Source organism: Chryseobacterium sp. sg2396, assembly GCF_042610505.1.
In the GTDB taxonomy this organism is placed as follows: domain Bacteria; phylum Bacteroidota; class Bacteroidia; order Flavobacteriales; family Weeksellaceae; genus Chryseobacterium.
The window spans coordinates 115343-173013 of sequence record NZ_JBHGAQ010000001.1 but is presented as its reverse complement, the minus strand read 5'-3'; the positions used below and the strand labels follow the sequence as shown (position 1 = coordinate 173013).

The 57671-nt window shown below is 36.4% G+C and carries 47 protein-coding genes and 1 riboswitch (2 of these 48 running past the window's edge); of the genes, 20 read left to right on the top strand and 27 right to left on the bottom strand.

What is annotated here, in order from left to right; all coding sequences use genetic code 11:
* Together ACED20_RS00765 and ACED20_RS00760 are read left to right on the top strand one after the other, a co-directional pair.
* Positions 1-383, top strand: the final stretch of a protein-coding gene (locus ACED20_RS00765; protein ID WP_294332923.1) for a DNA polymerase III subunit alpha. Its footprint begins 2689 nt before the window's first position; 383 of the gene's 3072 nt are visible here — the last part of the coding sequence; its start codon lies beyond the left edge, outside the window; it ends in the stop codon at positions 381-383.
* A 583-nt stretch (positions 384-966) separates the two neighbouring features.
* Positions 967-1308, top strand: a complete 342-nt coding sequence (locus ACED20_RS00760; RefSeq protein WP_294332924.1) for a 3'-5' exonuclease — start codon at positions 967-969, stop codon at positions 1306-1308.
* A 286-nt stretch (positions 1309-1594) separates the two neighbouring features.
* On the opposite strand, the gene ACED20_RS00755 is transcribed toward ACED20_RS00760, so the two are convergent.
* From ACED20_RS00755 to ACED20_RS00735, 5 genes are all read right to left on the bottom strand, one after another.
* On the bottom strand, positions 1595-2986 hold the full coding sequence (locus ACED20_RS00755; RefSeq protein WP_294332926.1) for a rhodanese-like domain-containing protein: 1392 nt from the start codon (positions 2984-2986) through the stop codon (positions 1595-1597).
* A gap of 160 nt (positions 2987-3146) precedes the next feature.
* Complete coding sequence (locus ACED20_RS00750; protein WP_294333116.1) at positions 3147-3572, bottom strand: DUF6691 family protein; 426 nt, start codon at positions 3570-3572, stop codon at positions 3147-3149.
* A 69-nt stretch (positions 3573-3641) separates the two neighbouring features.
* Positions 3642-4205, bottom strand: a complete 564-nt coding sequence (locus ACED20_RS00745) for a YeeE/YedE family protein (protein ID WP_294332928.1) — start codon at positions 4203-4205, stop codon at positions 3642-3644.
* 52 nt (positions 4206-4257) lie between these two features.
* On the bottom strand, positions 4258-5055 hold the full coding sequence (locus ACED20_RS00740) for a sulfite exporter TauE/SafE family protein (RefSeq protein WP_294332929.1): 798 nt from the start codon (positions 5053-5055) through the stop codon (positions 4258-4260).
* Positions 5056-5171: 116 nt separating this feature from the next.
* A complete protein-coding gene (locus ACED20_RS00735; RefSeq protein ID WP_294332931.1) occupies positions 5172-5804 on the bottom strand; it encodes a Crp/Fnr family transcriptional regulator in 633 nt (210 codons plus the stop codon).
* Between the two features lie 681 nt (positions 5805-6485).
* On the opposite strand from ACED20_RS00735, the gene ACED20_RS00730 reads away from it, so the two are divergent.
* From ACED20_RS00730 to ACED20_RS00685, 10 genes are all read left to right on the top strand, one after another.
* Positions 6486-7361, top strand: a complete 876-nt coding sequence (locus ACED20_RS00730; RefSeq protein WP_294332933.1) for a DUF3347 domain-containing protein — start codon at positions 6486-6488, stop codon at positions 7359-7361.
* Positions 7362-7368: 7 nt separating this feature from the next.
* Positions 7369-9657 (top strand): multicopper oxidase domain-containing protein, encoded by a 2289-nt coding sequence (locus ACED20_RS00725; protein WP_294332935.1) that lies wholly within the window; start codon positions 7369-7371, stop codon positions 9655-9657.
* 29 nt (positions 9658-9686) lie between these two features.
* Positions 9687-10352, top strand: a complete 666-nt coding sequence (locus ACED20_RS00720; RefSeq protein ID WP_363315656.1) for a class I SAM-dependent methyltransferase — start codon at positions 9687-9689, stop codon at positions 10350-10352.
* Between the two features lie 8 nt (positions 10353-10360).
* Positions 10361-11254: a LysR family transcriptional regulator gene (locus tag ACED20_RS00715; protein WP_294332936.1), complete on the top strand. Its 894-nt coding sequence runs from the start codon at positions 10361-10363 to the stop codon at positions 11252-11254.
* Positions 11255-11331: 77 nt separating this feature from the next.
* Positions 11332-12315, top strand: coding sequence for a YeiH family protein (locus ACED20_RS00710; RefSeq protein WP_294332938.1), 984 nt, complete (start codon positions 11332-11334; stop codon positions 12313-12315).
* 61 nt (positions 12316-12376) lie between these two features.
* Positions 12377-13342, top strand: a complete 966-nt coding sequence (locus ACED20_RS00705; protein ID WP_294332939.1) for a WD40 repeat domain-containing protein — start codon at positions 12377-12379, stop codon at positions 13340-13342.
* 29 nt (positions 13343-13371) lie between these two features.
* Positions 13372-13836, top strand: coding sequence for a hypothetical protein (locus tag ACED20_RS00700; protein ID WP_294332941.1), 465 nt, complete (start codon positions 13372-13374; stop codon positions 13834-13836).
* Between the two features lie 20 nt (positions 13837-13856).
* A riboswitch (Fluoride riboswitch) is annotated at positions 13857-13923 on the top strand.
* 31 nt (positions 13924-13954) lie between these two features.
* The gene (locus tag ACED20_RS00695) at positions 13955-15259 is read left to right on the top strand and encodes a voltage-gated chloride channel family protein (protein ID WP_294332944.1); all 1305 of its coding nucleotides are present in this window, start codon (positions 13955-13957) and stop codon (positions 15257-15259) included.
* A 10-nt stretch (positions 15260-15269) separates the two neighbouring features.
* Positions 15270-15626, top strand: a complete 357-nt coding sequence (locus ACED20_RS00690; protein ID WP_294332946.1) for a DUF190 domain-containing protein — start codon at positions 15270-15272, stop codon at positions 15624-15626.
* Positions 15627-15633: 7 nt separating this feature from the next.
* Positions 15634-16236 carry a phosphatase PAP2 family protein gene (locus ACED20_RS00685; RefSeq protein ID WP_117590182.1) on the top strand — a complete coding sequence of 201 codons (603 nt, stop codon included), beginning with the start codon at positions 15634-15636 and terminating at the stop codon, positions 16234-16236.
* Positions 16237-16819: 583 nt separating this feature from the next.
* Here the strand turns inward: ACED20_RS00685 and ACED20_RS00680 are convergent.
* From ACED20_RS00680 to ACED20_RS00590, 19 genes are all read right to left on the bottom strand, one after another.
* A complete protein-coding gene (locus ACED20_RS00680) occupies positions 16820-19060 on the bottom strand; it encodes an outer membrane beta-barrel family protein (RefSeq protein WP_294332948.1) in 2241 nt (746 codons plus the stop codon).
* 158 nt (positions 19061-19218) lie between these two features.
* Positions 19219-19635, bottom strand: coding sequence for an EamA family transporter (locus ACED20_RS00675; RefSeq protein ID WP_294332950.1), 417 nt, complete (start codon positions 19633-19635; stop codon positions 19219-19221).
* Between the two features lie 10 nt (positions 19636-19645).
* Positions 19646-20440, bottom strand: coding sequence for a phosphatase PAP2 family protein (locus ACED20_RS00670; RefSeq protein ID WP_294332952.1), 795 nt, complete (start codon positions 20438-20440; stop codon positions 19646-19648).
* A gap of 13 nt (positions 20441-20453) precedes the next feature.
* A complete protein-coding gene (locus ACED20_RS00665; RefSeq protein ID WP_294332953.1) occupies positions 20454-21044 on the bottom strand; it encodes an HD domain-containing protein in 591 nt (196 codons plus the stop codon).
* 11 nt (positions 21045-21055) lie between these two features.
* Positions 21056-23479, bottom strand: coding sequence for a TonB-dependent receptor domain-containing protein (locus ACED20_RS00660; RefSeq protein WP_294332955.1), 2424 nt, complete (start codon positions 23477-23479; stop codon positions 21056-21058).
* Between the two features lie 205 nt (positions 23480-23684).
* A complete protein-coding gene (locus ACED20_RS00655) occupies positions 23685-25022 on the bottom strand; it encodes an IS1182 family transposase (RefSeq protein ID WP_294332957.1) in 1338 nt (445 codons plus the stop codon).
* 117 nt (positions 25023-25139) lie between these two features.
* Complete coding sequence (locus ACED20_RS00650; protein ID WP_294332959.1) at positions 25140-25565, bottom strand: PepSY-like domain-containing protein; 426 nt, start codon at positions 25563-25565, stop codon at positions 25140-25142.
* A gap of 87 nt (positions 25566-25652) precedes the next feature.
* Complete coding sequence (locus tag ACED20_RS00645) at positions 25653-28691, bottom strand: efflux RND transporter permease subunit (protein WP_294332961.1); 3039 nt, start codon at positions 28689-28691, stop codon at positions 25653-25655.
* Between the two features lie 4 nt (positions 28692-28695).
* Positions 28696-29622 (bottom strand): efflux RND transporter periplasmic adaptor subunit, encoded by a 927-nt coding sequence (locus ACED20_RS00640; protein ID WP_294332963.1) that lies wholly within the window; start codon positions 29620-29622, stop codon positions 28696-28698.
* A gap of 2 nt (positions 29623-29624) precedes the next feature.
* Positions 29625-30887, bottom strand: a complete 1263-nt coding sequence (locus ACED20_RS00635) for a TolC family protein (protein ID WP_294332964.1) — start codon at positions 30885-30887, stop codon at positions 29625-29627.
* A gap of 52 nt (positions 30888-30939) precedes the next feature.
* The gene (locus ACED20_RS00630) at positions 30940-31602 is read right to left on the bottom strand and encodes a phosphatase PAP2 family protein (RefSeq protein ID WP_294332966.1); all 663 of its coding nucleotides are present in this window, start codon (positions 31600-31602) and stop codon (positions 30940-30942) included.
* 162 nt (positions 31603-31764) lie between these two features.
* The gene (locus tag ACED20_RS00625) at positions 31765-33417 is read right to left on the bottom strand and encodes an LTA synthase family protein (RefSeq protein ID WP_294332968.1); all 1653 of its coding nucleotides are present in this window, start codon (positions 33415-33417) and stop codon (positions 31765-31767) included.
* A 305-nt stretch (positions 33418-33722) separates the two neighbouring features.
* Entirely contained in the window at positions 33723-34091 is a 369-nt protein-coding gene (locus tag ACED20_RS00620; protein WP_294332970.1) for a diacylglycerol kinase family protein, read from the bottom strand.
* 128 nt (positions 34092-34219) lie between these two features.
* Positions 34220-35506, bottom strand: coding sequence for a HAMP domain-containing sensor histidine kinase (locus tag ACED20_RS00615; protein WP_294332972.1), 1287 nt, complete (start codon positions 35504-35506; stop codon positions 34220-34222).
* A gap of 6 nt (positions 35507-35512) precedes the next feature.
* Complete coding sequence (locus ACED20_RS00610) at positions 35513-36190, bottom strand: response regulator transcription factor (RefSeq protein ID WP_294332973.1); 678 nt, start codon at positions 36188-36190, stop codon at positions 35513-35515.
* A gap of 204 nt (positions 36191-36394) precedes the next feature.
* On the bottom strand, positions 36395-37639 hold the full coding sequence (locus ACED20_RS00605) for a hypothetical protein (protein ID WP_294332975.1): 1245 nt from the start codon (positions 37637-37639) through the stop codon (positions 36395-36397).
* Positions 37640-38244: 605 nt separating this feature from the next.
* Entirely contained in the window at positions 38245-44235 is a 5991-nt protein-coding gene (locus tag ACED20_RS00600; RefSeq protein WP_378103269.1) for a pyocin knob domain-containing protein, read from the bottom strand.
* The gene (locus tag ACED20_RS00595; protein WP_378103268.1) at positions 44235-45254 is read right to left on the bottom strand and encodes a hypothetical protein; all 1020 of its coding nucleotides are present in this window, start codon (positions 45252-45254) and stop codon (positions 44235-44237) included. Before ACED20_RS00595 ends, ACED20_RS00600 begins: the two co-directional genes overlap by 1 nt.
* A gap of 10 nt (positions 45255-45264) precedes the next feature.
* Positions 45265-46095: a hypothetical protein gene (locus tag ACED20_RS00590; RefSeq protein ID WP_378103267.1), complete on the bottom strand. Its 831-nt coding sequence runs from the start codon at positions 46093-46095 to the stop codon at positions 45265-45267.
* 612 nt (positions 46096-46707) lie between these two features.
* Between ACED20_RS00590 and ACED20_RS00585 the strand changes: the two genes are divergently transcribed.
* The 4 genes from ACED20_RS00585 to ACED20_RS00570 all read left to right on the top strand — a co-directional run bounded on the left by ACED20_RS00585 (position 46708) and on the right by ACED20_RS00570 (position 49219).
* On the top strand, positions 46708-48042 hold the full coding sequence (locus ACED20_RS00585; RefSeq protein WP_294236950.1) for an ATP-binding protein: 1335 nt from the start codon (positions 46708-46710) through the stop codon (positions 48040-48042).
* 29 nt (positions 48043-48071) lie between these two features.
* Entirely contained in the window at positions 48072-48194 is a 123-nt protein-coding gene (locus ACED20_RS00580; protein ID WP_294224397.1) for a hypothetical protein, read from the top strand.
* Between the two features lie 82 nt (positions 48195-48276).
* Positions 48277-48753, top strand: coding sequence for a Crp/Fnr family transcriptional regulator (locus ACED20_RS00575; RefSeq protein WP_378103312.1), 477 nt, complete (start codon positions 48277-48279; stop codon positions 48751-48753).
* Between the two features lie 76 nt (positions 48754-48829).
* Positions 48830-49219, top strand: coding sequence for a nuclear transport factor 2 family protein (locus ACED20_RS00570; RefSeq protein ID WP_294236947.1), 390 nt, complete (start codon positions 48830-48832; stop codon positions 49217-49219).
* A gap of 87 nt (positions 49220-49306) precedes the next feature.
* Here the strand turns inward: ACED20_RS00570 and ACED20_RS00565 are convergent, their stop codons facing one another.
* Complete coding sequence (locus ACED20_RS00565) at positions 49307-49495, bottom strand: hypothetical protein (RefSeq protein ID WP_294236944.1); 189 nt, start codon at positions 49493-49495, stop codon at positions 49307-49309.
* Between the two features lie 165 nt (positions 49496-49660).
* Between ACED20_RS00565 and ACED20_RS00560 the strand changes: the two genes are divergently transcribed.
* A complete protein-coding gene (locus ACED20_RS00560) occupies positions 49661-50113 on the top strand; it encodes a hypothetical protein (RefSeq protein WP_294236941.1) in 453 nt (150 codons plus the stop codon).
* Between the two features lie 738 nt (positions 50114-50851).
* Here ACED20_RS00560 and ACED20_RS00555 read toward each other — a convergent pair.
* Complete coding sequence (locus ACED20_RS00555; RefSeq protein WP_378103266.1) at positions 50852-51556, bottom strand: thioredoxin domain-containing protein; 705 nt, start codon at positions 51554-51556, stop codon at positions 50852-50854.
* A gap of 861 nt (positions 51557-52417) precedes the next feature.
* Here ACED20_RS00555 and ACED20_RS00550 point away from each other — a divergent pair.
* The 3 genes from ACED20_RS00550 to ACED20_RS00540 all read left to right on the top strand — a co-directional run bounded on the left by ACED20_RS00550 (position 52418) and on the right by ACED20_RS00540 (position 56789).
* Positions 52418-55381 (top strand): sensor histidine kinase, encoded by a 2964-nt coding sequence (locus tag ACED20_RS00550; protein WP_378103265.1) that lies wholly within the window; start codon positions 52418-52420, stop codon positions 55379-55381.
* Positions 55374-56009 carry a response regulator transcription factor gene (locus tag ACED20_RS00545; protein ID WP_294199370.1) on the top strand — a complete coding sequence of 212 codons (636 nt, stop codon included), beginning with the start codon at positions 55374-55376 and terminating at the stop codon, positions 56007-56009. Before ACED20_RS00550 ends, ACED20_RS00545 begins: the two co-directional genes overlap by 8 nt.
* A gap of 108 nt (positions 56010-56117) precedes the next feature.
* Positions 56118-56789, top strand: a complete 672-nt coding sequence (locus ACED20_RS00540; RefSeq protein ID WP_294224421.1) for a MarC family protein — start codon at positions 56118-56120, stop codon at positions 56787-56789.
* Between the two features lie 38 nt (positions 56790-56827).
* On the opposite strand, the gene ACED20_RS00535 is transcribed toward ACED20_RS00540, so the two are convergent.
* Positions 56828-57671, bottom strand: partial view of a carbohydrate porin gene (locus ACED20_RS00535; RefSeq protein WP_378103264.1) — the 3' portion only. 500 nt of this gene lie beyond the right edge of the window; the window shows 844 of its 1344 coding nt (coding positions 501-1344); its start codon lies beyond the right edge, outside the window; its stop codon occupies positions 56828-56830.

Here is a 57671-nt window from a genome sequence, read left to right as displayed (position 1 = left end):
TGGCCTATCTGATCTCAAGAAAACACGTTCCCATCAAAAAGAAAAACCATCCCGGTAAAAAAGATGATATGTATTTCGGGACCTGGATCGACGCCGAAGGACAGTATTTTGATACCGCCCATTTTCCGGACAGTCTTAAACAATTCCCTTTTAAAGAAGGTGGCATTTATCTTTTGCTGGGAACCGTAGAGGTCGATTACCATTTTCCGACAGTCACCATTACCAAGATGGCAAAGATGCCACTCATTCCTGATCCCCGATATTCTATGGATCAGGAAAAATCATTGGAGATCGAAAGAAGCCTTCGGGAAGATGTGAGTATGACCTCCCGTAAACCTTATCCTCAACAGCATGAGATCGGGCTTCCCAGACAGAGAATGTGAACATAACGCCAAGTGGCTGATGTGCGGATTTCCTCTTGAACTATCCGTATAAGGCAATTTCGGGAGAAAGACTTTGTACCTCTAAAAGACCAGATCAAATATCCGTGGTGGTGATAGCAGTCTCATAAACAATAAAAGTCGTACAAGTACAAAGGAGATAGTTCGCCTTTGTACTTTGAGATGTGGAAAATAGGAGAAATTTTATTCACTGCCATGCCTGCACATGCAAACAATAGGACTAAATTTCACCTCACTTAATGACTAACTTTTACTTGAAGGGATTAAGGATCTTAGCAGAAGGTCCATTGCCGCCTTTTTGATCTTATTTTCTGTATCGCTCATTTTATTGATTTTAAAATAGCAGACGGCAGTAAAACCACAAGTTGCTATGACAAGAAAAAAATTTAATATTGTTCGATTTTGCTATCCATTCAACCGGATTTGCTGCCATCCTCCACCAAGGGAACGATAAAGGTTCACGAGAGCATTCAGTTTCTGAAGTTTGATATTGGCCAAGCTCAATTCCGCCTACAACTTGTTGTTTTGAGCTGTGATGACATCAAGATAAGTGGCCATACCGGTTATGACAATCCATAAGAGCAAAGGTCTGGAATATCATACAGTTATTTTTATCGGCTTGGAAGATGGCGCTTTTTGGTCATTTCAACAGCAACCGGATGAAGATAAGTGTACACTTTTTGTCGCTCTGTCAAGAGCAAAAGAGCGAGTAGCATTTACATTTAGTAAGAAAAGAGTTGGTCGTTTTGTATTACAGGATCAATCAATAAAAAATATTAGCGTAATTCTTGAAGAATTGCAAAAATCGGGTGTAGTTGAAATGGCTGCAAAAAAACTAACAGTTTTTGATTACATCAGTTGCACATATAAATATACTAAATGTCTTGCTTTTTTACTCTTCCAGTGAATGTCAATAATTTTATATACATCGGTAAGACAGGCACAGTCAACTTTGTATTAATAATGCCACTAATTATTTTTTTCAATTTTTAAAATTAAATTGCATAGGACATAAACTAAAAGAAATTATTGATAAAAATGAGTTTTGCGATTCTTTTTTAATTTGACTTAATCGAACAAAATCATCAATAAAAGTATTTGAAGATACACTCGTCTTGGTCACAAACAGCCAAAAGGCGCCAACTGAAGACAGTTAGCATCTTTTTTAATTAGAAAAATATTTAATTACATTTTCATTTTTTTATAGAATTACCTTTCCCTAACCACTCTTTCATTCCACCCGAAAAATTTTTCACATTCTCAAAACCATTGTTCTTTAGAACCGAATATGCAATAGTGGCTCTGTCGCCACTTTGACAATGGATGACAATCTGCTTACCACGGGAGATTTTATCAAGATTGTCTTCTAAAGTTCCTACAAAAACATTTTCCGCATTTTCAATATGAGCGGTTTCGTACTCGGTTTTGTTCCGTACATCGATTACCAGAACATCTTCTCTGTTTAGATAAGTTTTAAATTCTTCAATATTTATAATATCGGCGGTCTTCAAATCCAAACCAAGACTTTCTACCTTATCGATATAACCCATCATCTGATCCATACCTATTCTCATTAACTTTCGGGTAAGATCTTCCATTTGTTCATCCTTAGCAACTAAAATAAACGTTTCAGAATAATCTATAATCCATCCCATCCACGTTGAAAACGAATTGTTTCCTTGAATATTGATGCTTTCAGCGAGAAAGCCTTTTGCGAAATCTTCTTTATTTCTCGTGTCAATTATTTTAACGCCGCGACTGTAAGCATCCAAAAATTCTTCCTTAGAAAGTTTTTGATGTTTGGGAACTTCAATGAGTAAAGGTCTTTCCACTTTATTAAGCTTTTTCATCATTGCAAAATACTTTGGTGGCTCAGGTTGGTCGTCCAACAAATATTCGATAAATCCAGTTTCATTATCTTCATATTGAAAAGCCCAATTTCTGATTTTTTCATACCCAACTGTAGAACTTGGAACAGCTCCCAAAGACTTTCCACAGGCTGAACCCGCGCCGTGTCCCGGCCAAACCTGAATAAATTCCGGAAGTTTACTGAAATCCAGTAAAGAATGATACATTTCTTTTGCTCCTTGTTCCTGAGTTCCTGTTATTCCGGCTGCTTTTTCTAACAAGTCCGGTCTTCCAATGTCGCCCACGAAAATAAAATCGCCTGTAAATATCATCACAGGTTCATCTGCTGCAGGATGGTCGGTCAATAAAAAACTGATACTTTCAGGAGTGTGTCCCGGTGTATGAATCGCTTCTAAAGTAAGGTTTCCCACTTTGATGGTATCTCCATTTGTTAAGCCGATATGTGGAAATTCATATTGCCAATCTTCACCGCCTTCATTAGAAAGATACATTTTTGCTCCTGTAACTTCGGCAAGTTCCCTTGAACCTGACAAAAAATCTGCGTGTATATGAGTTTCTGTAATATGCTTTATGCTCAAATTATTTTCTTTGGCAATCTGAAGATAGGTGTCTATATCTCTTTTGGCATCAATAACTAATGCTTCGCCTTTTGCCTGACAACCGATTAAATAACTTGCCTGAGCAAGGCTTTTATCATAAATATGCTGAAAAAACATAAATTATTTTTTAAGATTAAATTTTAAATTTATTTGACAAATTTCGGAAATACGTAAAAGTCCTACCGCTACTTTTGTTACATAGAGAGTTAGTTACCGTAATAAATGAGAATATTCAAATACTAAATCAGTCTCTAAAATGAATGTTGCTAAATTTAATTCAATGAGGTAGTTTTTCTCTGAAATATCCATAGACCCAAGTTCCCATAACAGCACTGAATAAAGTTACCGTTACTGCCAAAGCGCCGGTTCCAATTTGCGCAAAAAGTGGTCCGGGACAAGCTCCCGTAATTGCCCATCCAAATCCGAAAATCAATCCGCCATAGATCTGTCCTTTATTAAATTTCTTTGGAGCTATGGAAATTTTTTCGCCATCAATAGTTTTGATATTAAATCTTTTGATGATTAAAACTGAAATCATTCCGGTAAGAACGGCACTTCCAATCACGCCATACATATGGAACGACTGCAAACGAAACATCTCCTGAATCCTGAACCAGCTGATGATTTCGGCCTTCACAAAAACAATTCCGAATAAAATTCCGACAATCAGATATTTCAAGTTATGATACCATCTCTGCCTCATATTTATTTCGGTACTACAGTTATCATCCTGTTGATCTATATTTTTTTCTTTAGTCATTTTTATTTTAATTTAAAGTGAAAGGATGAGAGGCAAAATAACATTCGCCATCAAAAAACCTCCTGCCATAAAACAAATGGTTGCGACCAAAGATGGCCATTGAAGATTGGAAAGCCCCATTATTGCGTGTCCGCTGGTACATCCGCCCGCATAACGGGTTCCGAAACCAACCAAGAATCCGCCAACAACCATTACGATAAAACCCCGCAGTGTCATTAAACTTGCAAAATTCATCAGCTGTAATGGAACAAGATTACTGAAATCTGTAATTCCGTAGGTTGAGAGTTCGGCTTTGAGATCTGGATTGATCGTGATTTGCTCCGGATTCATCAAAAATTGCGAAGCGATGATTCCCCCCAGTAAAATTCCGAAAACGAAAAATAAATTCCATAGTTCTTTTTTCCAGTCATATTTGAAAAAATTGATGTTTGACGGAATACAAGCAGCACAGATATGCCTGAGAGATGAACTGATTCCGAAAGATTTGTTGCCCAATATGAGCAGTGCCGGAACGGTAAGGCCTATTAACGGACCTGCAACATACCACGGCCAGGGTTGCTTTATGATTTCTAACATATTGTATTATTTTTTATTTAATTCTTACAGCAATTGCACTTGTAATTTATCATTATTTTAAGAAAAACTCACGTACAATAATATAAATTCCCATCCCCAGTACAAACCATCCGAAAATAGGTTTAAGCTTTCTCCCATCAACTCTTTTGGATATTTGTGCTCCAATAATGATTCCTATGATGGCAATAGACGTGATGGATGTCAATAATTTCCAATCGATATTCCGATGGTTCATCGTAGAAAAAAAACCGATGAGGGAGTTTAAAGAAATAATGACCAAAGAAGTTCCGATTGCCACTTTCATAGGGGTTTTAAGAAGATTGACCAAAGCCGGGATAATCATAAATCCTCCTCCTGCACCAACCAAACCCGTCAAAATTCCTACAACCGACCCCTCACCTGCGATTAAAAGTGTATTTTTTCTGGTGGAAATGCATTTTTCCATATGTAATTCTGTACTTTTTTGAATCATTTTGTAAGAGGCTAGAATCATTAATCCGGCAAAAATGAGTAACAGAAAAATATCTTTTGTGATAACTAAACTACTGAATCTAACAATCTCATCAGGAATTAATGGCAGGATATATTTTCTCGTCAAAAAAATTGAAATGATGGAAGGAATTCCAAAAAGTAAAACAATTGTAAAATTGACAAAACCCTTTCTAAAATAAGAGATTGAACCTATGACGCTACTTACTCCGACGATGAATAGTGAATATTCTGTTGCCAAAAAAGCATCAATCCCAAAAAGATATACCAAGACCGGCAAAGTAAGAATACTTCCGCCACCTCCTATTAATCCTAAAGAAATACCTATTAAAACTGAAGCGATATATCCAAAAACTTCCATTCATTTACTTATTAGAATACAAAATTGTCAATATCATAAAAGATACACCGCTACTTTTGTTACATAAGGAAGTCTGAAAGTTTTGAACAAGATTTTTAGGGGAATTATACAATCATTTAGATTGTTTCCAAAAGGATAATTTTATTTCTTCCTAATTTAAGCTTTCCGGAATCTTCAAGCTGTTTAAGCAGTCTGGAAACCACGACACGGGCTGTTCCAAGTTCGTTGGCAAGCTGTTCGTGCGTAATGATTAAAGTATTTGCATTCAGAATCTCGGATTTTTTATGCAGAAGATTAAGAAGCCTTTCATCTACTTTTTTAAAGGCAATGGCATTGATGATATCCAATAATTCCTCAAAACGTTTATGGTAAAGCCTGAAAATATAATCCAGCCACTCAGGATATTCTTTTATGAATAATGAAACTTTATCCACTGGTAGGAAAAGAATTTCGGTATCTTCTTCTACTTCCGCTTTTACAATACTTTTTTCGTTATGCATCCCGCCAAGAAAAGACATAATGCAGCTTTCGCCCGCTTTTATATAGTACAGAAGAATCTCTCTCCCGTCTTCTTCTGTCCGCATCACCTTCATCATCCCTTTCATTACAATCGGAATTGAACGGATGGAAGAATTTTCATCTAAAATAATGTCGCCTTCTTTATAGCTTTTTAGAACTCCACTTTCATAAAGTTTTTCAATTAGTTCTGATGAAGAAATAAATTCAGATTCTAAGATTGATTTTTCCATTTGTCTTTAGATTGCGAAATTAATTTCTAATATATGGTTCTTTATATTGACTATGCAACACAGAGTTATAAAATTAGGCATTCTATAAATTAGTTTTTAATTTTACATACATTTTTCAAGCTCTATTAAAAAATGTCAAAAAATAAATTCATAAATTTGTTTAAGTGAAAAATTGGAACAGACATATCACTTTAATTCTATTTGTATTTTTGGGATTTCTATTGACTCCCAACTTAATTTATGCCTGTTCAAAAACTCCAGTTAAAACTGAACATCAGAAAGTTTCTAAAAGTCATCACGAGAAAGCAGAAAAAAAAGACTGTTGTAAAACTAAATCTTGCAAAGACCATCAACACGATAACGGTTGTAATGGCAAATGCAAAGACAGCTCTTGCAGATGTGGCAACTCATCGTTCAGCTTTTTGATGCCTGCCTATTTCAAATCAAATACTTCTTTTGATGCAATTGAAAAACGTCAATTTGAATTCACGCAATCCTATTATTCTTTAGGACACTACTCCATTTGGCAACCGCCAAAAATAAGTTAAAATTATTGGTTTAACAGCCATAATTCCGTCTTGTCAAAATCAAATGTGCTTTTGGCTTATCCACTATAAAATCAATTTTAAATTTAATCAGAAATGGATGTGCAAAAATCTATTTCTCAAAATATAAATTCTTATGAAATCAATATCAAAAATATTGATGGCAATCACTGTATTGCTTTCATCAATCAACATCTTCGCTCAAGTTAAAAATGCAAAAACAGAAACCATCAAAATCTATGGCAACTGCGATATGTGTAAATCTAACATAGAGAAAGCAGGAAATCTGAAAAATATAGCCCAGGTAAATTGGAACAAAGACACAAAAATCGCAACTCTGAGTTATGATGAAAAGAAAACCAATCATGATGAAATTTTGAAACGTATTGCATTAGCCGGTTATGACAGCGAAAAATTCCTGGCTCCGGATGATGTCTATTCAAAGCTTCCTGAATGCTGCCAATACAAAAGAGAACTAAAACCAACTGTTCTTGTTAAAGATAATGCTATGGATATGAAATCTGAACACAACAATCATAACCATAATGAAATGGTGATGGGACATTCAGCACAACAAAACCAACCCACTTTCAAATCAGTATTTGAAAACTACTTTTCTTTGAAAGATGCTTTGATAAAATCTGATGGAGCGACTGCATCTACTAAAGCTTCAGCATTGACAAAAGCTATTCAAAGTATTGATATGACAAAACTTTCATCTGAAGAACATACCGTTTGGATGAACGTAATGAAAGACCTTTCTTTTGATTCAGAACATATTTCAGATACAAAAGATCCGTCACATCAGAGAGACCATTTTACATCGCTTTCTGATAATATGTATAAATTAATGAAAGTTGCAAAACAAGATACTCCAGTTTATTATCAACATTGTCCGATGTTTAACAATGGCAAAGGCGCCAATTGGTTAAGCAAAGAGGGAGCTGTTAAAAATCCTTATTACGGCTCACAAATGTTGAATTGTGGAAGTACGGTTGAAACTTTAAAATAACCGAAATATGATTAAACTTAAAAATAATATTTCACGGTTCTTACAGGCATTTTTTTTCCTGTTATTTTCACAATCGTTTTTCGCACAGAAAGTCGTACGTTATGAGTTGTTTGTAAAAGATACCTTAGTTAATTATGCAGGTAAGGAAAAAAGAGCCATTGCAGTAAACGGACAAATTCCAATGCCTACACTGACTTTTACCGAAGGTGACATCGCAGAAATCGTTGTTCATAATCAATTGAAAGAAAGTACTTCTCTCCATTGGCACGGTGTGTTTCTCCCCAATAAAGAAGACGGAGTTCCCTGGCTGACACAGAAACCGATAGCACCGGGTGCAACGTACACCTATCGTTTTCCTATCAAACAAAACGGAGCGCACTGGTACCACTCGCATTCGGGATTACAGGAGCAGATTGGGATGTATGGAAACTTTGTGATGAAGAAAAGAAAGGATGACAAAACGTTTAGAAAAGGAATAGATGATTTACCGGAAGTTCCCATTGTTTTAAGCGAATGGACCAACCTCAATCCAAAAAATGCTGACAGAATGCTTCATAATGCGAATGACTGGTCTGCGATTAAAAAGAATGCAACACAGTCTTATGCAGAATCGATTCGTGAAGGTTATTTTAAAACCAAACTTAAAAACGAATGGAAACGTATGACAGCGATGGATGTAAGTGATGTTTACTACGACAAAGTATTAATGAATGGACACAATACAACCGATTTAAAAACCATCGATGGCAAATCTTTGAAAGCAGGCGACAAAGTGAGATTGAGAATATCCAATGGTGGAGCTTCTTCATACTTTTGGTTGCGTTATGCAGGTGGAAAAATTACAGTAGTCGCTAATGACGGCAACGATGTAGAACCTGTAGAAGTTGACAGGTTGATTATCGGTGTTTCTGAAACCTATGATGTGGTCGTTACAATTCCTTCTGACGGCGTGGCTTATGAATTTTTAGCAACCACCGAAGACAGAACGCAGTCTGCAAGTTACTTTGTTGGCAATGGTATCAAACAGTTGATTTCCCCACTTCCCCGTCTCAAATATTTTGAAGGAATGAAAATGATGAACGGTATGATGAAAATGAACGGCGACCTGGATGATATGGGAATGAAAATGAGCCTGAACAAAATGGATATGAACGTTGTGATGTATCCCGAGATTACTGGGAAAGAAGGAAATAAAGAAGACCATAGTCAGCATAATATGGATATGAAATCGGGAATGAAGATGGACGACGACCCAAATCGATTCAACGCCAATGCTTTGGGAGATATTACAACGCTTAATTATTCAATGTTGCAATCTCCATACAATACTACATTGCCTAAAGATGCGCCTGTAAAGGACTTGAAATTTACCCTTACCGGAAATATGAACCGCTATGTTTGGAGTATGGATAATAAAATCCTTTCTGAGACGGATAAAATTCCTGTGAAGAAAGGTGAAATCTTACGCATTACCATTTACAACAACTCGATGATGCGCCATCCGATGCACCTTCACGGTTTTGATTTCAGGGTAATTAACGGAAAAGGAGAAAAATCGCCCCTTAAAAACGTTTTGGATATTATGCCAATGGAAACCGACACTATTGAATTCCTTGCAAATGAAGAAGGAGACTGGTTTTTCCATTGCCACATTCTGTATCATATGATGTCAGGTATGAACCGTGTTTTTGCAGTCGGTGATTATCAGAATCCAAATTTACCAAATAAGAAACAATCCTATAATATGTTGCAGAAAGAAAGCAATATGCCTCACTTTATGGCAGAAAATGATTTTGCCACCAATGGAAATGACGGACAGGCAATGTTGCAAAATGCAAGATGGAGCTTGGGTACAGAATGGCGATTGGGTTATAACAGTATGCACGGTTATGAAGTGGAAACTCATTTTGGAAGATACATCGGGAAAATGCAATGGTTGATGCCTTTTATTGGTTTCGACTGGCGATACCGTAAAATGGGAATGGATCAGCAGGAAAAAAACCTGTTTGGACAGACCAACGAAAAAGATACCCGAAGAGCATTTAGTTTGGGGGTTATGTACACTTTGCCAATGTTAATTAACTTTCAGGCGGAAGTTTATCACGATGGCATTGTAAGATTAACGTTGATGCGTGAGGACATTCCTATTTCTAAAAGGTTGAGAGGAGGATTTATGGTGAATACCGATAAAGAATATATGGGAGAGCTCAAATACATTATCAATAAAAACATTGGAATCCGAGCTCATTATGACAGTGATATGGGATGGGGAGCGGGAATATCGCTGGTTTATTAAAATTATTGAAATCTAAGCCTTTCAAAATTATGAAAGGCTTAGTATCTTTGAATAAATACCAGACTTTAAAAATGAAAATAGACAATCAAGCAGTGGAACACTGGAACAGTATTTATGAAAACAAAAACGAAAATGAGGTAAGCTGGTACCAGGAATATCCGCAGGCTTCCATTGAGTTTATAAAGGAATTAAAATTACCTCTTACAGCTCATATCATTGATATTGGTGGTGGAGAAAGTCGTTTGGTAGATGCTCTTTTAGATATGGGCTACACCAATATCACAGTTTTAGATATATCCGAAAAAGCATTACAAAAGACCCAAAACAGATTGGGAGAAAAGGGCAAATTGGTACAATGGGTTGTAACCGACATCACTGAATTTAACCCAACTGAAAAATATGATCTGTGGCACGACAGAGCAGTTTTTCATTTTTTAACTGATGAAGAGAATATAATAAAATACACTTCAATTGCTGAAAGGGTAATCAGTCAGGATGGATTTTTGATTATGGGAACATTCTCTGATAAAGGCCCGACCAAATGTAGCGGACTTGAAATAAAGCAATATACAGACAAATCACTGAAAGATGCTTTTAAGGATTCTTTTAAGCAATTTAGTTTTCAATATATCGACCATTCCACTCCTTTTAATACAGTTCAGAATTTTTTATTTTGTACATTTCAAAGAAAATAAAATAGCAGATGTTCGATTTCAGATTGAAAGTATTTTTTACCGTAGCAAAAAGGCTCAACTTCACCAAGGCCTCGGAAGAACTTTATATTACACAGCCTGCCGTTACGAAGCATATCAAAGAGATTGAACACTATTTCAAGGTTAAACTTTTTGACAGAAACGGAACAAAGATAAAACTAACGCCAGCCGGAGAAACTTTGCTTCAGTATGCGGAACAAGTGTTTGCCATCTACCAAAATATGGAATTTGAACTGAATGCTTTTACTCAAAATAAATCAGGAGCGATACGTATTGGTGCAAGTACTACCGTTGCACAATATCTGCTGCCTCTTATATTGGCTGCATTTCATCACAAGTTCGGCAGTGTAAAAGTGCAGTTGGTTACCGGAAACACAGAACAGATTGAGCAAGCTTTGCAAAATAAAAATATCGACCTTGGAATTATTGAAGGTAGATCAAGAAATACAATATTTAAATATACTCCTTTCGTTAAAGATGAATTGGTACTTGTTGGAAAATCAGGACATCCTCTATCAAAAAAATTATCTGTAAAAATAGAAGATATAATAAAGTATAGTTTTCTTTTACGTGAACCGGGTTCCGGAACCTTGGAAGTCATTGCACACGCCCTTAAACAAGCTGGTATAAAAATAAGTGATCTCAACTTGGAGATGCAGTTGGACAGTTCGGAGAGCATCAAAATGTATTTACTCAATTCTGAAGCTTTGGCTTTTCTTTCCATATATTCTATTTTCAAAGAACTTAAAAATAACGAATGTACCGTGGTGGATGTGAAAGGGCTTACTGTCGAGAGGGAATTCAATTTCATTCGAACGCAGGGTGAAGGTGAAAGTCTTTCCGATTTATTTATAAAATTCGCACTTAGCTATAACTTTAAGTAATGACAGATTATTTATTTTGATTTCTTTTTCACTGATGATATGATGAATTTTGTACTATAAAATTAAAGAATCATATTATGCAAGATCATCAAAATAACACAGAAAAAAAGTCTTTACGAAGATTCTTAGAAAAAAGCATTACAGCAAGAGAAGTTATTTTTTTCGTACTCGTTGTATTATGCCTCTCTCCTTTTGTATCCCCTCCTGTTGCTTTGCTTTTGGGACTCATCGTTGCACAGTTCATTGGTCATCCTTATCTGCACCTTAACCACAAGGCAACACATATCCTGTTGCAGGTCTCAGTCGTAGGATTAGGTTTTGGAATGAACGTAACCAGCGCAATGAAAGCGGGCAAGGAAGGGATTGTATTTACCATAGTTTCCATCATAGGAACACTGGTGATCGGATATTTGATGGGAAAATTTCTTAAGATCGACAAAAAGAGTTCCTATCTGATCTCTGCTGGAACAGCTATTTGCGGAGGCAGCGCCATTGCAGCCATTTCTCCTGTCATCAAAGCCGAAGAAAAGCAGATCTCAGTAGCATTGGGTACGGTTTTCATCCTTAACTCATTGGCACTATTTATTTTCCCAATGATCGGTCACGCATTGAATTTGTCTCAGACCCAATTTGGTTTATGGAGTGCCATTGCCATTCACGACACAAGTTCAGTAGTGGGAGCGGCAAGCAAATATGGAGCTCAGGCTTTGGAAGTGGCAACTACGGTGAAGTTAGCCCGCGCTTTATGGATCATTCCTGTGGCATTTCTGTCTACATTTCTTTTCAAAAACAAAGGCAGTAAAGTAAAGATCCCTTACTTCATAGGTTTATTTATTTTGGCTATGATCGCCAACACCTATATTCCCTTTGTGCAGAATTTCAGTCATTATCTTACAGGGATTGCCAAAGCAGGGCTGACCTTAACTTTATTTTTAATTGGCTGCGGTCTCAACAGAAAATTACTGATGAGCGTTGGTTTTAGACCTTTAATTCAGGGCGTTGTACTTTGGGGCATCATTTCTGCTGCTGCATTATGGGCGGTCACTTCTTTTGCCAGTTAAAGATTTATTGCTTAATGTATTTGAACAAATTAATATTATACTTTACTAAACAACAAATAATATGAAATCACTACGATTTAAAATCTCACTGATAGTTCTGAGCTTTACGATAAAAGCATTCGCACAAGTTCCATTCGATGGGGATATTAAAAATAATTCACTTGCGGTTAGCCCTGATGAAAAAATAGCGGTGGCATCTTACAGCGATTCTACAGAAATTAAAATTTATGACCTATCCAAAGCCGAGTTAAAAACCACCATCAAAGGCTTTGTTAATCCCAGAAATATTCTTTTCTCTCCGGATGGAAAGCTAATTTACATTACCGATAGTAGTCTTGGATATCTGATGGTTTATGATTCTGACAATTATCAGCTGATTAAAAAATACCCGGTTGGCTATGGTGCCTTTGGAACTGCTATCTCAAACGATGGAAAACAGCTGTTTATCAACAATGAAGCAGCCAATACGGTAACATTGGTCAATCCAGGAACATCTGAGGTCAAGAATATCATTACGGGCTTCCATCAGCCCAGACAGGGAGTAAAATTTAATCCTGATAACACAAAGCTCTATGTGACAAATTTTGGAAACGACCATATCACAATTGTTGATGTTAAAACGCTAAAAATAGAAGGAGAAATGGAAGGCTTCAATAAGATCCGGGCAATCTCGATCAGTAAAGACGGTAAAACCTTATATGCAGCGAACAGTGGAACAAATGAGCTGCTTATGGTGGACATAGCCGGCAAAAACATTATTCATCGTATTCAGGTTGGTAAGGATAATTACGGAGCAAGTCTGTCACCGGACGGAAAACTTGTGCTGAGTGGTAACAAGATTGATAATACTATTTCAGTGGTCGATGTTAAAACCAATAAGAACATCCAAACTATCAAAGGTTTTAAAGAACCAAGACAAGCCATCGTTTTTTCAAAAGACGGGAAGTTCTTTTATGTATTGAACAACGATCTAAGTGTGGATAAGGTCAGTATGGCTAACTATAAGATCGTTCAGTCAATGAAATGATCAGGTGATAATAAATATTAATGTTTGAAATGGCCACAGAAATCTTACTGATCACTGAAGCAAAATCTTCTGATACAAAATCTTTTTACAAATGCAATACACCTTTGTACAGGAGCGTAAAGTCAGCCTTTGAAATGCAATTTGGTAACTTTGAAACTGATATTGATTTTTTAGCATTTTTTGAGGAAATAAAATGCAAAATTGAATATTTGGTGACTGAAGAAATTGACAGAAAGGATATGACAATCAGAAATAAACAACGTTCTGAAAATGTTGACTCGCTTTCGAAAAGATTAAGAACACACCGTCCCAAATGTATTATCATTATAATGAAAGATATTGAAAAATTTGTTTTAATGGCTATAGAAAGAGCAAAATTATCAGAAGTCTTATTTATCAAAAGTGTTCCATTCCCTGCAATGAGTGAAAGAAACAGAATCAATTGTGAGCTTGGAATAGCAGAAATTCTTAAAGACTATCTTGCAGGTCATTGATTTTTTACTACCTTTGATTATTCAAAAAAGGGAATGGTGTCTCCCTTATCCAACCGCCCTAAAAAAGCTGATGGCGCCTGATTAAAATTGAGTGTTCAACATTTAATCAGGATATATTATGCGGCATTATCAAAAATCTAAAGGGCAGAGATCCCTTATTAGAACAAAAGTATTTTTTAGAGCTTACCCAACCCTTCCCTATGTCATCAAATGGTTATTGATTAGCCTTATTCTTGGATCTTGTATCGGAACTGCGTCAGCATTATTTTTAGAAACATTAGGCTGGGTTACTGATTTTCGGGAAAATCATCTTTGGTTAATTGCCCTTCTTCCAATAGCCGGTTTCGTGATTGGATACATCTATCATCAATTCGGCAAAGAAGTAGAAGCCGGCAATAACCTATTGATCGATACCATTCACGACCCTAAAGAGATTATACCATTTCGTATGGCACCATTTGTTTATCTCGGTACACTCGCGACACATCTATTTGGAGGATCTGCCGGAAGAGAAGGAACTGCAATACAAATGGCAGGATCTATTGCCGACCAATTTACAAAACCACTAAAACTCGATCCAAATGAAAGAAAAGTTCTGATCATCTCTGCCATTGCCGCAGGTTTTGCTTCTGTATTCGGAACACCGTTGGCTGGAGCAATTTTTGGGTTAGAAGTCTTTTTGATTGGAAGACTTAAATATGATTCGATTTTTCCTGCATTTGCATCGGCAATCATCGCAGACTTGGTCACTAAACTTTGGAAGACCGGACATACTCATTATCATATTCCGACCATTCCTGATTTTTCTTTTTTAAATGGTCTTTATGCAATTACTGCGGGTATAGCTTTCGGGCTATGTGCTGCTCTTTTCAGCAAAACCATTCATCAAGTAAGCAAAATTTTTAAAACAAAAATCTCTTATCCTCCATTAAGACCTTTGGTTGGAGGTATTTTAGTTGCAACCGCTGTTTGGGCTTTAGGAACTACAAAATATATTGGGTTAGGAATTCCTACTATTGTTTCGTCTTTTGAACAGCAATTACCTGCCTACGATTTTGCATTAAAAATGATTTTCACCATTGTTACTTTAGCAGCAGGATTTAAAGGTGGTGAGGTTACCCCATTATTTTTTATCGGAGCTGCATTGGGAAATGCATTGGGCTATTTTATTCCGTTACCAACAGGGCTTTTGGCAGGAATGGGCTTTGTAGCGGTTTTTGCAGGAGCCACCAATACACCGTTGGCTTGCAGTATTATGGCAATCGAACTTTTCGGGAGCGATTGCGGTGTCTATGTTGCTATTGCGTGCGTAGTTGCATATCTTTTCTCAGGGCATAGCAGTATTTATGGAAGACAGATGATTGGTGAGCCTAAACACAACAGGTTTGGAAGTTATACCGGAAAAAGATTAAATGAACTTTAAAACTAAAACAATGCACACAGAAAATTTAGCCATCGTAAAAATATATTTCCGATACGGACAATCAGTAACAGGGCAGAACTTTTGGAGAAGAATTTGGAATAATAATTTAGGAGATTATCTTTTGAAAAAGGCAAGGCAAAGTTCTATCAATCAAGCCAATATTTTTACTGCAAAAAGCGGATATTTAAACAATGGCCGTATTCAATATAATATTTCTGAAATCCCTTCATCTGAAAATACCGTTTGTTTAGAGTTGATTGATGACTATAATAAACTAAAAAATTTCTTGAATGAAAACGCAGAGTTTTTAAGGGCAACACATTTGATACTTATCAATAATCATAAATTTAATTACGATTCTAACTGAAAATAAGATGAAAGACTTTATACTGAAAATTGACACAGAAATCCTTTTATGGATCAATGGTCATCATACAGACTTTTTGGATCAATTGATGTGGTTTGCAAGCGGAAAACTAAGCTGGATCCCATTGTATTTTGCTATTTTAGTATTATTAGTTCTAAAATATAAAAAGCAAAGTTGGTGGTTGATCATCCTTATTCTTCCATTGATAACTGTGAGCGACCAGTTAGCAGCATCTATTATTCGTCCCTTATTTCAACGTCTAAGACCAAGCCACACAGAAGGATTGCAAAACCTTCTGCATTATGTCAATGGTTACACTGGCGGACAATACGGTTTTGTATCTGCCCATACATTAAATGTTTTTTCACTTGCAACTTACCTCAGCAAAACAACGCATAAAAATATACGATGGTTACCATATGTTCTATTTCCTTGGGCATTTTTTGTTTCCTACAGCAGAATTTACCTCGGTGTACACTATCCTACCGATGTTATTGTTCCGATATTTCTTGGTATTTTGAATGGCTTATTGTTTTTCTGGATCTATCGAAAAATGAAACCTTTAATTTTTAGAGATTCACTATCCACAATAGATAATAACGACAAATAAAGCCATTTGATTATCAGAAATACAAGTTAGATCGATTCTGTATTTTCCAAATTAAATTGCAAAAGATCTCAATCTAATTGAAATCATAAATTAAAATGAGCTTTGTGGTTCTTGCTTAATTTGGCTCAATCGAACCAAATCATCGATAAAAGTGTTTGAAGATATGCTCGTCTTGTCACTTAATGATACAACTATTTGATAGCTATCTTTTTTTATAGATATAACATATTAATTATCAAACTTTTACAGGATTGTATTTTATGGTTTGAATTTTTTCACTTGAAATCTCAGATCTGTCTAAAATAAACAGACTAAAATGCTAAATCAGAAATTTCATAGGTATTGAAGCGCGGTTTGAAGTCTCATTAAGGCTCTGGTATTTTTCCTATTTTGGTTTATTATAACTTTTTTATAATAAATATAGTAATTCCAATATAATATTAGCTTCCTTCTCTTACATTCCTAACCAGTATAGTAATGTCACCTGCTACGTTTTAATGAATAATTTTATGAATGTTTTTTGGTACATTTCAGTATGTCATTATTTTATTTGTTAATGATTAAAGTTTTTAAGCTATAATTTTCAGCTTCCTTGCGAAGCCGCATTCAGAAAATCATCACTAATATCTTTATCTTTTTTTAAATCCATTTTCCCAAATTTATAACTGAAACTGATCCCGAAAGAACGAAGCGGTAAATATCTCACAGAATATGAGCTGTAATCACCTGTTTCAACAGTTGTCGCCTGTTTAATATATCTGTTGAAAGGATTTGTTGTTGTAATTCCTATGCTTGCTTTTTTATTCCAAAACTGTTTACGGGCTGCAATGCTATAAGTAATCGACTGAGGATTTTTTCCCTGAATATTGTTAGCTGCAGAATTATAATTCCCAAACATTTCTATGATAAAATCTTTTGGAAACTGATAATTCATATTCAGGTTTAAGCGGTAACGGAATCCCATATCAACATTTCCAAAATAATCACTGACAATATATCTGTGAAACAGCATCATATTCCCACGAAGATTTAATTTGTTATTAAAAAACGGAAGCGAACCCGATAAAATACCTCCCGAATTATACTCTTTTCCAATATTATCTCTGGAAGTCACAGAAACATTGGTATAATCTTTACCATTCACAGTATAAGTCGGATAAAATGTAGTAATTTGTTTCAAATCCTGACTGTTGATTCTTTCTGTAAGTGTGAATGAGAGATTAGCACCACTTTCAAAATTTTTGTTGTAACCCAATTCCATATTATCACCAATTTCCGGTTTTAATGAAGGATTTCCGGTAGTAATGTTATGAGGATCACTGAAATTTAAAAATGGATTCAGCTCAGCATATTCAGGTCTTTCTACCCTTCTTGTATAAGCTAATTTTACGGTTTCTCCACTTTCAAATTTATGAGATAAAATAAATGAAGGAACAAGCAAACTGTAAGATGGAATGTTTGTATTTTGATAATCAATCTTAACGGTTGTGTATTCATAACGTGCTCCGGCTCTTACATCGAGCCAATTATTAAATAATTTTAATGAAGAAGAAAGATACGCTGCATACACTCCCATATCATATTTTAAATGGTAAGACTGAAATGGATCTGATTGGTATTGTCCGGATAAATCATCCAGAACATTCACATCCGTATTATTGGTAATGTGCTGAAAAATCGCTTTTGTACCCATTTCTAACGTAACATTATCATTGATTGGCTGTACATAATCTATCGATAAATTATGACTGATATCTGTTCCCGGATTACTTCCCATAATACCATCATAAGGAGAAAAAGCTCCCGCCAAACTTTGAGTCTGCAAATAATTACTTTTTGGTGAACCATAACTTACCACATAATCTGCAGTCAATTCCTGACCTTCTTTCTGAAACGTTTTTCTGTAGCTTAAATTTCCATCGATGGAATTTACCGAAGAACGATTGTCAGAATTTCTGTAACCAATAATGGACTGTGCGTTCGAATTGGAAAAATCATTGATATATTGTTCCTGATTGATAAAACCGATACTTTTATTGGCAAAATCATTGTAAGAAACTGAACCGCTCAAGGTATTGGTTTTATTAATTGACCAATCAAAACCTAGACCTGTACGATAACCGTGGCGTTGAAAATCTGTATAACCGTTTTGCAATAATCGGGTTTGAGTTGTTTCAGAATGTGAAAATCTGTCCTGTGAAAATGGCGTTCGTGATTTCAGCTGTGCATTTCCACTGAAAAAAGCATTCATACTGAAATTATTATTTCTAAAATTCAGATTTACAGAACCTGTTTCAAAACGTGTTCCAACAGAAGTATTGATAATCCCATTGATTCCTTTTACTTTACTCTCATTCAGAACGATATTGATGATTCCTCCGGTTCCCTGTGCATCATATTTTGCTCCGGGACTTGTTACCGCTTCGATACTTTTGATCTGACTTGCCGGAATCGAAGCCAATGCATCTGCAAGACTGTTCCCGAAAATACTTGAAGGCTTTCCATTAATGAGAAATCTTACATTCGGATTTCCCTGCAGTTCTACATTTCCGTCTGCATCTACAGTTACCTGCGGAACTTTTCTTAGAACGTCGATTGCAGCTCCACTTTGAGATGTTACATCATTGGCAACATTATAGACAATTTTATCAACTTTATTTTCGACAATGGCTTTCTTACCGGAAATAATTACTTCCTGAATATTTTTGACCTGATTATTTTTTACAGTATCAATTGGTTTACTGTCTGTTGTTCCAGCAGTGGTGGTTTGAGCATTTACTAAAACAATAGAAAGTAAAGCAATAGGTAGTAATAATTGTTTCAAAGTGATTTATTTATGCGACAAAAATGAAACCCAATTCTGAAAAAATCTTGAATATATAAGCATTAACATAAAAAAGTACATTTTAACTTTCATTAATGATTGATATAAAAAGACACAAACCAGTTATTCTTACCTTTTTGTTTCTTAATAAGTTTACATTATTTTAATGCAAATAATATCGTTCCGCTGATTATCAGCACCGCTCCCATTGCAGTTTTCAGAGTCAGCGTTTCTTTAAAAAACAATACGGCAAAAATAATGGCTATGGCAACACTTAATTTATCAACCGCTGCAACCTGCGAAACTTTTCCAATTTGCAAAGCTTTGAAATAAAACAGCCAAGACAATCCTGTTGCAACGCCTGATAATACAAGGAAAATAATATTAAACTTTGATAACGAACCAATATCTTTCGCTTCTCCTTTGATGAAAACAACGCTCCAAACTAATACCAGAATAATAATCGTTCGGATTCCTGTCGCAAGATTAGAATTGATATTAGACACTCCTATTTTAGCAAAAATAGCCGTGAATGCAGCAAAAAGTGCTGAAAGTAATGCATAATAAATCCACATTATTCAAGGTTTAAAAATTTTTAACAAAACCAATTCCCACGCTTTTATTTTGGTAATAAGGCATAACCATTGTTGCCGAATTTTTATTTTTTCCGCCCAAAAGATGATTGATTTTTGGATAAAGCCAATATGCCAATTCCGTGGAAAGAATCCCAAATCCTGCACCTCCAACTACGTCTCCAAACCAATGTTTATCATTCATCATTCTGTAAACTCCTGTAAAAATGGCTAGTGAATATCCCGAAATTCCCAATAGAAAATTAGTGTCCTTATATTCTCTGAACATAAATTGTGCAGAAGCAAAAGCAATCGCAGTATGTCCCGATGGAAATGATAGATTATTGGATTGGTCCGGCCTTTCCTCCTTTGTTATATGTTTTAAAGGAAGTACAAATGCAGAAGTAATCAACATTGAGGTTCCATAAATGATAGTTCTGTCCCTGAAATTGTGTTTCCCTTCAACTCCAAATGCATTTAACCCATAAACCAAGGCTGCAGGAGCAAATTGCGTGTAGTTGTCTAACCTGATATGATCTGGTTGATGTTCATTGATTTCGTCTCTTGTGGAGAAATTGAGTTGTTTTAAACCATTGACACTTAAGCTTGCAACTCCATATCCAATCAACGCAGTTGGAATGATTAATTTTTTATAGCTTAAAGTATTTTTTTCTGTATTTAAGACAACGGCGCTGTCTTTCTTGACTTCCTGAGTCTGGATTGAATCATTATTCTGAGCGGAAAATTTCCCGCAAACTGATAGTAAAATGAAAAAGCCGATGGCTGCTTTATGACGATAATTTGACATTTCTTTTTGGGTATTAAAATTTGTTAGAAGAATTCATCAACTGAATATTTACATCTTTAAATTTCTCGAGAACGTCTTGTCCATACGATGTAAAATAGTGTTGATGTTGTAAAAATATATGGTTCTCCATTTGCCATTCTTCATTGGTAAAAATTAGTCCGAGAAATTTTTCGAACTCAAGTCTTAAAGCTTTTTCATATTGATAATAATTAGTTCTTGTTAAATGAAACATATCTGCATCACATATAATTTTTTCGATATCTGAAACAGGATTTTGAGGATATTTGGTTGAATCAATACATTTTAAAACCTTGTCAATGAAGAATTTATCACAATTGAAATTCTCTAAGAAATTCTTGGCAATTCTTTTACTTTCTTCTTCGTGACCTTTGTAACAAGAGACATATCCACAATCGTGAAACCAAGCCGCAATCTCCAAAGCACAAAAGTCTTCATCAGCAAGTGTATTTTCTCTCGCTATTTCACGTACCGCAGAAACCACTTCGTAAGTGTGGGTTATATTGTGAAAAGTCAGCTGCTGAGAAAGATTTTCCGTTAGAAATAGTATAACGTAATCTCTTACTGCCTGTAATAAATTATCCATTACAATTTGTATTAAAACTTATAACTATATCCTAATCGTATCACTTGCGTTTCGTAGTAATCATCGCTTGTGTAGCGGAAACCAATACCTTGAATCTGTTTTTTGATGACCATCGTATTCAACAAATCTGTAGCATTAAAGAACAACTCTCCTTTACCTTTCTGGATAGATTTTTTCACACCCAAATCCATTGAAAACCTTGAACCTATTTTCCCTTGCGGAATAATATCCGGAGCAAGATAAACGGCCGTCAACTGCGCATCAAATCCGTTGGGAAATTTGAAAGTATTATTGAATTTCACATTTCCAGATATGGCTTTTTGCATTTCTGCTGAAAAAGAATTCGGAGTTGGATAAAGATTGGTTACGCTGAAAGCATCAATCTGGTTTCTGTAAAGATTTCCATTAATATTAAAAGAATATGCTTTTGAAACCTTTTGATTCCAGATCATTTCGAGTCCCGAATTATAGCTTTTTCCAGCATTTTGAAATACTGCATAAACCAAAGTACTTTCTGGAACAATACTGGAAATTCTTGTAATCGTTCCATTAGCAAAACGATGATACAATGCAGAATACAGATAACCATTATCCCAATTGTACTTGTGCCCCAACTCCACCGAATTGGTAAATTGTGGACGCAATTCCGGATTACCGACTTTGATAATTTCTGCATCATCATATTTTGGAAAAATCCTAATATCAACTTCATTCGGACGGTCTACTCTTCTGTTATAGAAAATCGAAAATTTATTTCTATCATTGAGTTTATACGCTAATCTCAGATTTGGAAATGGCTGCATATAATTGTAGCTGTCACTTTTGTAAGTCGGATGATTTGGGTTCACATCATATTGGATTTTCACATATTCCAATCTCACACCCAACTCGGCTTCCCATTTTGGAGTTTCAAATATATAATTGGCATAAACAGCTGGAATCAATTCTTTGTAAGTCGCCCAACCTCCTGCATTAAAGTCCAAAACAGAGTTTGCTCCGGGAATAAAGTTCATATTAGTGGGAATACTTCTATTTCTAAGCTTGATTCCGGTTTCTAATCTTCCGTATTTTAGAGGTTTTATATAATCAACATTGAAATCATAAACCTGTTCATCCGATAATAATTTGAAAGCATCTGTTCCTGTGGAAGCTGGCAAGTAGTTATCATAAAAATATTTTTCATCTTCTCTGTGAAATGTATAATTGAAACCTACATTCAGCAAATGCCCTGCTTCTTTGAATTTATGCTGATAACTTGCCGTTCCCATAATCGTCGTCTTCAATTCATCTTCCAAAAACTGCCACAAACGAAGTCGTTGCGACCTATCTCCGTTAAAAAAAGGCTGGTCTCCGCGGTCGATTATTTTTTCACTTCCGTACATTCCGGAAACGGTCAATGAGTTTTGAGAATCTATATTCCAGTCAAGGCCAGCTTTTGTGGTAAGGAAATTGGTATTTCTGTTTCGTTTTAACTGAGAATTAATTACAGTTCCATCATCAAAAGTTCTCGTAACAAATTCATTTTTATTCAATGTTTGCGTGTAAAGATTATCTGCCTGCAGAAAGAGATTGACTTTATTTTTTCTGTAATTAAGAGACAACGAAGGATTGATTTTCGGTGTGAAAGTATATTGAGGTCTTATGGTTGGAAGATTCTCTTTTCTTTCCCAAAGGGAACCCGTTCCATAGGTAAATCCGATTTTACCGTTCCAGCCGTTTTGTTTGTTTTTCTTCATAATCACATTGATGATTCCTGCATTTCCGTTCGCATCATATTTTGATGAAGGATTGTTGATGATTTCAATTCTGTCAATCAAAGAAGCCGGAATATTATCCAATCCGGTTTGGCTTCCGAAACCAGTAAGTGCGGTTTGTTTTCCATCGATCAGAACAGTCACTTTATCATTTCCACGAAGTTGAACTTTACCGTCCTGAACCGTAACTCCGGGAAGATTCTGCATCGATTGAAGAACCGAACCTCCACTTTGGCTGATGTTATCTGCAACGGAATAGGTTTTCTTATCAAGCTGATTGCTGATTTCATTTTTCTTTGAAGCCGTTAAAACAACTTCTTCGATTTTTGTTTCTTTATTGGTATCTGGTTCAAGTTCTATTTGTGGAATCTCTAAAAACTCTGATAGACTTCCTACAAAAAGTGGCTGCCTCTGCTTTCGAAATCCCGAAAGTGAAAATTCCAACTGATAATTTCCCGGCTTGATTCCCGTTAACGAAAACCTGCCTTCTTCATTGGTAATTGTTCCTGCTACAAATGCGGTATCTTTTTCTGTTCTTGCCAATACATTCACGTAAAACAAAGCCATTTTGTTCGTTTTATTTTTGATCAATCCTGAAATCGTAATTCCTGCAACCTGAGCATACGCTATAGATGAGAACAATAACGTTATCAAAAAAAGCAATAATCTGATCCTAAACATTACATTTATTTTGATACAATATTCAGTAATGATTTAGAAGAAATTTTGAATTTTAAAAAATCAGGACAATCGATTTGAAAAAAGAAAGAGGCTGTCTCAAAAGGGCAGTCTCTTTTAGTATTAGGTTTGATAAAAAAGTTTGTTCAGTTTTTATATTCAAAAGAAATTGAAAAAGGAAGATAATAACTCAGAAAAGCAGTCTTTTTCAGGCTGCTTTTGACATTTTCTTCAGATTATGGGCAATGGCAAGTATGCCGATTTCCACCTCGACCTTAGTTTTCCCCCGAAGCATGAAGCGTTTAAAATTTTTGTTGTGCTTGAGCTGGGCAAAAACAGGTTCAACATCGTGACATCGCTGTTTCCGTAGCCTCACACCTTTTTTAGTACAAAGAAGTTTGAAAATCTTTTCCCTGATTTTTGCCAGTTTGGGATTGTTCTGTGAAGTGGTTATTTGTCCGGATTTTTGGTCTTTTCCAAAGTAATTGTATTTCACATAAGCCTTTATTTTCTTTGATTTCAGCAGGTTGTAATTTTCCTCCGAACCATATCCTGCATCCGCTACAAGCTCTTTGGGAACTTTATGATAACTCTCTTCAAAACCCTGTAAATGAGTCTCTAATGTTTTGGTGTCTGTTGGATTGGGATGGATTGAATAATGTAAAATGAATTGTCTGTTGGTAGAAATTTGTAGATTGTAAGCGGGTTTCAGCTGTCCGTTTCGCATATGATCCTCCTTCATTCGCATAAATGTAGCGTCTGTATCGGTTTTGGAATAGGAATTTCTACCTTCTAATAATTCTTGTTGTTTTTTATACTTCTCTAAATTATCTGCCCAGTTTTTCTTGGCGTAATTCAGCTTTTGACGCACTTTCGAAGGTACTTTTTTATCTTTCAAAACCTCATTGATCTTTTCGATGGTTTGAGTTACTTTTTCAGAATCTACTTCTTTAAAATCAATACTTTCTGTACTTTGAAGTTCGTCTTTTGCAACTGTTTCCGCATAGTTCCAAAGTTCTTCCAATTGCTCTGAAATCCTTTCTCTGTGTTTTTTGATGGCTCTTCCCCAAACAAAAGTATAGCGATTGGCATTGGCTTCTATCTTTGTGCCGTCTACAAAAGTGGTTTCCAGGCTTACCAAACCTTCCTTTTCCAAAAGAAGAACAATTTGTGTGAAAATGGCTTTAATCTCGCCTTTCAATCGTTCACTGCGAAATCTGTTTAAAGTATTATGATCGGGGCGGCTCATCGCTGAAAGCCACATGAAATGAATGTTTTCTTTAAGTGCCTGTTCCATTTTGCGGCTCGAATAGATATTACTCAAATACCCATAAATCAAAACTTTCAAAAGCATTTTCGGATGGTAACAAGAGGTTCCGCCGGGTTTGTAGGTTTTGATCAGGTTTTTAATATCCAAACCATCAATAATGCCTGAAATAATTCTCACAGGATGCTTTTGATCTATCAACTCCGATAAATTCGGAGGAAAAAGCAAGTTTTCTTTGGGATTGTAATCTTTAAAGACTACTTTTGAAGAAGTTAACACACAGCAAATTAATCAATTTGCAACGATTAGGAAAGCTTTAGCTTTCCTTTTTGCATAAAAAAGGCTATCTCTTTTGAGACAGCCTCTTTTCTAATTCTTTTTACCTTCTATCAGATCTTAATCTTTTGCAAGTTTCACAAAGTTACCTTTGACATCAAACAAGACGTCTCCGCTTTTAACTTCTGCTTCGTACATAACAGAACCGTCAGCTTTGGTAATTTTAGAAGCTTCCTTGATTTTGCCTAATTGTTTCTTTGCGACATAAGATGAAGCCATCGCCGGAAGCTGGCTCACTTTGATCTCTGTTTCTTTTTCCTCCCAAACGCCTTGCGCATTATAAAGCACGCTCAGTTCCTCTCCTTTATACTCGAAGCCTGCTTCATATTTCCCATTTTCTTTTTCCCATTTTGCATCTTTAACTGCCGGAAATTGTTTTTGAAACCCTTTCTGAACTAATCCAGGAACATCCTTCTGTTGAATTTTTTGTGCACTGACCAAAACTACACCAGTAGTTATTGTTAGTAGAAATGCTAATTTTTTCATTTTAATTTAATTTTAAATTTGTAATACAATATTCAGGAACGATTTAGAAGAAATTTTGAACTTTTAGATTTTGAAAGCTTTAAATATTTATTGATTGTTTATTTCTTCCAGTTTTAAATTGATTTTGTTGAGCAATGTTGGCAAAACAATGAGTAAAAGTGGCAATGCAACGATAAATCCGCCGATAACAGCGATTGCCAAAGGCTGGTGCATTTGAGCTCCCGTTCCGATTCCTAATGCTAAAGGCATTAAAGCGATGATAGCTCCCAAAGCGGTCATTAACTTCGGACGAAGTCTTGTGCTGATGGCATAAATCACAGCTTCTTCCTTAGTTTTCGTCGCTAAACTTTCGTGGAATTGCAGGTAGGTGAAAATGGCGTTCTCACCGATGATTCCGACCATCATAATCAATCCTGTATAACTTCCGACATTCAATGGTGTGTTTGTGAAATACAGTAGTAAAACCCCTCCTGAAAGTCCTAAAACCGATACAAATAAGATGATCAATGCTACCAAAACATTTCTGAATAAAAACAGCATCACCGAAAAAACCAATAAGCTGGAAACCAACAGAATAATTAATAATTCCTTAAATGACTGTTGCTGTTCTGCGTAAGCTCCGCCATAAACCACAGAATATCCGCTTGGCAGTTTTATTTTCTGATCAATCTGTTTCTGAATTTCCTGAATCGTTCCACCCAGATTCCCATTATCGAGTCTTGCCGTTACAATTCCCAACGTCTGCAAATCTTCTCTGTTGACTTCGGCTGAACCGGTTACTACACTTACGGTTGCAAATTCACTCAAAGGTTTCAAAGTTCCGTTCGGTAAAGCAATCATACTGTTGTTGATGTCGCTTAAAGACTGATTATTTTTTTCGTTGTACAATAATCTTATCGATGTATATTGGACGTTGTCAAAAATATTTCCGGCTACATTTCCATCCAGATTTGCCTGCAATTGATTCTGAAAATCGGGTAACGAAATATTATATTGAGCTAAAACAGGCAGTTTCGGAGTAACAACCATTGATGGTCCTGCAATCACAATTCCGTCAAAAACATCGGCTGTTCCGTTTACTTTTTCTACAATTCCGGCTATTTTTTGAGAATAATCTTCAATGACTTTCTGGTCGGTCCCGAAAACTTTAATTTCAATCGGCTGAACACTGCTCATTAAGTCTCCTAGCATATCGGTAATCACCTGTCCGAAATCTACGGTCAAGGGCAAACCGGAAGCATCTATTTTTGCACGGATATCATCGGTAACTTCATTCGTAGTTTTACTTCTGTTTTTCTTTAACTGAATTAAATAATCACCCCGGTTTGGTTCGGTAATAAAGAATCCCATTTGCGTTCCTGTTCTTCGGCTGTATGCTGCAACTTCGGGCGTTGAAGTGATAATTTTTTCAACCTCTTTCAACTCTCTGTCGGTTTCTTCCAATGAAGTTCCGGGAGGTGAATTGTAATCTAAAACGATACTTCCTTCATCCATATCGGGTAAAAATCCGGTACTGATATTGGGAAGAATAATCGCTGTTAAAACAATTAATATTAAAATAAATGCATAACTGAATAATGGTTTTCTAATGAAAAACCCAACCCATTTTCTTTCTTTTACGTCGTGATGCTGGAGATTTTTTTCTTTTTTCTTTCCTGATGACAATAATAAATAAACGATGGGTAATAAGATCCACGTTGCAAAAAATGAACAGATCAACGTAATAATCATCGTGTCTGTCATTACTTTAAAATAAGCTCCCGCTACTCCACTCATTAACATAAAAGGCAAGAAAATCACAATCGTACTGAGTGAAGAACCAACCATTGCTTTTAACAAATAATTGATTGCTTTTTGTACTAATGTTTTTGAAGATTCTTCGGGATGTTCCTCGTGCGTTCTGTGGATTTGTTCAACCACAACAATCGCATCATCAATGATCAATCCTATCGCAGCGGCGATTGCTCCCAAAGTCATAATATTGAACGTCTGTCCCATCGTATAGAGAACAAGCATCGTAAGACTCAACGTAATCGGAATTGTGATTAAAATAACCGCACTCGCCTTCCAAGAACGAAGGAAAATAATTGCTACGATAATTGCTAAAACCAATCCTATCCATAAAGCATCGGTAACACTTTTAATAGAATCGTTTACAAAATCTGCCTGAACGTAATACGGTTTTAAGACAATATCTTTCGGTAAGGTTTTTTGCAGCTCGGCAATTTTTGTTTCCATTGCTTTGCTTAAATCAACCACATTTGCATTGGGTTGCTGGATGATGGCAATCAGGATACTTTCCTGTCCGTTGGCATTGACTTTTATATATTGTTTTGCATTATGAACATTAATTTGCGCAATATCACTCAACAAAACAATTCGGTTTCCGTTATTGCTTACGACCAGATTTTTAAGCTGACTTTCATTGCGAATCTGAGCGTCGGTAAGTGTTAAATATAAATATCTGAAATCTGAAGAATATCCATTTGATTTAATAAAATTACTATTGTTAATCGCCTGTTCCACCAAAGCGGGCGTAACTCCCAATCTCGCCATCATTGACTGATTCATCACAACACGAAATTCTTTGTCCTGTCCGCCGACAATTCTCACTTCGCTCACTCCTGCAACTTGCGAAAGAAAAGGTTTGATGGTGTAAAGTGCCAATTGTTTCAGTTCAATCGGGTCTTTTGACGTTGAATTCAACGAATATCCCATAACCGGAAGAATAGACGGATTCATTTTTTCAACAGAAATATTGATGTCGGGTGGTAATTGATTTCGAACTTGATTGACACTGCTTTCAATTTGTTGTTTGGCTAAATCTACATTCACATTCCAATCCATAAAAGCAGAAATTTCACAACTTCCCCGGCTGGTTGTGCTTTTTAAAACCTGCAGATCAGGAACTCTTTTCACAGCATCTTCCAAGACTTTGGTAACACCCACTGTCATTTGATTGACAGGCTGTTGTCCTGCATCGGCTATGATTTTTATTTTCGGAAAAGTGATCTGCGGAAATAAAGCCGACTGAATTTTGGTATAAGAATAAATTCCACTCGCCAAAATCAAGAAAATCAATACCAGCAAAGGACTTTTGTAAGTTACAAAAAATGATTTTTTCATCAGATTAAGGTTTTTGAATTTTTACAGTTGCAGTATTACTTAATCCAAAATTTCCTGAGACAATCACTCTGTCTTTCGTTGTCACATTGCCGGATTTTATCTGAATATATTTATCCGTTTCCACCCCTTTTGTGATGTCTGTTTTTACGGCTGTTGTATCATTGATTAATTTCATCACCCAAAAAGAAGACTGAGTTTCATCACTCAAAACTGCCATTTTAGGAACGGAAAGTCCATAAGCTGAAGTTTTGGAAAAGCTAATCGTACCAATCAGATTTTCAGGAATATTGTTGTTGGAAACTTGTAATAATACTTTTACAGTTTGCGAAACAGCATCAACGGAAGGCATCACTTTTGCGATTCTTCCCTTCAACATAGTATTGTCGGGTAAAGTAATCGGTAAAGAACCTTTATTTTTTATAATTTGAAGATATTCATAAGGAACATCAACTACAAAACCAAAACTGCTTGCATCGGTAATCGTTGCCAAAACTTCCCCATCCTGTACATAATCTCCTATTTGATGATTGAGCATTGCAACATAACCTGTTGCAGGACTTATAACCGTAGTTGCACCATTGAATCGGAATGATTTATCCAATTTATTGATGGTATTTCCAAGCGCTCTTGCTTCCTTGGTCTGCAATCCGAAAAGTACTGAACCCTTACCGACACGATCGGCTAATTTGATGGTCATTTTTGTGATATAACCGTTGCTGTTGGCTTTTACGTCAGATTTTAACAGGTAAGTTGCTGTTGCATTCAGCGTAATCATATTATTGAGTTGAGCTGTATCAGAAGGATAAGCTACAGTAACTAATGTTTTTGGTTTTGCGTTTGTTGATATTGCATCTGCCGGAGCATTTTCTGCGGTTTTATTACAACTCAAAACAACCAGAGAAACTATAATAAAGGTGATTATTTTTTTCATAATTATTGAACGATAAGATATTGCAACTGATTTTTCAGATTGAATAATATTGTATTGTATTGAATGATATTTCCTTTAAGACTCAGTAAATTATTAATAGATAAAATAAAATCTACCATTCTTACATCGCCTGTCGGAAGCTGTTTTGCGTTGGCTTCGACCAAAGTTTTGGCGTAAATTATCTGTTGATTCGCAGTCTTTATCATTTTGTCATACTGCTCCATTTGATTATTAACCTGAAGAATCTGCTGTTGATATTGTCTTTGGGTCTGTTCGAGATATTTCTGGCGAGTTTGCAACGATAATTGGTTTTGCTGCAACAGCATTTTTTTCTGATGACCGTCATAAATCGGAATTGTGACACCAACTCCGACGCTCAATCCAAAATTTTTATACGGCGTAAGCACAAATGAAGACTGGTAACCACTATCTGAAAAAGCTGTGATTTTAGGTTTGTAATTGTACTCGATAATTTTTGCGTCATTTGACAATTTTAAACTATCTGCCCGAAAAGCTTCTGCGTACATACTTTCATCAAATGATTTCGGATTCAGAGCTTCAGTAAAAGAAGGTTTTTCTATAGGTTCAAAAGTATCATCAACGATTCCTGAAAGGTATTTTAACAGAGAATAATTGTTTTGCCAATCGGCTTTTTGCTGTTCTAAGGTTAATTCATTTTGTTGAAGGGTAACTTTAAAAGTTAAATAATCAGTTTGTTTGAAAACCGCAGATTGGGTAAGCTTTTTCAAAACAACATCTTCCTGATTAAGTAAATGAATAATTTCTTTGCTTAAATTATATTGTTGCTGACTAGCATAAGTGGCAATATATTGATCGGTAATCTGTTTATTAAGTGTTTGAAGACTTATATTTTTCTGCGCTAAAACCTGCGCAATATTTGCATTAATTCCGGCAAGTCTTGTATTCAAATTATTACGGCTGATAAATTCTTTGGCAACACGAACACCTGTAAAAAGTGATTGCCCGTTGGTTAAAGCACTGTCATATCCCCAACCTTTTATATTTGGAGAATACCCTGCGTTTCCTTCTCCTGTAACAATAAAACCGTAAGATGCTTTTAATTTTAAGCTGTCAATTTTATTGGAAATAACTTGGTTGTTGTAATCGTTTAAAAGCGGACTGTTGGATTGAGCCGTTGCAAGAAAATATGACAATGTATTAGACTGTGCATTTATTTTAAAACAACTGAAAAACAGCATCGAAAATAATAAACTACGGATGAGATATGTACGAAAAGTAACCATATTCTGTAAATTATATGGCAAAGATGGGACGTGATTTTGTAGAAATTTAGAATTACTGATTTATATTTCCTGTATTTCTAACATAGAAATATGCCATAATTAAAACACAAAGAATACCTAAAATAAATCCGCCTAAAACATCTGTAAACCAATGCGCTCCAAGATAAACTCTTGAAACTGCTCCGAAAAAAATCATAGAAAGACAGATAATAATCAGAAATAATTTAAACTTATACTTGATATTCTTTAAATGGAGAATGATCAATATCAATGCTCCAAAAAATACGGTGTAAAATAAAACGTGTCCGCTCGGAAAACTCTGATATTTTGTTTCTTCTAAAAGGACAACCAGATCTTTGGAGGGGCGTGGTCTGTTGATCAGCATTTTTAGTCCTAATCCTAAAATCCCGGACAAAAGCGTAGAAACCATCAAAACAGCTTCTTTTTTTAATCTTAAAATAAAAAAGATAAGTAAAATTATACCGACCATTACAACCGAAACCGATGTTCTGCCAAACCAGCTCAGCCAAATCATCAGTATATTAAGGTCAGGAGTTTGTTTTTCCTGAATTTCTTCTGAAATATGGATGTCCAAATATTCCAGTGGCAGAAAGAAAACAATACAGCTTAATGTTATAAAGGCGATTAAAAATGTAATAAGCGTGGCTCGGAACAAAAGCCTTTTGTTGTTTTGCAGAAAAATTATCAATCTCATAATTTAGGAATTAACTGACACAAAATAATATCCTAATTCTGAATTAATTTTGAATCTCAGGTTTTAAAAATTGATTGAAATTCAAATTTTGCCCCCCCTTTAACTAACAAAAGACTGATAATATTATCAATCTTTTGTTAGGTTTTTATCTTTCAGAATATTTTATTTAGCTTTCATTTTTCCATTCTTAAATCTCACACTTGCTGTCTGATAATAAGAAATGGTTTGAGAGGCCAATTCCTGATTTTTTGTTTTTATTTCGGATAAAGTCTGTCTTTCATTTCCTGAAACTCCAAACTGTTTTAACCTTTTTCTATCGTCAATCTGGGTAAAAATATTTCCTTTCAGCATTCCCAATGTTCTGTAATTGCCAATAAAAGCTCTTTCATCTCCAACTTTAGTTTGATTGATGTCTTTTCCATACAAACTTGTGTTGTAATTCCAACCAAGATATCCGAATAAAGTCGGCATCAAATCGATCTGTGAAGTCAAACGATCAATTCTTGTTGGTTGTTGCTCTGGAAGATTATAAATAATTGCAGGAATGTGATGTCTGTCAATATTGATTTCCCACTTCCCGGCACTGCTTGCACAATGGTCTGCAACTATAACGAAAACCGTATTTTTGAACCAGGGTTTAGTTTTCGCATCTGCAATAAATTTTCCTAAAGCATAATCTGTATATTTCACGGCAGCATTTCTGTCACCTTGCGGAAGGTCGATCTTTCCGGCCGGGAAAGTATAAGGTTTATGATTGGAAGTCGTCATTACAAACTGAAAAAACGGTTTGTTTGCTTTAGTAATCTTATCAGCATACTTGATAGATTGATTATAAAGATCCTCATCACAGATTCCCCAGGCATTTTCAAATTTCACTTCGTTATCAGGAATTGCAAATCTTTGTGTTTTAATCTCGTCTGATAAAGGATTACCTCTGTTTCTGTCAACAATATCAAATCCCTGTCCACCAAAAAAGGTATTCATATTATCAAAATAACCATCGCCGCCATAAATAAAATAGGGCTGATAATCTTTTGATTTTACAATGGTAGAAACGGAAAATAAATTCTGATTATTAGGTCTTCTTACAATGCTGTTTCCAGGTGTTGGAGGAACGGATAATGTTAAAGCTTCCATCCCGCGAACGGTTCTGGTTCCTGTTGCATAAAGGTTTGTGAAGAAAATACTTTCGTTCGACAACTTTTCATAGTTAGGTGTAAGATGATCTTTATTGCCAAATTCTGTCAGAAAATCTGCGCTGAAACTTTCTATGGCAATAAGGATGATATTAGGTCTTTGCTCCTGATTTCCTGTAGTGAGCCTTGATATATCATCATATTTTGCGGTTGTATATTTTTGGTTTTCCTGTAAAAGATTCTTCTTAACCATTGAATAAGCTTCTTTTTCCGAAAGTTTCGGGTAGAAGGTTTCATAATCAAGCTCGTTTGATTTGAAGGCAGTTAAAAAAGAAAAAGCACCGTTTTTCCCCAATTCATTTACCACCAAATTATTACTGAAATCCGCCTGCTTGTTTTTCATCACCAAGCCTAAAACAATGGCAATTGCCAAAATCGGAAGTGAATAAAATAAACGATTACTGATAGAATTCTTATCCGAAAAAGTCTTTTTGAAGATATTCAGTTTTTTAAATAAAACAAACGTAAGGACGATCAATCCTACCAAAACAACTCCAATTACAGGTAAAGGATATGACTGATTGATGTTTTCGACAACTTCATAAGTATAAATAAGATAATCTACCGCAATGAAATTGAACCTCACGCCAAACTCATCCCAAAAAGGTATTTCTGCCAAAAGGCTAAAATAAATAATAATGAAAATCAAGCTTAGATAAAAATAGGTGAAGATTTTATCAAACAAAGATCCGATCCACCTTTTCGGAAAGATCAAAAGATAAAAGGCGTAAAATGCTAAAAATAAGGAACCCATCGTCAGGTCGAAAAAGAACCCTGTGAAGAAAGCTCGCAAAATATGTAAGAAATTAAGCTCAAGATCTTTTAAAGACCAGATCAGTAGTATTATCCTAATTACAAATGCTAAAAAAACATATAAACTCAGAACACCAAAAAGTGTTGAAAATCTGCCACTGAATAACTTTTTCATAAGTAAGGATAATAGATTAGAGTGAGTAAAATTAAAACTGCGATCGCAGCAAATGTCATCGCTCCGGACGCTATGTCCTTAACGAAACCTATTTTTTTATGATATTCAGGATGAACGAAATCGCAAAGTTTTTCCACTGCAGTATTCAGGCTTTCTGCCGTTAGAATAAGTCCAAAGCCAAGTATCTGAAACATCCACTCAACTTTTGTGATCTTAAAATAGAAGCCTAAAACAACGAAAACAACCCCGATGAAAGACTGTGTCATTATCGAATGTTCCGTTTTCAGTAACAGAAATGCACCCTTAAAGGTGTATTTAAGGCTTTTTGCTCTTCCTTTCAAAAAACCGTCCCTAATATTTTTCATTCTAAAATCTTACTATTTTGTATTAAATTATTGTTAAGAATGAACTTTTGTAAATATATAAAGAATTGTATCGCATAAATGAAAATATGCAACAAAGCTAAAAGTGAATTTTGAAGAAATTTCGAATTTTACAGTTTTACAGAAAAAATGTGCAAATTATTTTCAAATTTATAACTGATCGTCCAGTGGTGGAATTTGCAAATCACACTGATGATGGCTAATCCCAAACCACTTCCGCTATTGTCCGCAGAAAGCTTCGAAAATCTTTTAAATAACAGATCTGTATTTAATTTTTCAGTTCCGGAATTGGCAACTTCAAATACTGAATTTGTCAATTTCACCGATATTGCACCGTCACGGGAAGTATGACGAATTGCGTTCAAAATAAGATTATTGATAAGAACTTCTGTCAGCCCGCTATTACCGTTCAATTCAACATTAGAAGAAATATTTTCTGCAAGAGAAATATTCTTTTGCTGAAAATGTTCATTAAAGACATCAAGACTTTGGTGCAATAGATCATCCAGCCTAATGCTTTCAGAATTATCGAATTGGCTGTTATCTATCTTTGCTAATAACAAAAGGTTCTTATTAATTCTTGAACTTCTCGTTAAAGCTTTGTTCATTTCCTCGGCAATGTTGTATTGCTTTTCGGTCAGGTTTGCATCTTGCAGTAGAAGATCAAGTTTATTTTTCAAGATGGCCAACGGAGTCTGCAACTCGTGAGACGCGTTTTCTGTAAACTCTTTCTGCATTTTATAAACGGATACGTTATGAGTAATTAACTTTCGTAATGACTGATTTAATTCTTCAAATTCTGTAGTGTCTGTATTGTCAAATTCAATCTGCGTCTGTGTGTTTAAATTAAAATTCTTCAGTTTATCAAGTGTGTTTCTAAAAGATTTCCAAATTGTTTTGGACAATCTCCTGTTAAGTATAAACAACCCTGTCACAATCAAAAGAAAAAAGAATAATGTAATGAGACCAATGATCATTACAGTGCCTTCCGTTTCCTCAATATTGGTCTCTATGGTAAAAAGATAAGGTTGTTTTTTTATATAAATGACCTTTTTAAGACATCTGTAGCGTTCGATCGTCGGGTCCGCAGAAAAAGGTTTATATTTTTCAGCTGTAAAAAGTGAGTCTTTCCTTAAATAATTGGAAGTTATTTTTTCAATATTGGTTCCTGGTTGGATATGATTCCATAAGGTAATACTGCTTTGTATTTCTTCTATGGAAGCATTCATTTTGTTAAATTCATAGCCTGTTTTTTCTGCAACGATCTCGTTGTGCTCGTCAAGTTCATCCTGCCATATTGCATCGACTACGAAATAATATACTGGGATACTGAAAACCAGAACGATCATTACGAAAATTAAAAACGGTCTAGTAGTTTTACTTAATAGTGGCTTCATAATTAATCAAATATTTTCCCATTTATACCCCGTCCCATAAACTGTTTTCAAGTAATGGTCACAGCCTGCTTCATATAATTTCTTTTTAAGATTCTTGACGTGCGCATAGACAAAATCGTGGTTATCCAACATATCCGCAAAATCACCGGAGAGATGTTCTGCTAAGGTGCTTTTAGAAATAACTTTATTCTTGTTTCCAATAAAGTAAATAAGAAGGTCAAACTCTTTTTTTGTGAGGATTATCATTTGATTATTAATAGTAACAGTTTTTGCTAAAAGATCTATCTGCAATTCATTTTGTTTGATAACATTAGAATTATTAAATTGTTTTCTTCTGATAATTGAATAGATCCTTGCCATCAGTTCCGAAAGATGAAAGGGTTTTGTAAGATAATCATCAGCCCCTAACTGCAATCCTTTTATTTTATCATCCAGGGCATTTTTCGCCGAAATAATAATGACCCCATCTTGTTTATTCTGTCTTTTTAATTCTTCTAAAATGGCAAGTCCATTACCGTCAGGGAGCATAATATCCAACAGTATGCAATCATACTGGAACGTTTCTATTTTGTCCATTGCTTCGCTGAATGTGGGTGCAAATTCACATATATAATTTTCTCCGGAAAGATATTCGGAAATACTTTTAGCTAGCTCGGTTTCGTCTTCTATTATTAGAATTTTCATGCTGCTAATTTATAGATGTAATTTAGAAGAAATTTCGAATTTAAAAAATCTGCTCTAGTAAATACTTCTAATATCTGTATTCACTATTTTTTATCTTTTGGCAAAAGTAAAGTCATAAGAATATGTAAAATGACATTTCAGAAAACAAATTCGATTGTAAAAAAATTAAAGTTTAAGAAAATTTGAAATTCTTTCTGTAAAATATTATTCAAAATTATAATCGGATTCTTTGTCAAAGTAATCAACATAACCAATTTGATGAACACCTGTTCTTTCAATTAATTGATAAGAAACTTCTTCCTTTTCTTCTAATTTTGAATCAACTTTTGCAATGACTACAACCTTATGAAATTGAGGCTTAATAATTATTGTAAGGAATCCTGAATCAGTAAAGTCACGTGATATAATTTTCCAAGTCATTTTTACTGCACTACCCTCACCAATTTTAGGTTCAATGTAAAAATTCCCTGTAGTAAAATAATCATCCTGTACTAAAGTTTTGTTTTTGGGAACTATAATTAGAGAATCATCTGAATTACTATATTCTCTGACTGTATTGATATACTTTGGGTTATGAAGAAAATGTCCTTTTTCCGCTCCAATTTTTTTAAAATCACCCTCGAATTCAAGTTCTATTTTGTAATCTTCAATTACTGCTTCTCCTGTATTTGTGATCTGAAGCTTCAACCAACAATATTGCTCCCATTTAATCTTAGGCATCAAAGGATTTTTACTCATATCAATTCTACCAAAGATATCATTAAAGTTTTTAAGACCTGATTTAGAAACGTGCTCTTCTGATTTATATTTTTCTAACAATTCATTGAGAGATAGACTCAAATCCAAAATATCTTCCTCAACATTTTCATCCTTTACTATATATCTTTTAATCGTTTTTTGAAACTTCGGAAAACAGATCATCTCATTTCGACCATTTGAAAATAAGACGGATAGGCTCTTGGTACGATGAAAATCCTCGTTCTTAACGTACCAATTGTAAACACGAGGAAACTCAGATAATTTACGTTCAAAGAAATCCCAGAAACATATTTGTATTGTAAATAACCCTATTTCAACATTTTGTACACTTTGAGTTCGTACATACTCTTCAATTTTTTGATCTTTAGGCAATGATGTTGCTATAACAAGCTTGCTTAAATTTGGTTTAAACGATTTAGCCTTCTCAATTTCCTCCTGAATATCTCTTATTGAGATCCGATTGGGAGATCCATCGATCAAATTTAATTTTCTATTCTTACATTGTATCCCATTATATTTTTTGCCACCATTAACCGGACCGAAAATATCTACACCATGTTGTCCTTGTGCATTATCAGAATTAAAATCAATTTCGTGAGGTATGCTCCATATCTCTCCCCAAAGTTTTAAACACAGCGTTTCAAAATCTTGCCAGTTTTTTGGAGGATGTATATTTAAAGGGGATTTCATCTGGTTTAATTTTTACCTATAAATATAGCAACAAAAAAATAAATTTATAACCTATTTACATACCCTATAATAGTAAATGTGAACTTTAATAATAATTAAAATTCAATACTTGAAAATTGCGAAATTCTTTCTAAATCTTCCACTAAATATTTCGATATCTCTTCGGTTATGGGTACAAGACAAGCACGGCTAACTAAAGACTTACTAATCCAGTGCTAAGTATTCTTATTTTTTTAAAATTAAATTGCATCAAACATAAATTATCAAAAATTATTTGTCAAAAAGAACTTTGTAATTCTTGTTTAATTTGGCTCAAACGAACCAAATCATCTATAAAAGTGTTTGAAGATACGCTCGTCTTGGTCACAAACAATCAAAATATCGCCACTTGTCTTCAAGTAGCGATATTTTATATTGTAAATTCTCTTTGTAAGTTTAATGTGGATCAATATTATAATTTTAAGAGCGATTCCTAACCTAATTTACCTCGGTACCGGCTTTCCTTTTGCCTGAGCAAATAAGAAAGCAACAATCAGAAAAACTTTTCCGATTATGGCTTCTTTAAATTAAACCATATTAAAGATTTTGTTGTTATTCCTTCTATTTTACCAGATAAACTCAGATGGCATCTGTCTTTCAGCAATTACCCTCAATGATTTTGTCACATACAATCTTAAAAAACAGCCCGGTTCAATATTATATACAAGTTTATCTTTTATAAGAACTGACATAGAATAGCCTTTCTGGTCAAAATTATAAATAACGATCTGTTGTTTGGGATAGATTTCTTTAAAATTAACCGTCATCTTTGCCTGTTCGCCAATGACATGGATCAACCTGTTCCTGTCGTCTATATCCAGATAGCCGGAAGGGTCAAGTTCATATTCATGCGGATCCAGACGGATGGCATATTTTTCATTTACAATTTCATCTTTCAGATCAGCAATACTGCCGTCAGGAATAAAAATACTGTTCGGGCTTTCTTCTTTTGATTTAAAGTTTGCGGTTGCTTTAACGCAGCCTTCTACCCTTACCTTGTTATCAGAATCCGCTTCTCCTCCGATTCCTACAGTCTGTTTTTCATAATGATAATTAATTCCTTCCCATCCATGAATATTGCTTCCGAACTTATAATATTCATTAACCTTACAAGCAATAGCATTTTTATAACTGGTATCTATCAGTCCGGATTCATTGGCAAAATAGTTATCCGTGATCATTACTTCATTTCCTGTAAAGACAGTGAAGTCCTGATTCAGTCTCAGTCCGTTCTGAAAAGCATCATTCCACTGCTGAATGTTGGTGATCGTAAAATCTGCCTGCGTCCAGAATTTGTACCATGAGGTAGACCAGTTTCCATCAATCCCTTTCCTGATTTTCAGCATCGGAACTCCGGAACCGTTGATTCCGGTCTGGTTCGCAAAAGCCAACTGATAAGAAGAATCTCCTGTAGAACCCGTGGTACCGTCCCAAGGCGAATAGGTCATAATCCCGGCATAATTTCCCGATCCTCCCAGTCCGGCAGAGTTTGCTGCTGCAAAGTCAAATCTTACTCTTCTAGGGGTTAAATTCGGAGCGATATCATTTGGATTCCTGGATCCGTCCCTGGACGTTACGAAAAAGTTTGTAAGCGTAACAGAATTATTTCCGTTTATTTTTAATGCCTGTCCTCCTTCACCTTCATTACCTGTACTTAATTCGATTTGGTTTTTGTTTACAGCGTGGGCTCCGAGTGTTGCATCCGGAATAACCGGACTTTGCAGGAAGGTATTGGTATTGGTAAATGTCTGAATTCCGTTAAAAGTGGCATAATTGCTTAATTGAGTGTTGAGATTAGGTTGCGTTACATAACTTCCAGCACTAATGTTTCCTAAATTATCTGCATTTCTTGCACTATCTACCCTTACTCCATAAGTATTAAAACCATTACCACCCACCAGGGTTGGGTAAGACTCTGACCAGGCTACATCGGCATCTTTATTAGATTTATTTACTCCCCAAGGTGTAATACCATTTGAAATGTCAAAAACCGTATGTCCATTGCCATAATTTCTCCAGGCTAATTCGCCAATCGTTTTTCTTCCGGATAATAGCCATGCATTATTACCTGTTCCCCAATTACCTGCATCAGGAAATACTTCTTGAGACAGCAAATATTTGAATTGACCATCTAATGTATAGATGTAAGGATAATCATTTATATTACCTCCCGAAAAACCTAAAGATCTTATTGTATTATCTCCGGCTTCTAAAAGTCTTCTCCAAGTTTGACTTCCCCCACCATACCAGGTTTTATAATAAATACCCTGCTCTGTTGAAGTTCTTGCCATTAGTGTAAAGCCTAAATTTTTAGAATCTTTGTCGTAAGCGTTAAAATTCGCAAATGTACCTTCAACTGTTTTATTTGCAAGGGCACCATCAAAATTAGTTCCCGTATCACCAGTCGAAATCCATTGAGAACCATTCGCTACTAAATTATCCTGATGTGCAATGCTTCCTTTGTGATTATTATAGTATTCGGAAGGCTTAAAATTCTCGCTGTTCCATAACCATCTCGGTAAAGACCATAATCCATTGTCCCCGTTTCTCGTCCTGATCCCTATGGCATTTGAATCTCCATGATATGCTGCGAACAATTCAACATTGTAGGAAGGATTTAATCCCGAAAAATTAATAACGGAACCTGCCCTGCCGGAACCTGCCCAGTTATAATCAAACCAGACTTTATTGGCTCTCGAACCGGAACCCTGATTGATTCCTCCCGCACCGTCAACCTGAACAGCCGAACCATTGGTAAGAACACCTGCATTGGCTGCATTAATCCATTCGGTTACATATGCCTGCGTAAAATCTCCGGAATGCCAAAGCTTTTTGTTAGACGTTTTATTTCCTGCTCCATCAATTCCTGTTAAATAAGCATTTGTTCCGCTATAGTCGAAAGCCATACCCGCACCGTAGAATCCGTTACCGGTTTGAGGATGCTCTGCCCAAATAAGCAAGGAACCGTATTCATTTTCATTATTAGGTCGGTAGAAGCCTGATTTTATAGGTTTAAAGGAATTTACAGGAAGGCCTGTATCTGGTGAGTAAGCCTCAACAGTACCTGTATGATTTGAGCCAAAAATATATTTATTTTTGTCTTCATGGCTTCCACCTCCCAAGAGCAGCATTTGATTACTGGAACCATCTTTAACATATCCCGCAGCCCTCACAAAATCAAAACCATTTCCGTCCATATTCATGAAGTAAAAACCATTTCCTCTATAACTCAGTGTTCCGGCATATAATCCGGGCTGGTGAAATGCCAATGTTGGAAAAATTGTATTCGTACTACCATTTCCGTTTATCATTACGGGTGCGCCCGTATAACCGTTACCTGTGGAGACTGAGAATGTTTTTCTGCCAGCAATATTTTGTTCCGTATCTAGAGTAACATAGTTATTTAAAGAAGGAATTTGCTGTAGCACCCAATCTTTGTAGGCAAGCTGTCTCCAGATAGGCGAGTACGTTCCTGCACTTACATTTTTAGTGAAGATCTCACTTTCTCCATTAATGCCAAACAAAGTTCCGTAACCTCCCGGATGTGTAGCAATAGCAAGAATACTATTGGCATTATTAGGAGTAGGGAACATATTAAATGAACCTACAGATCCTGCACTAATTCTATGGACAAACTTAAATTTATTATCGTCCAATAAAGTATGGGTATCAACATCACCATTATGCTCCTCATTATATAATGATAGATGGGTATGATTACCATTGGCTTTGCTGTTCCAATTATTAATATCCGATTGATTAAAATCGTTGTTGCCCCAGTGCCTTACCCATTCGGACCAGACTCCATCAGCTTTGGTTCTGGAGAGAATATTGCCTTCATACCTCTGGGTCTGGATTTGTGAAGCGGAATATGTATTTTCAGTTTCAAAATGAAGTAATCCTCTCACATTATCATTAATACCTAAATTAGCACCACTGTTCTGCGTACCATAACCAATCTGATAAAATCCGGAAGAGGTTAAATTATTTGCATTGTTTGCCGAACTCAGGAGACTCATAGGTTGTGTGTTAAACCTATTAAACTGCCAAGCATTTATATCTCCCTGAGAAAAGTGTCCAGTATTCCAATAATCAACATAGGACTGATACTTTGAAACACCCTGCCAGCTTCCTTGAAACTGTCTTAGCCCAAAACCGTTTTTGCTGAACATAACCAGGTTCTGGTTTCCTCCCGAACCGTCCTGATAACCTCCAAAATGAAGGTAGTCTGCATAATGGTTCGCCTGGTCTCCGTTATTGAACCAGTTGGTAAAACCGATCTGCAGCTTCTGTGTTCCCAAATGTGCCGGCTGAATATTTCTGTTATCCCAATACCCTACATACTGTCTCCAGCCGTTTATTTCGCTCTGGGTAATGTTATAAACAGAATGGGAGGTCGGAATGTAATTATTTGGATTGAAATTATGCTGATCCCAGATAATTCCTGCACCATATCCGGATCTGTTGTGCAATAAATTACTGTTACCGCTCTCAAGATAAACATTCGAAACTACGGGATTTCCCAGATAAAGCTTGTTACTATTGCCTGCATGTATTACCTGACCTCCTGATAATACCGGTGAATATAAGCCTTTGCCATTAAAAAAATTTCCAGCTGTTATATCGTTTTTCGTGTAAATATTCCCATTATCCTTCACAAAAAACTTATAGTCTCCGGCATCACCGAAATGGAAGGAGATCCCTTCGCCTAGACTGTGATAGCTACCTTGAAAATAAGATAATCCCCAAGCCGTAGAATCTCCGAAATTCCATATTTTATTTCTTTGGTTGACTTTATAGTATCGGTTTACGAAACCTTCGTCAGACTGAATAGAACCTTTCGCATGAATACCGTATGCAGGAATATGTTGTGAATCAGTATAGCCATCAGAGGCTAATATCCCACCTGATAATAACCGTTGTGCATTGCTTCCATTCAGTACAGCAACATCCTTATCGGAATCCATAGCCCAATAGCTGGCAATATTTTTCTTTTCCCAAAAAGTATTTCCGGAAATCAGCTGTTCTTTGGTAAGTAAATGCTCAAGAGTGATCTCCACTCTTTTAGTTCCTCCCGGATCCGGATTGTCGGATACAGAAACAACCCTGTTTTTTCCCTGCTCCAAGCCACCGTTACCTATTGTTACTTTCACATCGAATCCCTGCCAGTAAGATAATGAAGGGAACCAGAAACAAAGCTTGCCATTAAGGTTTAAGGCAATTATATAATTCCAGTAATATAATGTAGAATAACCGGATCTTGCAATAATGGTATCGTAGTAAATGTATCCTTGTATATTTGCTATTAAAGGATTTCCCCCTCCATACATATTTCCTTTCATTTCTAAAAGAAACTGGTCTCCATAGGTTTGAGAATAATCTACATCTGTTTGAATTAACGTACCCTGAGGAAAATTTCTTGCTGAATGGAACCAATCGTCTTCTTTTTTTCTACCATCATAATGCCCCCCGTCTCCTGTTAAAAAATGATTATCAGAAGAACCTTCTTTAATATATCCTGCTGCTTTTGTATTTGTATAATTGCCTGCACCTGATTCAACTCTAAAATTAAAGTATCCGTCGAACTGCACACTCCCAATATCCATACCTGAAGAGAAAAAAGATATGCCGGCCTTAGAACCATTCCATCCGGCTACAATCAATGAAGTTTCATTAAATCCATTAGTCCCTGTTCTGTTATTAAACCATTTTAATGATTCTATATTTTGATCGGTATTTAAAGTAACATAATTACCAATGGAATGGTAGGCTTCATTCCACTGGTCTGAATTCCCGCCCGGGGTCGTAAATTTAGGAGAAGTGGTATTTCCGTAGAAAGTTGCATTCTTGCTGAGCCCGTCGATATCAAGCAACTGATACAAATGAGTGTTTGACGAATCCCTCCAGTTAACCTGCCATTGGGAATTCCACATATAAAATCCGATATAGTTCGGCATGGAGCCGGATGCATCGGGAAATGCCAGGAATTTAGGAATTACCCAATCGGTGGTGGTAATCTTTTTAAATACCTTATCCGCTGTAATAGTTTGCTCCGTGTTCTTTGTCACCAGGTTAGTAAGATCAGCTGATGATGCAAAATCCGAGACATCCTTATGTCCTCCCCCTCCTAGTAATACATGATTGTTATCCGAATTACTTTTCTCAAAGCCACCTGCTTTCACATTATAAAATGCGTTATCATCTCCATTCTTAAAATAAAAACCATCAGAATTGAACATGATCTGGCCTACATGGGAACCGCCTTTAGAATAAGTCATCGAAGGTAACGAACCGTCATCAGCATAGATCTGTAAAGTATTATTAAAGGGAGCATAATTACCTCCCGATGTCACGAAAGATTTTATGCCTGTGATTAGCTGATTCGTATTTACAGTTGCCAAATTAAGATCCGACACAATTTCTGCATGTGTTCTGATGCTTAATTTTTTCGTTGCAGAGTTCCAAACCACCACAGAACCTGTATCGTTTGGAACTCTTTTCACAATAATTTCGCCTTCTACGGCGATGTGATTATTAAAATATTCAGGTGCGATCATTAGTCTATTCTTGCGGTTAAGGTAATTCTGTATTCATTTGGGGTAAGGGATGCCAGTACATCGATCTGCACATCATTGACAGAGGTAGGTACGCAGCTTAGATTGATTTTCCTGTTATCGGCATTGCGGTAGCAGATATAATCGACATTGCGGGTATTCCAGCCATGGGTAATCGTGAAAGTAACGGATGAGCCGTCACCGATCTGCCAGGTACCGGATTTAATTTTTGCATCCAGAACCGCTTTTGTAGATTTCGGCGTCATGGCTTTTAACGCATCTGTTCCGGCGACAGCTTCCACATCCGTAGCGACCTGGATCAGTCCTTTCACCGATTCTGTAGCATCCACAATATCAGGAATTCCTTTTTCAATAATCTGATAATTGGCCGTGTTGCCGGAAGCATTATCGGTATTGGCAATAAGGTGGTCACCAATTGAAACGGGTTCATTGCCAATCCAACCGCTGGCGGTAATCACCCATACCATTCCTGTTTTGATGGTGGCTGACGTCACTGGGGACGGCGCTGTCATAGAGCCTTTGACGGAAGAAGGAATATAACCTCCGGGTTGATAAATCAGCGCTCCCGTAAGGCTTTGCCCGATCAGATTTTCAATATAGGTTTTAATCTTATTTGATGACCAGGTAAAAGTACCCGACTGGATGGCATCATTCAGGAAAATGGAAACAATATCGGCATTGGTAAGATTCCGGCCTGCTATTTTAATGACATGCCCCGAACTGTTGGTAAGGATCTGGCTCAGCAACATAAGACCACTCGTCTGGTCGGTCTGAAACGGATTATTTGTAAGCGGATAATCGGGATGCACATAATTCTGCGCCAGGTTGATCCATTCGGTTCCGTTCCATTGATGCAACTGACTTTTATAATCAATTATCCAGCCGGCCGGAACTCCATCTGTGCTTGGAAGCGAGGTAAACTGTTGAAATCGGGTACGTCTGAGCTCTCCGAAAAAATTATCCTGATGCGCGTTATTGCTTATCACTGCATTGTTGTTCATATTTTTATTTTTATGGTTTAACTTTTAAAATGAGAATGTTGATTGGATTGACGAGGTCACCAAATATTTTAACCTCTATAGTCTGATTGGTGGCATAATCGTCGATATTTATTTTTTTGCCGGTCACGCTGTCCCGGGCCTGGATGATTACATTTTCCGTTTCAAGAACATTAGGGAATACAGCACTTTCCGTGACCTGTACTACTGCACTGGTACGTGTCTCTGATATTAAAAGTACCTTATCGTACATTTGTTTGTTGAATTCCTGCTGGTTTCTGGGGTTGTTCAATCCGTTATAGTCAAGCAGAAGCTTTATTTTATCTTCGGACAAGCCTGCCTTTAAAGCTTCAAGATCATCCCGGCTTTTTTTTATAAAATCAACAATTTCCTGGAGTTCATCTAAAGACAGGTCATTAGATAAAAGTATCTTGCTTATATCTTCTATCTTCAGCGCCAGTTCTTTATCTGTGTCCTTCAATGCGTCAACGAAGCCGTTTATCTGGATTTTAGTATACGTATTACCTGTCTGATCAGAGCTGTCGGTTGTCGCCATACTGCCGATTCCGAGTTTATTTTTCCAGCTGCTCACATTAGTGGAGGTTAGATTACCGGCATTCAGCAAAGCCAGATAGCCGGAATGTGCCTCAGGATCTTTTAAATGCTCCTGAAATGCTCCTGCATCGACAAATGACTGAAGAATTTCTTTTAACCCTTTAATATTTTCCCTTGGAATTGGATCATCTTTATGAAAAAAGGCTAAAAATGTTGCTTCAAACTGTGCTTCCGTAGGAATTTCCCCAGTTTTGAACCAATTTAAAATTGTATTTAATGGTGTATTCATTGAATTGCTGAAATTAGTTTTTAATAAAATTGATAATTTGAGAAAGGCTCTGATCATTCAGAATTCCGTGGCCATATATGAAGCTTTGTATTTCTAAGCGATGGTAATTTTGATTCTCTTGTCACTCTTTTTATCAGTGAATTTTATAATCATTTTATCCCGAAAGACATTTTTGTGCATACCTGGGAATTTTATATCAACAATATGGCCTATATATCATATATTTCCGGTCTGCTGTTTTCAATAACTGTTAGACAAAATTGTTATTCACTCTTCTTTAGAATTCAAAATTCACTTTTTTTTAAGTCCTGTGAAAGTTTTTCGCCCTTCCCAATCTGTAGTTGCAGTAAAGTCACCGCATTTGAAAAATTCAGACAGATGCTCCCGACTGGTAAGGGGTACTAATCCGCCTTCAGGCAAATGCCCTCAACAGAAAAAAAAAAAAACGTAGATCGATGTTAATCAATTATTTAACTCTTATACAGACTTAATAATCTGCAGAATTATATGTAGTGAATGATTTAATTAAGTATATTGTGGTCTTTAAATTAGGCTGTGGAGTGATTACGAAGACAATTTTCATCAAGATCTAATATTCATCTGGTAACAATAATGTTTGATTCAATTTTTTCAGAAATTATACAAACTGCTTTATCCTTATATTTTGGGCAGGAAGGTCATTATAAATCCCTTCGGGAAGTACCCTTAGACGGAAAAGAGCTTTCTGCTCTTACCGGGCAGGATCCGGATTGGGAAGAAATCATCGTTTTGCTGTTGGCTCTTATGCCACATCTCAATCCTCAGACACTGGATCTGTTTTTTATCCTGAATAAGAATCTCGACCGCCCTTACACCGAATTCGGAGGCTGGAAAGGAAGTTCGCATAAAGGTTTTCTGCCAACCGGAGAAACTGCTGCTTTTTTATTATCTCTTGAGGATCCTCAAAACCGTTTGCGGGTAATGCAGCTATTCGGCAAAGAACACTGGTTTTACAGGCAAAACATTCTGCACCTTGAAGAACAGGGAAAAGGCGAACCTTTCCTCAGCGGAAAACTCTGTGTATCGGAAGAGTTCCTCGCCAAAGTGCTGAAAAATAAAAATTACAAACCGGATTACAGCACAGATTTTCCTGCAAAGTTAATAACCACCCCTCTCGATTGGAATGATCTCATTGTTACCCCCTCTTTAATGACAGAATTGGAAAATATTTCGGGATGGCTTTGCCATGCGCAGGAAATCAGGTCACGCTGGAATCTTGACAAATATATAAAACCAGGTTACCGATGCCTGTTTTACGGTCCTCCGGGAACAGGAAAGACCCTGACAGCATCACTGTTGGGAAAGCAACACGGCATGGATGTTTACCGGATCGACGTGTCCTTAATTACTGCGGCATGTACTGCAGAAACCGAAAAAAATATTGCCCGTATCTTTGACTTTGCCGAGCAAAAGAACTGGATCCTGTTTTTCGATAAAGCTGATAAATTAATGGAAATGAATTCCGAATACGCTTTACAAAACCGCTGGGAAATCAATCAGGAAATAAGGTCTTATCTTCTTCAGCGCATCGAAGATTTTCCCGGAATGATAATCATGGCTATTACCCATCCTAAAGATAATCCTGTAAAGGCGTTTTCCACGAACTTTCAATCGGTCCTGTATTTCCCGATGCCCGACCAGGATACCAGGCTCAGCTTATGGAAGCAGATGATTCCTGACGATTGGCTACAGGAAAACAGGGAAGAATTATTGAGAACTGCTGCTGAGGCCGAAATATCCGGTGGATGTATTGTCAATGTGATCCGTCGTTGTGCTTTGGCTTTATATAAAACCGGTGAAAAACAGCTTACTTCAGATATTTTATTGCAAGCTTTGTCCATTGAAAATCAATCATCTGCATTTAATTCAGAGAAAAGCAGTTCAAAGCTTTCCGATCAGACGCCTTAATACCCCCAGCCACCAATAAAAAAAGGCAAATGAAAAATCCGGCGATGGCAGAATGTACTGAAAAAGATGATTCTGTTGATAAAGAAAAAGCCGGCTATCATAGAAAGCCCATATTCTTTTCTGCTTTTACTCCAGGAGTTGCTGTATTTTAAATATGAAGCTCATCCATACCGCTTATGTATTTACCTGTCTTATTTTAAAGTCTTTTTTTCCTTAGTAGCCGACTATTAAACAATACTCAAAGAGGGGGAAACGTCAGGATTTGAAGCATTTGTAACCAAGGGGCTTTTTAAGGTATATCATACCAATCAAGATGCTGTCGAGCAGATTTTATATTTTGCCATGGAAGGCTGGTGGCTAGCGGATATAGACAGCTTTACGCATCAGCATCCTTCTCAGTTGAACATTGATGCCATTGAGGAAAGTGAAATATTAATTATAAGTAAGAATGATAAAGAATACGCTTATAATCATATACCAGGGATAGAAAAACTTTTCCGGGTAATGACGCAGCGTTTCTATGTGGCCCTGCAGCGTCGTATGATTGAGAACCTGAGCGTACAGTCTGATCAGCGCTATCTTAATTTCATCAAAAAGTATCCTCTGCTGGCGCAAAGGCTTACCGATGTTCACATTGCAGCCTATCTTAGCATCAGCCATGAATTTGTGAGCCGGATACGCCATAAGATTATCCAAAAAAAATTATTATGATTTATTCATATAGTTCAATCTTTTTACGTCCTAACCCGGCTTACCTTTGTCTCCTACTTCACTAAAAAATTACAATATGAATAACGTAGACATTATTAAAAGTACGTATGAAGGCAAAAATTCTGAGGAGAACGGACGCAATCTTGCCCTGTATGCCGACGAAAATATCAGCTGGACCGAAGCGAAAGGTTTCCCTTATGGCGGCACCTATATCGGCCTGGAAGAAATTACCCGAAGTGTTTTCAGCAAGCTCGGAAGTGAATGGGACAATCACAAATTTACTCCCGAAAATTATCAGGCAGACGGTGATCAGGTTGTAGCATACGGAACCTGTAGCGGCACAAGTAATACAACCGGCCGGTACTTTGAAGCAAGGGTAGCACACCTGTGTAAACTTCATAAGAGAAAAATCATTAGTTTCGAACAGTTTGTAGACAGCAAAACAGTGGCAGACGCATATCATTAATTGATAGAGCAATTCAGTAATCAATCGTACTAATTTAATCATACATATATTTATTATGGAAAACCAACAAAAAAACTTCAGAACAGTTCAAGCAGGACCATTGAGCCCTGAAATATTCAATGCATCCGAAGATAGCTTTGGAGTAGCTTCAGTAATTATATCCGGTAAGGAAGATGCTGTATTGGTGGATGCGTAGTTTACACTGGCAGATGCCGAAACAGTGGCACAGAGAATCCGGTCGTCCGAAAAAATCTCAAAGCAATTTATATTTCCCATAATGATCCGGATTTTTATTTCGGGCTTGAGGTATTTAAAAAATATTTCCCGAAAGTAACTGCCTACGCCGTACCTGCAGTAGTTGAAAAAATTAAAGCTTCCTCACAGAAGAAACTGGAAGTATGGGGCGGCCGCCTAGGGGATAAAATCACCAGTAATGTTCTATTGCCGCAGATCCTGAATGGCGACCAGATCGATTTGGAAGGGTATACGCTGAAGGTCATCGGTCTGGAACAGTTTCCTGATAAAATCTTCCTGTGGATTCCGGAAGCGAAGGCTGTAATTGGCGGCATCAATATATTCGGCAATACTTTTAATTTATGGATGGCCGATGCACAGACTGCTTCGGACCGCCAGCAATGGATTGACTTACTGGATAAAATTGCTGAATATGAATCGGCAACCGTTATCCCTGCACATGCCAAAAATTCAGATTCTTTTAATTTAAAATCATTGGTTCACACCAAAGAATATATCAAAAATTATGAAGAGGCACTTCGAACAGCCAAGACTTCAGAAGAATTGGTTCAATCCATCAAAGCAAAATATCCGGATCTTACGTTTGAAACCGGACTGCAATTAGGTGCCAAGGTCAACACCGGAGAAATGAAATGGTAATCCTTCATATAATGTTTTAATGTCAAAATCATTATTACTATTCTTCATACAAAATAATTTTTGTTATCCCGGTAGGCGGAAATCTGTGTAAGAACAAATTTTGAATTTTTGAGTGTTGGGCGTTAATTTGAAGAGGAAAACGCTTTACGTCGACAAATAAATTTAAGGTGAGATCTTTTCTCACCTTTACTCATGATTCACTAAACTTTATGGCAAAAACGCGTGTTTTACCGGTAAGCAATTATAATATTTAGTTTAAAAAATCAATTATTCACTTGCTTCATTTGATTCAGTGAGATAAAGCTTTTCAAACAAAGTTTCCGTAGCGGTAAAGTTAGAAATAAACAAAATTTATTTTTTTTAAAGAGACAGGAGAAAAAATTTTGTTCGTTACAATTTAGAGCCTGTTTAAATTTACCTTTTATATTTTAACATTAAGAATTTAAGGCATTTTAGCTTAAAAAATCAATATGCCGGTTGCCCGGCAATATTCAATTAAATCAATTGAAATCATCGTATTAAAGTGAAGAATAAACAAAGTTTATTTAATTCAGAAAATTAAGAGAAATGACGGAAAGTTCGCTGAATTAAAATTTAAACAGGCTCTTAAACAGGCTCTAAGTTTCCTCTTAAGATCCTGATTATTTTTTCAGCCGGTTGAAAAAGTATTCACTATTTTTAAAGAAATATTTTAGTTTCAGAAAAAGAATCGCTTTAAGCCTTTTTAAATTTCAAGCATTACTGTAAAATCTGTTTTTTAATCTCTTCTTCCGTTGCTAAGCCTAAATGATCCCAAACCATCTTATTATTTTTATACAGTTTTAAAACGGGAAGCGCAGAAACATCCAGTGCTTTGCAAAGTTCCGTATTTTCATCTGCGTTTATCCTTACTACTTTTACTTTATCCTGCATTCCGGCTGCAATTCTTTCAAGATAGGGTTCCATTTTTTTACAGGGAGCACACCATTCTGCATAGAAATCCACCAGAACCGGAGTTCTGCTTTTCAGCAGTTCATGATACCGGGCAAGGCTCATCCCGGCCGACGTTGCAAGCTTAATTTCAGGAAGATTGGCATTTCTCCATTTCATCATTCCGCCCTGCATGTCATAAACTTTTTTGAATCCCATCTCCTGAAGCTTCGCCGCCGCAGCCGTACTTCTGGGCCCACTCATGCAGTAAACGAAAACCGGTTTATTCTTATCCAGGGCTGCTACTTTTCCGGTAAAATCTTCTGCTTTCCAATCGATGTTCAGGGCATCTTTTAGATGTCCGTTACGGAATTCACCGGGTGTTCTTACATCCACCAGCTGAGCATCTTTTGTCTGATTTAATTTCTGTGAAAATTCTATTGCAGGCAGGCTATTTGTATTAATGATTTCCTGCGCATTACCGGATCCCGGAAGCAATAGTAAAAATAGTATAGCGATAAGATTTCTGTACATATTAATTTCCTTTTATCGTAATGAAGTCCAGAATCAGTAGAAGGAATCCGGATTTCCAGCAAAGTTCGGGAAATTTTTCTTAGAAGTAATCAATTCACATGAACAGAAATTATATTCCAGCCCAGCAGATAATAAGTTGACAGGAAATGGAAAATATCTTCGGAAGTAGTTCTTCTCTCAATTTTTCAGCCTGATATGTCTGATTTCCCTGATGCTTGCAATTAAAATATGCTAATTAAAACACCGGAAGTTACGATTAACAGACGGCTTTAAATTAATTACCTCACTACAGCAATCTTATTTTGTAGAATTAATTCTACAAATATGCCATTTCATTTCTACATATCCTGCTGCTACAATCTCCGTCTTTATAAATACTTTTGCAGTGTACTTAAAACAAAGCTGATACAGTAAAGATAAATGATTTTTATTGTATAGTTTTCAGGAAGTCAGGGGTAAGAATTATAATCTGATATCAGAAACAAGATGCTGTTCAGGAATCGGATATATTAATTCAAATATTAATGAATAAACCACCCCTCGTTTATTCAAATTATATTTATTATTTATTGAATTCCAAAGTATTGAAAACACAATGTAAATATATAGCCTGATTTTTACGTCATCTGAATTATCAGGTAAATTATTAAAAAAGTTACGGAAAGCAGAATTATAAATTCACCGCATTCTGTAACTTTTACATTTTAAAGCGGTTTTCAGCGGTCAGTAAGCTCTTTAGCCACTGAAGTTTATGATCTAACTTTCCTGAAAAATGTCAGGGGTATATTGATCAGATAATAAATTGATGTATTATTGTAACAAAATTTCATTTTGTCCAGCAGGCTGTTGCTTTTTGTTTTTATGCTTATCTGTTTGCCTCTGTGCAGTCAGAACTACACTGTTACCCATTACAATACGGATAACGGCCTGCCTCAGAACAGCGTAAAAGATATTGTAAAAGACAGATACGGATTTATATGGCTTACGACGGAAAACGGCGTAGTACGCTATGACGGATCTGTATTTAATATATTTAAAGATTTTCCGATCAATAACCAGCGGTTTACTTTCTTTTACGGCAATGTCCAGAAAGACAGTATATTTACCGGTGCCGGTTACCATACGGTGCTGCTTCATAACAGAACGGCAAAAGTCCTTAAAAGTACGGGACATTTCGGATTCAAATATAAATACGACCATAATCGCAGACTTTCTGAAAGCTACAATTATCATCCTAATCAGGGAAACCCTTTTTATATGATGATGAAAGAAGGGTGTTATTTTATTACCGATTCTTCCGTTATAAACATAAATCCGCTGTCTTCAAAAGAGAAACTTCTTAAAATCAATACAGTATATAAAAAAAGAAGGACAATTTTCACACTTAATGAAAAACTTTTCCATATAGATTATGCATCAGGAAAAGTATATGGCATCGTAAACGGAAGAATTAAGACACAATACGACATTCCTGTCGTAACGGATACAAACAGTACTCTTGTATGGAGCCGGGTCAACAACAGTGTTTTTATTATTAAAGATCAGAAAATATACAGTCTCTCTTTTGAAAAAGGACGTTTCGGCAGCACGCTTATTGCTGATGCAGGCAATATCAATCTTCAGCATTTAACCTGTATTTATTATGATAAAGTATATCAGAAGCTGTATCTGGGAAGCAGCATTGAAGGCCTTACGGTCCTGAGTTTCCACCAGTTTTCTGCAACAAAAGAGAAAAACAGCAGCACTACCGTGTTTTATTCTACCCTCCCTTATGATAATACAAGCATCATAACTCCCAAAGGACAATTATACAATAGGAACGGTATGCTTAGTGACAGGTCATTTACTTCAGACAGTCAGTATTTTATGAATTATGATCCGGATCAAAATATTATCGTACAGGATTCGGGAAGGCTTTATACCTATCTGAAATCATCTTCTTTTTCGGCAAGAAACCTGGCTGTGAAAACCACCAGTACTGTGGTGGATTTTCTATATGATGATAAGCACTATTACACCGTTACCAGGCCTATGTCGAGACAGTTTCTCGGAGGAAGCCTGTACATCTATAAAGACCGGTCTTTTAATACGGTAGAGAGGGTTATCCATCTGGATTCGGAGCCTACCAGACTTTTGATGGCCAACGGCTTCCTGTGGGTAGGTACCATCCACGGTCTTGTTAAAATTTCGCTCAGTACTTTTAAGACAAAAGAAATCGGAACGGAAAAAGATATTTATATAAGGAACATTATCCTTAGCAACGACGGCGATCTCTGGATTACGACGCTGGGAAAAGGATTCTATCTTCTGAAAAATGATGAACTCATCAAAATGCCTTTGGATCCCGATAAAAACTTACTTTCGGCACATACCATACTGGAAGATCAGAAGCATTTTTTCTGGATTCCGACTAATAACGGACTGTACAGAGTGCGTGAACATAATCTTTTGGAATTTGCACGCCATAGAAAAAACGAAGTTCATTATTACCGCTATACGAAAGATGAAGGGTTCAATACCAACGAATTTAATGGCGGCAGCAACATCTGTGGAAACATATTAAAAGACGGAGATTTTGTTCTTCCCTCCCTAAATGGACTTGTATTTTTCAATCCGCTGAAAACAAGAAGTACATATCCGAAAAACTTCTATCTGGAAAGAGCTTTAATAGACGGAAAAGAGATCCGGTTTTCCGAAAAACTAACTGTCGATCAGGAGGTACAGAAAATCGATCTTTTTATTGATATCCCTTATTTTGCAAACCGTAATAATATTGTTATAAAGCTGAACCGTGGATCAGGAGAAGAATGGGAAAATATTGAACAGGGCGCAAAAGTAACTTTGTTTAATCCCTCTTACGGAGATCATCTGTATACTTTCAAAATACTAACTTCAGACAATGAGACGTATGTGTATAAAAAAATACATATCCTGGTTACTCCCTATTTCTATCAGAGAGCATGGTTTAAGGTGTTGTGTATTTTGCTTCTGCTTCTTATTATCATGTGCATTGTAAAGATCAGGACAAGAATTTTAAAGAAAAAAAACCGTCTGCTGGAAGACATTATTGATGCCCGTACAAAAAAGCTTTCCGCTGCCGTGGAAAACCTGGAGAAAACCAAAAGCCAGCTGAATAATGAAATTGAGCAGCAGAAAAAACTTATTGGGACTATCACCCACGATATTGCAACACCCATCAGGTTTATTGCATTTGCTTCCCAGGATATTCTCGAAAATGACCGCAACGATACGGAAAAACTGCAGAAAATTCTCACCTCCATTTCAAAATCTTCCGGCCAGCTTTACAATTTTACCCTGGCCTTAAAAGAATATGCGGATATTTACAACAATTACAGGAGCGATAAAAAGGAATCTTATGCACTCTATGATCTTATAGAAGAAAAAAAAGAGCTTTTCGATCCTATTGCCGGCAACAGCAATACCATCATCAGCAATACGGTGGATCCCGATGCTTATCTGGACATCAACAGAAATACATTATCCGTTATTATTCATAACCTCCTGGACAATGCGGTAAAATTTACGAAAAACGGCAATATCTCAATTGATTCTGAAGTTACCCGTAATACTACGGTTATTATCATTAAAGACAACGGAACCGGCATGAGCCCGTCGCAGATCGAATATTACACCTCTCTTCACAAGAATATTGATAATGAAAAGCTGCTGCTTCAGAAATATGGGATGGGGCTGCATCTGGTCCTGCAGCTGGCTCATATCCTGAGGGCTACAATAGAACTGGAAAATAATACACCTTCCGGTGTTGTTTTCAGAATAATTATTAACAACATAGCAGATGAGTAAAAAAATCCTTATTGCAGACGATCATGATATCGTTTTAACCGGTACAAGCCTTATCCTGGAATCGAAAATAAAAGACATTATAATCGACACGGCAGAAAACTACATCGAAGTTCTCGAAAAAGTCACTTCTCAGCCTTATGACCTGATTATACTGGACATCAACATGCCGGAAAGCAAAAACAAAAAAATGATTTCTGAAATAAAGGAGATCCGGGCAGAAACCAAAATACTGATCTTCTCCGTGCATGATGAATCGGTAGCCCTGCAGTACATCCAGGAAGGCGCCGATGGTTATCTGAACAAGCTTAGCAAAGTGGAGGAGATTGCGGAAGCTGTGAAAAAAATGCTGGAAGAAGGCTATTATTACCCTTTAAAAATCACCCAGTATCTTCTTAAAAATTCCGGTAAGCCACTGCCGGCAAATCCGCTTGAAAAATTATCCGAAAGGGAATATCAGATCCTTACACTGATGGCGAAAGGCGAAGGCAGCCTGGAAATATCCAACATCCTCGATATCCGGATGCCTACGATAAGCACTTATAAAAAAAGGATCTATAAAAAACTGGGAACCAGCAACATAGCAGATCTTATCAAAATATGCGAGAGTTATTCCGGGGATAAAATGTAAAACCGAATACCATTATTGCAATCTAACAGACAGACATGTGTCATTTTTATGAATAGTTATACATTAAATTATTAAATTTACTTTTCACTAGTAATTCAGGGGAATATTATGCTGGCAGAGTATCATTCTTTTTTGCATCTTTTATTTATTGGGATCATTGCGCTTTTTCCGGTAGTTAATCCTATCGGATCTGCATTAATTATCAATCCGTATCTGGCTAAACTTTCGGAGAACCAGAAAAGAAATGCCGTCAGAAAAATTACGGTCTATGCTTTTTTTATCTGTATCGTTTCTTTATTTGCCGGCCATTGGATTCTGGAGCTTTTCGGAATTTCCATCCCGGTGATCCAGGTGGCGGGAGGAATTCTCATCTGCAAGATGGGCTGGGCATCTCTTTCTTCGGATCAGCAGGAAAACAGCGACAAGAATATTACGGAAGAAAAAGATTCTGGAAAATCCGATATTTCAGATCAGCTATTTTATCCGCTTACTTTTCCGATAACCACCGGAGCGGGAACCATCTCCGTACTTTTTACGCTGAGTGCACACAGTGCAGACAAAAACTGGGAAAATTACCTCATCAATACTTCCGCTATTATTCTTGCCATTCTTTTTATGTGCGCTTTGGTATTTTTCTTCTACAGCCATACCAAAAAAATTATAGAAAAGCTGGGTGCCAACGGGCAGAATATTGCCAACCGCATCTTTGCCTTCCTTATTTTCTGTGTCGGACTGGAAATCGCCGTTACAGGTGTAAAAGGCATTTTCCATCAGTTTTGATCCTGTTTCCTATTTTCTAAATTCTTTTAAAACCATGTTCAAAACTGCACGTGAGACCGGACCCCGAAGGCATGAAACGGCCCACGGTCCTTATTATAGGCAGGATTCTTGACATACTGATAATCTAAAGTGACCCATAAAAAGCCCGTCAGTTTTGCATTATAATACATTTCAAGAACAGATTCCCTACCGTAATTCAAATTGCCGTCGCCGATAATGAATCCGTAGCCACCCGCTTTCAGGAAATCCCGGTGATCCTGCGAAATGCCGTTACTGGCAAAGCCTATTCCTACGACATCATCCACACGATTCCAGCCTCTTCCTTTTATAGAAAACCCTGCAGTAATATTTCTGTCGATCTCCGTAAAAGCCCAGGTAGCATATTTTCCGTCATTCCACCCTGCCCTGCCGAAAAATCCGATATCGGCAGTAAGCTGCTGTTCGACATTGAGTCCGAAACCGATCTTTTTTCCTCCGTACATTTTATGTTCTTCCTTCCCGCGGATCACATCAAGCAAAAATGCATCTCCCTTACTGATGGCCTGAAGTCCTTCTTCATAAGAGGGTGCCTGAGATCGGGTATGGCTGGCAATCAGCCGGATTCTCCCGGGAAGTTTACGGATCGAAAAACCGTGTTCCAGCTCCACGGTTTCAGAATGCGCTTTAGAAATATTGTATTCCAAAAGATGAAAATTAGCAATGCGGGGAACCGCGACGCTTGAAAATCTCAACGCCCATTTCGGTTTAATAATTTCCACCACGGCCCCAAAAGTATATCCTCTTGTATTGGCAGGGTAATCCCAAGACCCGTTTGCCCAAATGCTCCAGTTGAAAAACTGAGTGCGCGGATCTTTGCTGTAGGCATTTCCATCAAAAAAATCG

Bases quoted from the DNA above. Each gene is read 5' to 3' on its own strand.
- ACED20_RS00760 (WP_294332924.1), top strand. From the start codon at position 967: ATGACAATCCATAAGAGCAAAGGTCTGGAATATCATACAGTTATTTTT.
- ACED20_RS00755 (WP_294332926.1), bottom strand. From the start codon at position 2,986: ATGTTTTTTCAGCATATTTATGATAAAAGCCTTGCTCAGGCAAGTTAT.
- ACED20_RS00750 (WP_294333116.1), bottom strand. From the start codon at position 3,572: ATGAGGCAGAGATGGTATCATAACTTGAAATATCTGATTGTCGGAATT.
- ACED20_RS00745 (WP_294332928.1), bottom strand. From the start codon at position 4,205: ATGTTAGAAATCATAAAGCAACCCTGGCCGTGGTATGTTGCAGGTCCG.
- ACED20_RS00740 (WP_294332929.1), bottom strand. From the start codon at position 5,055: ATGGAAGTTTTTGGATATATCGCTTCAGTTTTAATAGGTATTTCTTTA.
- ACED20_RS00735 (WP_294332931.1), bottom strand. From the start codon at position 5,804: ATGGAAAAATCAATCTTAGAATCTGAATTTATTTCTTCATCAGAACTA.
- ACED20_RS00730 (WP_294332933.1), top strand. From the start codon at position 6,486: ATGAAATCAATATCAAAAATATTGATGGCAATCACTGTATTGCTTTCA.
- ACED20_RS00725 (WP_294332935.1), top strand. From the start codon at position 7,369: ATGATTAAACTTAAAAATAATATTTCACGGTTCTTACAGGCATTTTTT.
- ACED20_RS00720 (WP_363315656.1), top strand. From the start codon at position 9,687: ATGAAAGGCTTAGTATCTTTGAATAAATACCAGACTTTAAAAATGAAA.
- ACED20_RS00715 (WP_294332936.1), top strand. From the start codon at position 10,361: ATGTTCGATTTCAGATTGAAAGTATTTTTTACCGTAGCAAAAAGGCTC.
- ACED20_RS00710 (WP_294332938.1), top strand. From the start codon at position 11,332: ATGCAAGATCATCAAAATAACACAGAAAAAAAGTCTTTACGAAGATTC.
- ACED20_RS00705 (WP_294332939.1), top strand. From the start codon at position 12,377: ATGAAATCACTACGATTTAAAATCTCACTGATAGTTCTGAGCTTTACG.
- ACED20_RS00700 (WP_294332941.1), top strand. From the start codon at position 13,372: ATGGCCACAGAAATCTTACTGATCACTGAAGCAAAATCTTCTGATACA.
- ACED20_RS00695 (WP_294332944.1), top strand. From the start codon at position 13,955: ATGCGGCATTATCAAAAATCTAAAGGGCAGAGATCCCTTATTAGAACA.
- ACED20_RS00690 (WP_294332946.1), top strand. From the start codon at position 15,270: ATGCACACAGAAAATTTAGCCATCGTAAAAATATATTTCCGATACGGA.
- ACED20_RS00685 (WP_117590182.1), top strand. From the start codon at position 15,634: ATGAAAGACTTTATACTGAAAATTGACACAGAAATCCTTTTATGGATC.
- ACED20_RS00675 (WP_294332950.1), bottom strand. From the start codon at position 19,635: ATGTGGATTTATTATGCATTACTTTCAGCACTTTTTGCTGCATTCACG.
- ACED20_RS00670 (WP_294332952.1), bottom strand. From the start codon at position 20,440: ATGTCAAATTATCGTCATAAAGCAGCCATCGGCTTTTTCATTTTACTA.
- ACED20_RS00665 (WP_294332953.1), bottom strand. From the start codon at position 21,044: ATGGATAATTTATTACAGGCAGTAAGAGATTACGTTATACTATTTCTA.
- ACED20_RS00660 (WP_294332955.1), bottom strand. From the start codon at position 23,479: ATGTTTAGGATCAGATTATTGCTTTTTTTGATAACGTTATTGTTCTCA.
- ACED20_RS00650 (WP_294332959.1), bottom strand. From the start codon at position 25,565: ATGAAAAAATTAGCATTTCTACTAACAATAACTACTGGTGTAGTTTTG.
- ACED20_RS00645 (WP_294332961.1), bottom strand. From the start codon at position 28,691: ATGAAAAAATCATTTTTTGTAACTTACAAAAGTCCTTTGCTGGTATTG.
- ACED20_RS00640 (WP_294332963.1), bottom strand. From the start codon at position 29,622: ATGAAAAAAATAATCACCTTTATTATAGTTTCTCTGGTTGTTTTGAGT.
- ACED20_RS00635 (WP_294332964.1), bottom strand. From the start codon at position 30,887: ATGGTTACTTTTCGTACATATCTCATCCGTAGTTTATTATTTTCGATG.
- ACED20_RS00630 (WP_294332966.1), bottom strand. From the start codon at position 31,602: ATGAGATTGATAATTTTTCTGCAAAACAACAAAAGGCTTTTGTTCCGA.
- ACED20_RS00620 (WP_294332970.1), bottom strand. From the start codon at position 34,091: ATGAAAAATATTAGGGACGGTTTTTTGAAAGGAAGAGCAAAAAGCCTT.
- ACED20_RS00615 (WP_294332972.1), bottom strand. From the start codon at position 35,506: ATGAAGCCACTATTAAGTAAAACTACTAGACCGTTTTTAATTTTCGTA.
- ACED20_RS00610 (WP_294332973.1), bottom strand. From the start codon at position 36,190: ATGAAAATTCTAATAATAGAAGACGAAACCGAGCTAGCTAAAAGTATT.
- ACED20_RS00605 (WP_294332975.1), bottom strand. From the start codon at position 37,639: ATGAAATCCCCTTTAAATATACATCCTCCAAAAAACTGGCAAGATTTT.
- ACED20_RS00600 (WP_378103269.1), bottom strand. From the start codon at position 44,235: ATGATCGCACCTGAATATTTTAATAATCACATCGCCGTAGAAGGCGAA.
- ACED20_RS00595 (WP_378103268.1), bottom strand. From the start codon at position 45,254: ATGAACAACAATGCAGTGATAAGCAATAACGCGCATCAGGATAATTTT.
- ACED20_RS00590 (WP_378103267.1), bottom strand. From the start codon at position 46,095: ATGAATACACCATTAAATACAATTTTAAATTGGTTCAAAACTGGGGAA.
- ACED20_RS00585 (WP_294236950.1), top strand. From the start codon at position 46,708: ATGTTTGATTCAATTTTTTCAGAAATTATACAAACTGCTTTATCCTTA.
- ACED20_RS00580 (WP_294224397.1), top strand. From the start codon at position 48,072: ATGAAAAATCCGGCGATGGCAGAATGTACTGAAAAAGATGATTCTGTT.
- ACED20_RS00570 (WP_294236947.1), top strand. From the start codon at position 48,830: ATGAATAACGTAGACATTATTAAAAGTACGTATGAAGGCAAAAATTCT.
- ACED20_RS00565 (WP_294236944.1), bottom strand. From the start codon at position 49,495: ATGGGAAATATAAATTGCTTTGAGATTTTTTCGGACGACCGGATTCTC.
- ACED20_RS00555 (WP_378103266.1), bottom strand. From the start codon at position 51,556: ATGTACAGAAATCTTATCGCTATACTATTTTTACTATTGCTTCCGGGA.
- ACED20_RS00550 (WP_378103265.1), top strand. From the start codon at position 52,418: ATGCTTATCTGTTTGCCTCTGTGCAGTCAGAACTACACTGTTACCCAT.
- ACED20_RS00545 (WP_294199370.1), top strand. From the start codon at position 55,374: ATGAGTAAAAAAATCCTTATTGCAGACGATCATGATATCGTTTTAACC.
- ACED20_RS00540 (WP_294224421.1), top strand. From the start codon at position 56,118: ATGCTGGCAGAGTATCATTCTTTTTTGCATCTTTTATTTATTGGGATC.